Below are 44,450 nucleotides of genomic sequence, written 5' to 3'. Positions count from 1 at the left end.
GGGTCGATCAGGTAGCCCATGTGGAAGTTGCCGTCGCCCACGTGGCCGACCAGGAAGTAGGGGATGCCGCTGGCGTCGGCCTCGTCGACGCTGGCCAGCAGCGCGTCGGCCAGGCGCGAGATCGGCACGCAGACGTCGGTCGTGATGCAGCGGCAGCCGGGACGGCTCTGCACGCCGGCAAAGTAGGCGTTGTGGCGCGCGGTCCACAGGCGCGTGCGCTCCTCGGGCGTGTCGGCCCATTCGAAATCGGCGCCGCCGTGTTCGCCGGCGATCGCCTGCACCGCCTCGGTCTGCTCCTTCACGCCGGCGGGCGAGCCGTGGAATTCCATCAGCAGCATCGGCGCCTCGCGCAGGTCGAGCTTGCTGTACTGGTTGACGACCTGCACCGTGCGGGCATCCAGCAGTTCGACACGGGCGATCGGCACGCCAAGCTGGATCACCTGGATCACCGTGTCGACGGCGTCGGCGATGCTCGGGAACGAGCACACCGCAGCCGCCACCGCCTCGGGCAGCGGGTGGATGCGCAGCGTGATCTCGGTGATCACGCCGAGCGTGCCCTCGCTGCCGACGAACAGGCGCGTCAGGTCGTAGCCGGCACTGCTCTTCTTGGCGCGCGTGCCGGTGCGGATCACCTCGCCGCTGGCCAGCACCACCTCCAGCGCCAGCACGTTCTCGCGCATGGTGCCGTAGCGCACGGCGTTGGTGCCGCTGGCGCGCGTGGCGCTCATGCCGCCCAGGGTGGCGTTGGCGCCCGGGTCGATCGGGAAGAACAGGCCCTGGTGGCGCAGCTCGGTGTTGAGCTGCTCGCGCGTGACGCCGGGCTGCACGGTCGCAGTCATGTCGTCGGCGCTGACGGCGAGGATGCGGTTCATGCGCGTGAGGTCCAGGCTGATGCCGCCCTGCACCGCCAGCAGATGCCCTTCCAGCGAGGAACCGATGCCGTAGGGGATCACCGGCACCTGGTGCGCCGCGCACAGCTTGACGAGGTCGCTCACGTCCTGCGTGCTGGCGGCGAACACCACGCCCGCCGGCGGCGGCACCGTGGTGAAGGCCGATTCGTCGCGCCCGTGCTGCTCGCGCACCGCCAGCGCATCGGAAAACGCGTCGCCAAAGCGCTGGCGCAGCGCCTCGACCAGGACAGGAGGCACCGGGCGCGGCTGGATCTCGGGTGCCACGTGGGCGGCTTGCACGGGGGCGTTCATGGTGGTCTCCAGGGATTCGCGGGACAGTTTAAGCCGCAGTCCGGTTCATCGTGGCGCGAGCACCGCCATGGTGATGCGCGAGACGCAGCTCAGCCGTCCGGCAGCGTCGTGCATCTCGATCGCCCAGACCTGGGTCGTGCGCCCCAGATGCACCGGCCGTGCGGTGCCCGTGACCCAGCCTTCGGTGACGCCGCGAATGTGGTTGGCATTGATCTCCAGACCGACCACGCGCGCGTCCTCGGGACAGCAGCAGGCGGCGCCGGTGGAGCCGAGCGTCTCGGCCAGCACCACGCTGACGCCGCCATGCAGCAGCCCGTAGGGCTGGCGCGTGCGCGGATCCACCGGCACGCGCGCACGAATGAAGTCGTCGCCAACCTCCAGGAATTCGATGCCCAGATGGGACACGGCGGTGTCCTTGCTCATCTCGGTGAGGGCGTCGACCGAGATGGGGCGTTGCCAGATTCGCATGGGTGTTCCTTTCCTTGTCGTGCGAGCCCGCAAGACTACCGCAGCTGCGTCGGGGGTCGCGCCAGCACGTCGGCGGGCGGCTACCATTGCCGCATGCCCGACCGCTACGCCGTCATCGGCCATCCCATCGGCCACAGCCAGTCGCCCCTCATCCATGGCCTGTTCGCGCGTGCCCTGGGTCACGACATGGTCTACGAGGCCATCGACGGCGGGCCGGACGAGGCCAGCTTCCGGCAGGCGCTGGCGCGCTTCCGCGCCGCCGGCGGGCGCGGGCTGAACGTCACCCTGCCGTTCAAGCAGGCGGCGCTGGCGGTGGCCGACGAGGCCAGCGACGAGGCGCGGCGGGCGGGCGCCGCCAATACGCTGGGCTTCGAGGGCGGCCGCGTCGCCGCGCACAACACCGACGGCATCGGCCTGGTGCGCGACCTCGAGGCCAACCTGGACCAGCCGCTCGCCGGGCGCTCGATCCTGCTGCTGGGTGCGGGCGGCGCCACGCGCGGCGTGCTGCTGCCGCTGGCGCGCGCCGGCGCGGCACGCATCGTGATTGCCAACCGCGGCGCCGACAAGGCGCAGGCGCTGGCGGCCGAACTGGCGCCGCATGCCGGCCGCTGCGCGCTCGCCGGTGGCGGCTATGCCGCGCTGGCGCGGGAAGCCGCCTTCGACCTCGTCATCAACGCGACCTCGGCCAGCCTGGCCGGCGCCGCGCCGGCGGTGCCGGCGTCCAGCTTTGGCGCCGGCACGCTGGCCTACGACATGATGTACGGGCGAGGCTTGACGCCCTTCCTGCGGCTGGCGCAACAGGCCGGCTGCACGCGCCTGGCCGACGGCGTCGGCATGCTGGTCGAGCAGGCCGCTGAATCCTTCGCGTGGTGGCGCGGCGTGCGCCCCGACACGCGTGCGGCGCTGGACTGGCTGGCCGTGCCGCTGACCTGATCCACAATGCCGCCATGAAGCTCCTCGTCCTGCACGGTGTCAACCTGAACATGTTCGGCCAGCGCGATCCGGCGCACTACGGCAGCGCGACGCTGGCCGACATCGACCGCGCGTTGCTGCAGCTCGGCGACGAGTTGGGCGTGACGGTGGAGTGCTTCCAGACCAACCATGAGGGCGCGCTGTGCGAGCGCATCCATCAGGCGCACCACGATCGCGTCGACGGCGTGCTGATCAACGCCGGCGCCTGGACGCACACCAGCATCGCCATCCGCGACGCGCTGGCGATCCTGGGCTGCCCGATCGTCGAGGTGCACATGTCCAACATCCACGCGCGCGAGGCGTTCCGCCACCGCTCCTATATCGCCGACGTCGCCCGTGGGCAGATCTGCGGCTTTGGTGTCGACTCCTACCTTCTGGGCCTGCGCGCGCTGGCGCGCCAGGCCGGGCCGGCACGGGCCGCATCGGCCAGCGCATGAATCGCAAGACCCCAAGACAGGAGAAAGCCAAGCATGGGAAAACGTCTCAGCCAGATCGCCACGCGCACCGGTGACGATGGCACCACGGGCCTGGGCAACAACACGCGCGTGTCCAAGGCGAGCGGGCGGCCGCACGCGATGGGCGATGTCGACGAACTGAACAGCCACATCGGGCTGCTGCTCACCGAGACGCTGCCGCAGGACGTGCGCACCCTGCTCACCGACATCCAGCAGCAGCTCTTCAACCTGGGCGGCGAGATCTCGATCCCCGGCTTCGAGCTGCTCAAGGACGATGCGCTGGCGCACGTGGACGAGGCCCTCAAGCACTACAACGCCAAGCTGCCGCGGCTCGAGGAATTCATCCTGCCGGGAGGCACGCGCGCCGGCGCGCAGGCACACGTGTGCCGCACCGTGGCGCGGCGCGCCGAGCGCAGTGTGGTGGCGCTGGGCGAGCAGGAGGACCTGCGACCGGCACCGCGGCGCTACCTGAACCGCCTGTCCGACCTCATGTTCGTGCTGGCCCGCGTGCTCAATCGCGGCGAAGGGCAGGAGCCGGGCGAGGTCTACTGGGCGAGCGAGAAGCTCGGGCGCGGCGCCGCCGGGGACTGAGCGCCGCGCGCTGGGTGAATCCCGAATGGCGCAACCCGGGGCGTCACGGTTAGCATGGCCTTCTTTGTCGAGTTTCCGGAGGAATACCCCATGCGATTGAAGATCAAGCTCGCCGCCGGCCTGACGGCCGGCCTGCTGGCCCTGGGCGGCGCCGCGCTGGCGCAGAAGGCACAGTTCATCAACGTCCTGACGGGCGGCCAGAGCGGGGTCTACTACCCGGTGGGCGTGGCCTTGTCGCAGCTGTTCGGCAAGGCACTGCCGGACGTGCGCAGCACGGCCCAGGTGACCAAGGCCTCGGCCGAGAACCTGAACCTGCTGCAGGCCGGGCGCGGCGAGGTCGCCTTCGCCCTGGGCGATGCCGTGGCCGACGCCTGGGCCGGCGATGCCGAGGCCGGCTTCAAGGAGCCGCTCACCCACCTGCGCGGCTTCTCGGCCACCTACAACAACTACATCCAGATCGTCGCCAGCGAGGAATCGGGCATCAAGACCCTGGCCGACCTCAAGGGCAAGCGCCTGTCGGTGGGCGCCGCCAAGTCGGGCACCGAGCTGAACGCGCGCGCCATCCTGAAGGCCGGCGGCCTGAGCTACACCGACCTCGGCAAGGTGGAATACCTGCCGTTCGGCGAGTCCGTCGAGCTGATGAAGAACCGCCAGCTCGATGCGACGCTGCAGTCGGCCGGCCTGGGCGTGGCCTCGATCCGCGACCTCGCCAGCTCGGTGAAGATCGTCGTCGTGCCGGTGCCCAAGGACGTGGTGGCCAAGGTCGGCAGCGCGGCCTACCTGCCCGCCATCATCCCGGCGGGCACCTACACCGGCCAGACGGCCGACGTGGAGACAGCGGCGATTCCGAACTTCCTGATCACCCAATCGAAGGTGCCGGACGACCTGGCCTACGCCATGGTGAAGGCGATGTACGAGAACATCGACACCCTGTATGCGGCGCACAACGCGGCCAAGGCGATCAAGCTGGAGAATGCCGTGACCGGCATGCCGGTGCCGCTGCATCCCGGCGTGGAGCGCTACTACCGCGAGAAGGGCGTGATCAAGTGAGGCCTGCCGGGCCGGGGTCTCGCGTCCAGGCTGGCGCAGCGCGCGCTGCGCGCCGTGCGGCCCGGGCGCCAGCCCGCACTTCCTGAGCCCGCACGGAGCCCGGCATGAGCCCGTCCACCGCCCCGATCCCCGTTGAAGCCACCGTGGCGCCCTCGCAGCCGGAGGAGGAGCTGCTGATGCCGCGGCACGACCAGCTTGACTGGCGCAACGCCGTGTTCTGGGTGGCGCTGGCCTTTTCCAGCTTCCAGGTCATCACCGCCGCCTTCAGTCCGCTCTCGAGCCAGGTGGTGCGCGCGGTGCACGTGGGCTTCGTGCTGCTGATGATCTTCCTGCTCTACCCCGGCTTCACGCCGCGTGGGAAGGGCTACAAGCCGCTGGCCTGGCTGCTCGGCATCGCCGGCTTTGCCACCGGCATCTACCAGTGGGTGTTCGAGGCCGACCTCACGCACCGCGCGGGCGAGCTGACCGACGCCGACTGGGTCGCCGGCATCGTGCTGCTGGTGCTGGTGTTCGAGGCGGCGCGGCGCATGATGGGCTGGGCGCTGCCGATCATCTGCGCGGTGTTCCTGGCCTACGGCCTGTGGGGCGACCTGCTGCCGGCGGCCCTGCAGCACCGCGGCTACGGCGCCGACCAGATCGTAAGCGCGCTTTCCTTCGGCACCGAGGGCATCTACGGCACGCCGACCTACGTGTCGTCGAGCTACATCTTCCTGTTCATCCTGTTCGGCTCCTTTCTCGAGCAGGCCGGGATGATCCAGCTGTTCACCGACTTCGCCATGGGCACGGTGGGCCACACGCGCGGCGGTCCGGCCAAGGTGTCGGTGATCAGCTCCGGCCTCATGGGCACCATCAACGGCTCGGGCGTGGCCAACGTGGTCACCACCGGGCAGTTCACGATCCCGCTCATGAAGCGCTTCGGCTACAGCCCGGCCTTTGCCGGCGGGGTCGAGGCCACGTCCAGCATGGGTGGCCAGATCATGCCGCCGGTGATGGGGGCGGTGGCCTTCATCATGGCCGAGACGCTGAACATCCCCTACGTCGAGGTCTGCATCGCCGCCAGCATCCCGGCCATGCTGTATTTCGCCACCGCGTTCTGGGTCGTGCACCTGGAAGCCGGGCGCAAGAACCTGCTGGGCCTGCCCAAGGAGGAATGCCCGAACCCCTGGACCGCGGTGAAGCGCCAGTGGTATCTGCTGATCCCGCTGATCGGCCTCGTGGTGCTGCTGTTCTCGGGCTACACGCCACTGTTTTCCGGCACCGTCGGCCTGGGCCTGACGGCGATCCTGATCTTCGGCGCCGCCTGCATGCAGGGCGTGCGTGGCATGCCGCTGCGCGTGCTGTTCTGGCTGCTGCTGGCGCTGGCGACGGCGGGCTTCTACGAGTTCGGCGTCGGCACCTTCTTCGTGCTGGTCGCGCTGCTGGTGGCCCTGACCTACGCGCTGCGCACCGGACGGGACACGCGCAAGCTGGCGGTGCAGGCCATGGTCGACGGCGCGCACCACGCGCTGTCGGTGGCGATCGCCTGCGCCCTGGTCGGCGTCATCATCGGCATCATCAACCTGACCGGCGTGGCGGCCGAGCTGGGCGGCTACGTGATCGCGCTGGGCCGCAACAACCTGCTGCTGGCGCTGGTGCTGACCATGCTGAGCTGTCTGGTGCTGGGCATGGGCATCCCGACCATCCCCAACTACATCATCACCAGTTCGCTGGCGGCGCCGATCCTGCTCGAGCTGGGCGTGCCGCTGATCATCTCGCACATGTTCGTGTTCTATTTCGGCATCATGGCCGACCTCACGCCGCCGGTGGCGCTGGCCGCCTTCGCGGCGGCGCCGATCGCGCGCGAGCGGCCGCTGAAGATCGGCGTGAACGCCATGCGCATCGCCGTGGCCGGCTTCATCATGCCCTACATGGCGGTGTATTCGCCGGCGCTGATGCTGCAGGGCGGCGACTGGTGGGCCACGGTCTACGTGGTGCTCAAGGCGGTGCTGGCGATCGGTCTGTGGGGCGCGGCGACGATCGGCTTCGTGGCCTCGCCACTGTCCTGGGTCGAGCGTCTGTACGCCTTTGCCGCCGCCTGCCTGCTGGTGGTGGCCGCGCCCTGGACCGACGAGATCGGCTTCCTGGCCTGCGCCGCCTTCGTGCTCTGGCACCTGTGGCGCACGCGGCGCGTGCGCGCGGCGGTGCCGGCCTGAGCCGTGGCCGGCGCGGCGCTGCTCGGCGCCTGCCTGGCGCTGGCCGCCAGCCTGCCGCCGGACGCCACGATCGAGCTGCCGGCCGCGGGCGACGCGGGCGTGCGCTTCGTGGCCGCGTCGCGCTTCACCCTGGCCTGGACGCATTCGATCGAGAAGACGCGCTGGGAAGAGGACTACCGCGTGCGGCGCGATGCTGCGGGCCGGCCGGGCCTGCAACTCGAGCGGGCGCGCATTCGCGGCAGCGGTGCCGGGATGGAACCGCCAGCGGATGCCGTGCTGCGTGACGGCTGGTACGAATACCGGCCCGCCGAGCGGCACGCCGGCGTGCTGCGTCTCACGCGTTCCATCTATACCGCCGATTACGACTGGTGCGTGGCCGAGGTCTGCGTGCCGCTCGGCCACCTGCTGCCTTCGGATGGCGGGGTGACGCTGCTGTGGCCGTGCGAGACGGCGTCCTGAACCGGCTGCTGCCGGAATCAGGACAGCACGATGCGCGCCTCGAAGCCGTGGCTGTGGCCCGGTGGCGGCGAGGCCAGCTCCAGGCGCGCGCCGTGCTGGCGCGCGATGGTGGCGACGATCGACAGGCCGAGGCCATAGCCGGCGACGTCGCCCGCGTGGCGCATGTGGCGCTGGCGCAGGGTCTGCAGCAGGTCCGGCGCGATGCCGGGGCCCTCGTCGCGCACGGCCAGGGTGGCCGGTGGCCGCAGCTCGATCAGCACGCGCGCCGGCGCGGCGTGGCGCAGGGCGTTTTCCACCAGGTTGCGCAGGGCGATCGCCAGCGCGTCGAGGTCGCCGGCCACGGGCGCCAGCGGCGGCTCGGGCAGGCGCAGATCGAGCCGGGCCGCCACGGCCTCGTCCTGCCAGAACTCCTCGGCCACGGTGGCGGCCAGCCGCGCCAGGTCGATCGGCTGGCGCAGCAGGGCGGCGCCGGATTCGGCACGCGAGAGCTGCAGCAGCTTCTCGCTGCGGTGCGCCAGCGCCTGCAGTGCCACCAGCGCCGCCTCCACCTCGGCGCGTTCCAGGCCGTGGTCGAGCGCGGTCTGCAGGCGCAGGCGCGCCGCGGTGAGCGGCGTGCGCAGCTCGTGCGCGGCGTTGGCGGCGAGCGCGCGCTCCACGTCCAGTGCGTGCGCCAGGCGTTCGAGCAGGCGGTTCACGTCATCGGCCACCGAGGCGAGTTCCCGCGGCGCACCGGGCAGCGCGATCGGGCTCAGGTCGGCGCCACCGCGCTGCGCGATCGCGTCCGCGAGCTGGGCCAGGCCGCGCAGCTCGCGCCGGGCGATCTGGCGCAACCCCAGGCCGAGCAGTGGCAGCACAGCGACCAGTGGCACCAGCAGGCCGATCAGGGTGCGGTTGACGGCGCTGCGCCGTTCGCCCAGCGGGTCGGCGACCTGCAGGTACAGCGCGCGCGTCGGGTGGCGCACGGTATAGATGCGCCAGTCGCGCAGGTCCTGGAAGCCGGGCGCCAGCGGCACGTCGAACATGGCGTCGGTGGCGCCGGCCGAGCGCAGCAGCACGCGCGTGTCGCCGTCCACCAGCTGGTAGATCAGCTCGTCCTCCTGGAACAGCGCCGGGCGTGCCAGCCGCGGGGCGTCGGACTGGCGGGGCTCCGCGGTGGCGTCGACCTGGGTCAGCGCGATGTCGAACATGCGGTGCGCCGCCTCGACCAGCTCGTTGTCGAAGTTGTAGCGGATCTCGCGATCGACATACCAGGCCACGGCCAGCACGCCAGCCAGCCAGACGGCGCCGGTCCACAGCACCAGGGTGCGCGTCAGGCGCCCGGCCAGCGAACCGGCGACGCGACGCGCCGGGCCGTGCGCGGCGGCCTGCGCCTCAGGCATCGTCCGCATCCGCGGCGCAGAGCCGGTAGCCCAGGCCGCGCAGGGTCTGGATGTGGGTGCGCCCCAGCTTGCGCCGCAGCCGACTGATGAAGACCTCGAGCGTGTTGCTGTCGGCTTCGGCGTCGAAGCCGTAGAGTGCGTCCTGCAGCGCCTCGCGCGTGTGGATGCGATCGGGTCGGCTGGCCAGCACGCGCAGCAGCGCCCACTCCTTGGGCGTGAGCTCGACCGGCCGGCCGGCGCGGCGCACCCGGTCCTGGCCGAGGTCGATCTCCAGCGTTCCCAGGCGCAGCAGCGTCGAGGCCGTGCCGCTGCGCCGACGCTCGACCGCGCGCAGGCGCGCCAGCAGCTCCGCCGGGTCGTAGGGTTTGACCAGGTAGTCGTCGGCGCCCGCGTCGAGGCCGCGGATGCGGTCGCTGACCTGGTCGCGTGCCGTCAGGACGATGACGATCGGGCGCTCGCGCAGCGCGCGCAGCTCGGGCAGCAGCGCCAGGCCGTCGCCGTCGCCCAAGTGGAGGTCGAGCAGCACCGCCGCGTACTGCGCCGCGGCCAGCGCCGCACGCGCCGCCGCCAGGCTGGGCGCGGCGTCCACCACGAACGACTTGGCGCGCAGGTAGGCGCACACCGCCTCGGACAGCGTGACGTCGTCTTCAACCAGCAGGATGCGCATGGGCCGGGCCTTGGCAGCAGATGGGCGTGAGTCTACGGCCAGCCGAGCGGCGGCACGTTCCGTCTCGTTCAGCCGGCATTCAGGCAGCGGGGGTAGGCTGCGCGACCTTGCACCCGATGCGCGACCTGCACGCCGCGCGGATTCAGCATGCCTGCCACCGATTCCCGCCCGCTCGCGATCACGGCGCTGGCTTTGCTGCTGTTGCTGGCCTGGGATGCGAGCGGTGGGGACCTGTGGCTGGCACGGCTGGCGGGGGGCGCCACCGGATTCCCCTGGCGCGAGGATTTCTGGCTCACCGAGGTGCTGCATCGGGGCGGCAAGGCGCTCGGCTGGGCCGTCTGGTTCGGCCTGCTGCTGCAGCTGCGCTGGCCGCGTGGCGTGCTGCGGCGGCTCACGCCGGGCGAGCGCTGGCAGCTGGTGCTGAGCGCGCTCGCGGGGGTGGCGGCGGTGGCCCTGCTCAAGCACTTCAGCCAGACCAGCTGCCCCTGGGATCTGGCCGGGTTCGGCGGCCGGGCGACCCACATCTCGCACTGGCTGTGGGGGATGCGCGATGGCGGGCCCGGTCACTGCTTTCCGGCGGGCCACGCCTCGGTCGGCTTTGCCTTCGTCGGCGGCTGGTTCGCCCTGCGGCGGCACGCGCCGCGAGCGGCCGCGGCGTGGCTGGCGGCGGCGCTGCTGACGGGCCTGGTGCTGGGCATCAGCCAGCAGCTGCGCGGCGCGCACTTCTTCAGCCACACGCTGTGGAGCGCCTGGGTCTGCTGGCTCGCGGGCTGGGCCTGCGACCTGGCGCGGCGCGCGCTGATCCGCACGCGGCAGATGCCGATAGATACAAAGCTGAACACTCCCTGAACCCGGCGTTCAGCCATGCTTCAGCCGGCGCCCGCACAGTCGCGGCGATGTCCGAACTCGCGTCTTCCCCCGTCCTGTCATCCGCCCGCAGGACGTGGCTCCCGGCGGGCGCGGCCGCGGCCTGGGACTGGCTGGGACGACCGCGCACGACACGCTTCGTGGTCTGCGTGCTGGCGCTCTACCTGCTGCTGGCCACCAACTGGCCGCTGTGGGCGGCGCTGGCGCGCATCGGTCGTGCGCCCAGCCTGTACCTGCCGCTGGTGCTGGGCATGGGCTGGCTGTTGCTGGCCGGCACAGTGGCGCTGCTCGCGCTCACCGCCTGGTCGCGCTGGATGAAGCCGCTGTGGATGGCGCTTGTGCTGCTGGCGGCGCTGGTGCAGTACTACATGGCGAGCTACCGCACCATCATGGATCCATCCATGGTCGCCAACGTGCTGCACACCGACAGCGTGGAGGTGCGCGAACTGCTCAGCGGGCGCATGCTGCTGGCGGTGCTGGGCGTGGCCGCGCCGGCGCTCGCGTGGCTCTGGCGCGTGCCGATCGTGCGCGAGCGCGCGTGGTCCCGCCTGTGGCGCAACGCCGTGCTGCTGCTGCTCGCCGCTGGCGCGGCCGCGGCCTGCGTCGCCACCATGTCGCGCACCCTGGCGCCCCTCATGCGCAACCACACCGAGCTGCGTTACATGATGAACCCGCTGGCCAGCCTGTGGTCGGCGGGCGTGGTCGCGCTGCGGCCGGCGCTGGCGCGCGGCGCTGTGCTCGAGCCGATCAGCGCGGGCGCCGCGCTGGGGCCGAGCTACGCGTTGCAGGCGCGGCCTCCGCTGCTGGTGCTGGTGGTGGGCGAAACCGCGCGCGCCGATCACTTCGGCCTGAACGGCTACGCGCGCGACACCACGCCCGAGCTGGCGGCGCGCGGCGCCATCAGCTGGCGCCAGGTGCAGTCCTGTGGCACCAGCACGCTGGCCTCGTTGCCCTGCATGTTCTCGCCCTGGGGACGGGTGGAATTCGAGCGCCGGCGCACGCCCTCCGAGAACCTGCTGGACGTGCTGCAGGCGGCCGGCCTGGCGGTGCTCTGGCTGGACAACCAGTCGGGCGGCTGCAAGGGCGTGTGCGACCGCGTGGCACACGCGCAGGTGAACGACGCGCGCGCGCACCCCGGCCTGTGCCGCGGCAGCGAGTGCCTGGACGACGTGCTGCTGCAGGGGCTGGACGAGCAGTTGGCGGCGCTGCCGCCCGAACGCGTCGCACGCGGCGTGGTGCTGGTGCTGCACCAGATGGGCAGCCACGGGCCGGCGTACTTCAAGCGCTCGCCCGAAGCCGCCAAGCGCTTCCTGCCGGAATGCCGCACCAACACGCTGTCGGACTGCAGTCACAGCGAACTGATCAATGCCTACGACAACTCGATCGCCTACACCGATCACATCCTCGGGCGCACCATCGACTGGCTGCGGGCGCAGTCCGGGCGCTTCGACACCGGGTTGCTCTACGTCGGCGACCACGGCGAGTCGCTGGGCGAATACGGGCTCTACCTGCATGGCATGCCGTTCCGGCTTGCGCCCGATGTCCAGAAGCACGTGCCACTGGTGGCCTGGCTGGATGGGGGCCTGGGCCGGCGGGCCGGCCTGGCGGATGCCTGCCTGCGCGCCGGCATCGACACCCCGCTCACGCACGACAACCTCTACCCGACGGTGCTGGGGCTGCTGGACGTGCGCAGCCCGACCGATCGACCGGCACTGGACGCCTGGGCCGGGTGCCGACGCCCGATCGCCGGATGACGGCGCGCTGGCCGCCATGACTGCCTGATCCGCGGCGCCACCGCCCGCCGACTGCGAGAACCCGATGCTGGCTGCCGATCGCACCTTGTTCCTGCTCGTGAACGCCGGGTTCGACACGCCCACCTGGGTGATCGGGGCGGCGCGCCTGCTTTCCGCCGGCGTGCCGATCGCCGTGCCCGCCGCCCTGCTGCTGGTCGCCGTGCTGCGGCCGCGTCGGCGCGCGCCGCTGCTGGTGGCGCTGCTGGCCACGACGCTGTGCTGGTGCGCGGTGGTGGTCCTGCGCGATCTGTTGCCGATGCCGCGACCGGCCGCCTACGGCCTGGGCATCCAGTGGCTGCCGCATGGCGTGCGCGCGGGCTTTCCGAGCCTGCACACGGCCGCCGCCTTCGCCTTCGCCGGCACGCTGGCCTGGCTGCGCTGGCAGCCGCTGGCGAGCGGCCTGTTGCTGCTGGCACTGGGCGTGGGCTGGAGCCGCGTGCTGCTGGGCCTGCACTTCCCCAGCGATGTGCTGGGCGGGGCCCTGCTGGGCCTTGCCGTGGCCGGGGCAACCGTGGCGGTGGGCTCACACGTGCGCGGCGGGCGCACCGACGGACGCCGCCGGCACGCCTGAACCGCGCGCCGGGGCCGACGTTCAGGCGCGCGCGCCGACCGGCTGACGGCGCAGCAGCGCGGCCAGCAACACGGCGCCAAAGGTGGCGGTGCCGATGCCGCCCAGCGCGAAGCTGCCAAACTTCAGGGTGAAGTCGCCGGTGCCCAGGATCAGCGTCAGCGCGGCGATCAGCAGGTTGGCCGGGTCGGAGAAATCGACCCGGTTGTCCACCCAGATGCGCGCGCCGGCAATCGCGATCAGGCCGAACACGACGATCGATACGCCACCCATCACGGGCAGGGGGATCGCCTGGATCAGGGCGCCGAACTTGGGCGAGAAGCCCAGCCCGAGCGCCACCAGGGCGGCGATGATGAAGACGGCGGTGGAGTAGATGCGCGTGGCCGCCATCACGCCGATGTTCTCGGCATAGGTGGTGACGCCGGTGCCGCCGCTGCTGCCCGAGACCATGGTGGCGATGCCGTCGCCGATGAAGGCGCGGCCCAGCCAGGGGTCGAGGTTGCGGCCGGTCATGGCGCTCACGGCCTTGACGTGGCCCAGGTTCTCGGCCACCAGGATCAGCGCGACCGGCACCATCATCAGGATCGCGCCGCTTTCGAACACCGGCGCCTGGAACTTCGGCCAGCCGAACCACGCGGCGGTGCCGATGCCCGAGAAGTCCATGGGCTTGCCCAGACCGAGGCCATTGGCCAGCGCCAGGTAGATCAGCGTCGCGATGGCCAGCCCGACCAGGATCAGCAGGCGCTGCACCATGCCGCGCGTGAACACCGCGACCAGTGCCACGCACAGGAAGGTGACGGCCTGCATCCAGCTGTCGAAGCTGCTGGCGGCCATGTTCTTGATCGGAACGCCCGCCAGGTTCAGGCCGATCACCGCCACCACCGCGCCCGTGACCACGGGCGGCATCAGGCGTTCGATCCAGCCGGTACCGACGAGGTGCACGACCACGCCGATGGCCGCATAGACGGCGCCGCACGCCACGATGGCGCCGAGCGCCAGCGGGATGTTGGGGTTCAGGCCCTGGCCGGCGTAGCCGGTGACGGCGATCACCACGCCGATGAAGGCGAACGACGAGCCCAGGTAGCTTGGCACGCGACCGCCGGTGACGAGATAGAAGATGAGCGTGCCGATGCCGCTCATGAAGATCGCCAGGTTCGGGTCGAATCCCATCAGGATCGGCGCCAGCACGGTCGATCCGAACATCGCCACCACGTGCTGGATGCCCATCGCCGTGGTCTGCGGCCAGGGCAGGCGCTCGTCCGGGGCGATGACGCCGCCGCCCGCCAGGGCCGCCACGGGTCGTTCCTGCCAATGCAACAGGCGCATGTCCTCACTCCTTGTCTTGTTCTTGCGGGGATCGCGGGATGTCGGCGGCACCGGCATGTGCCGTTGCGCCACCGCGGCGCGCATGTTAGCCGAGTCGTGCGCGGTCAGTGGCGGCCGTGCGCGCCGCCGACGTGCTGCAGCGCCGCGGCGCCGCCGGCCACCTCGGCCTGGCTCAGGCCCACCAGGATGCCGCAGTGCGCGGTGTCGCTGGCCTGCTGGCACTGGGCGCGCAGCGCCCTGAGCTGGCGCTCCAGCGCGCGCAGTTCGCGGATGCGGGTGGCGATGTGCTCGATGTGTTCGTCCACCAGCGCGTCCACCGCGCCGCAGTCGGCGCCGGGCTGGTCGCGCCAGCGTAGCAGGGTGCGGATCTCCTGCAGCGACATGTCGAGCCCGCGCGCCTGGCGGATGAAGGCGAGGCGCTCCAGGTGCTCGGGGCCGTAGACGCGGTAGTTGTTGTCGCCGCGCGCCGGCTCGGGCAGCAGTCCCTCGCGCTCGTAGTAGCGGATGGTGTCGGCGGGCGTGCCGGTCTCGCGCGCCAGTTGGCTGATCTTCATCCCGCCATGATAGTCGCTTGACTCTGGAGTTGCTCCAGGGTTTCCAATGCCGACATGCACACCGCAAGGACCATCGAACAAGCGGTCTACCGCATCCCCAACATGGATTGCGCGGCCGAGGAAGCCGAGATTCGCCAGGCGCTTGGCGACGTCGCCGGGTTGCGCGGGCTGCGCTTTCGCCTGGGCGCGCGCGAACTGCAGGTCGACGCGCTGCCCGGCAGCCTGCCGGAGGTCGAGGCGCGCCTGCGCCAGGCCGGCTTCGCGCCGCGCGGCGCGGCGGCGCACGGCGCCGACCAGCCGCATGACCACGATCACGATCACGCTCATGCCCAGGCGGGCTGGCGCGCGCGCGCCGGCGCGCTGCTGCTCGCGCCCGGCCTGGCACGCCTCGTGCTGGCGCTGCTGCTGGCACTGGCGGCCGAACTGATCCATGCCTTCGCGCCAGCGGCCTGGGTGCCCGCCGGCATGGCGCTGGCGGCGCTGGCCGTGCTGCTGTCGGGCCTGGCCACCTACTGGAAGGGCCTGCGGTCGTTGCGCCGCCTGCGCCTGAACATCAGTGCGCTGATGGCGGTGGCGGTGACTGGCGCCTTCCTGATCGGCCAGTGGCCCGAGGCCTCGATGGTGATGGCCCTGTACGCGCTGTCCGAGTTCCTGGAGGCGCGCGCCGTCGATCGCGCGCGCGGCGCCATCGGCGACCTGTTGCGCATGGCGCCGGACGCGGTCGAGCTGCTGGATGCCGACGGCCAGTGGCGGGTGGTGGCGGCGACCGAGGTGCAGCCGGGCGCCCGCGTGCGCGTCAAGCCCGGTGCGCGGCTCGCGCTGGACGGCGTGGTGACGGCCGGGGCCAGTGCGCTGGACGAGTCCCCGGTCACGGGCGAGAGCCTGCCGGTGGACAAGGGCGTGGGCGACACGGTGTACGCCGGCACGCTGAACCAGACCGGCGTGCTGGAGCTGCGCGTGACGGCGGCAGCGCGAGACACCCAGCTGGCGCGCATCATCCACGCGGTCGAGCAGGCCCAGGCCACGCGCGCGCCGACGCAGGCCTTCATCGACCGCTTTGCCGGCACCTACACGCCCGTGGTGTTCATGCTGGCGCTGGCGGTGGCGCTGCTCGGCCCCGCTTTGCTGGGCTGGCCCTGGCACGGTGCGCTCTACAAGGCGCTGGTGCTGCTGGTGATCGCCTGTCCCTGCGCGCTGGTGATCGCCACGCCGGTGACCCTGGTGAGCGCGCTGGCGCGCGCCGCGCGGCGCGGCCTGGTGATCAAGGGCGGCCTGCACCTGGAGCAGGCACGGCGCGTGCGCGCCATCGCCTTCGACAAGACCGGCACCTTGACCGAGGGCCGGCCGGCGCTGGTGGCGCGCCAGGCGTTGACCGCCGACCTGCCGGCCGACTGGCCACGCTGGGCCGCGACGCTGGCCGGCGCCTCCGACCATCCGGTCTCGCGCGCCATCGCCCAGGGCCTGGCGGCCGAGGGCGTGCGGCCGCTGCCCTTCGACGGCTTCGTCGACCAGCCCGGCCACGGTGTCGAGGCGGTGGTGGCCGGCCGCCATCTGCGGCTGATCGGCTGGCGCGCCGCGCAGGCGCTGGGCCTGGAGAGCGCCGAACTGGCGGCGAAGCTCGCGCCGCACCAGGCCGAGGGGCGCAGCCTGTCGCTGCTGGTCGAGGGAGCGCGCGTGCTGGCCCTGCTGGCGGTGGCCGACACCGTCAAGCCGCACGCGCAGGCGGCCCTGGCCGAGCTCAGGGCGTTGGGCGTCCGCACCGTCATGCTCTCGGGCGACAGCCAGGCCGCGGCGCAGGCGGTCGGCCAGGCCGTGGGGGTGGATGTGGCCCAGGGCGAGTTGCTGCCGCAGGACAAGCTGGAGCGCATCGCCGCGCTGCGCGCGCGCCACGGCTTCACCGCCATGGTGGGAGACGGCATCAACGACGCGCCGGCGCTGGCCAGCGCCGACCTCGGCGTCGCCATGGGCGGCGCCGGCACCGACATCGCGATGGAGGCCGCCGACGTCGTGGTGATGAACGACGACCTGCGCCGCCTGCCGGAGCTGCTGCGCCTGTCGGGCCGCGTGCACGGCGTGCTGTGGCAGAACATCGTGCTCGCGCTGGGCATCAAGGTCGCGATCCTGGTGCTGGCGCTGGCCGGCTTGGCGACCATGTGGATGGCGGTGTTCGCCGACGTCGGCGCCAGCCTGATCGTGGTCGCCAACGGGCTGCGCCTGCTGCGGCGCTGAGGCCCGACGCCGACCTGAACATCCATGTGCAGAGGACGCCAAGATTTCGCAGAAGACGCAGAAGACTCATTCCAGCGATTCCTGTCTTCCTTTGCGTCCTCTGCGTAAGCCCTGCGCTCTCTGCGTATGGATGTCCAATTCCTTCAAACCCGCCCGAAGGCCCAGCCGCTTTCCGCCTGCGTGCCCTCGATCTCGTCCAGCAGGCGCAGCAGCGGCGCCAGCTCGCGGTAGCGCCCCGCCGTGTGGCGGATGTAGGCGATGAAGCGCGGCGCATCGGCCAGGTACTTCGGCTTGCCGTCGCGCAGGGTCAGGCGCGCGAAGATGCCGGCCACCTTGAGGTGGCGCTGCAGCCCCATCCATTCGACCGCTCGCCAGAAGCTGCCGAAGTCGGCGTGCCAGTCCTCGAAGTCGAGCAGGCCGAGCTTCTTCGCACGCTCCCAGTAGCGCACCGTGATGTCGAGCACGAATTCCTCGTCCCAGGACAGGAAGGCGTCGCGCATCAGGCTGGCGATGTCGTAGCTGACAGGGCCGTGGACGGCGTCCTGGAAGTCGAGCACCCCGAGCACCGCAGCATCACGGACCCGCCCGTCGCCGGGTCGCCCCAGGGCGGGCGGAGCCCCCTCGGGTGGCAGCGCACCCTGCGCAGCAGGGGAGCGCGGGGGCACCATCAGATTTCGTGGCATGAAGTCCCGGTGCACGTAGACCATCGGCGCCGCCAGGTTGCGCGCCACGATCAGGTCGAAGCTGCGCGCCAGCGTGTCGCGCTGCACGTCGCTCAGCGCGCGCTGGCGGTGCCGCGCCACGTACCAGTCCGGGAACAGCTGCAGCTCGCGCCGCAACAGGGCCTCGTCATAGGGCGGCAGCACACCCGGATGGCTGGCCTGCTGCCAGGCCAGCAAGGCGTCCACGGCCTGCAGGTAGAGCGCGCGGTTAGCGTCCGGCCGCGCACGGTCGATCACGTCCATCATGGTGTGCGTGCCCAGGTCGCTCATCAGGATGAAGCCGTGCGTGCGCTCCCAGTCCAGGATCCGCGGCACCCGCAGGCCGGCGGCCTGCATCAGGCCGGCCACCTGCACGAAGGGGGCGCAGTCTTCCTGCGCTGGCGGCGCGTCCATGATGATGCGGCTCGCGCCGGCGTCGGCGTCGATACGGAAGTAGCGCCGGAAACTGGCGTCGGCCGAGGCCGGGCGCAGGCTGTCCCGGCGCAGACCGTGCGCGCCGGCCAGGGGCGCGAGCCAGGCTTCGAATGCCGCGGCGCGGCGCGGGTCTTCCCAGGGGATGGGCGCGGGATGGGCCAGTGGTTCGCTCATGGATAATTGATTCTAGAGCGCGCCCGTCACGGGCCGCCGTCCGTTCCCCTGCCCGTGCGCCTTCGATCGCCCCCTCTGTCCCGCCGCCCAGCGGGTCGGCCCAGCCTGGCGCCGCTCACGCGCGCGCTCGCCGCCGGCCTGCTGTCCGCTTGCGGGGCGACGGCGGCACTGGCGCAGCCGGACGCGGCACTGGTGCTGCGCGCGACCCCGATGCTGTCGGAAGCCGTGCCCGTGCAGGGCGAGTCACCGACCTTCGTGCGCGGCGATCGGATCGAGGGTCGCGCCGGGCTGGAGACGACGATCGAGGGCCATGCCGAGTTGCGACGTCCCGGGCTGGTGCTGCGTGCCGACCGGCTCAGCCATGACGAACGCACCAACCGCGCGCGCGCGCAAGGCGACGTGCGCGTCAACCTGAAGGGCAACCGCTATGGCGGCACCGAGGGCGAGCTGCAGCTCGACGCCTTCGAGGGCTTCCTGCTGCGACCGACCTACCGTCTGCTGGCCACGGGCGCGCATGGCGAGGCCGAGCGCATCGATTTCCGCGATGCCGACCACGCCACCGTGCACCAGGGCAGCTACACCACCTGTCCGCGGCCGGGGCCCGACTGGGTGCCCGACTGGATCCTGCGCGCCGACCGGCTCGACCTGGACCAGGAGGAGGACGAGGGCCGGGCCCAGGGCGCGGTGCTGGAATTCAAGGGCGTGCCGATCCTGCCGGTGCCGGCACTCAGTTTCCCGTTGGGGGAGCAGCGCAAGTCGGGCTGGCTGCCGCCCACCGTCGGCCTGGACAGCAAGAGCGGCCTGGAGCTGTCCCTGCCCTGGTACTGGAACATCGCGCCGAACCGGGACGCCACCTTCACGCCCACCGTGATGTCGCGCCGCGGCGTCGATCTCGGCGGCGAGTTTCGCTACCTGGAGGGCAATTACCAGGGCCGCGTGAACGCCAGCGTGATGCCGGACGACCGCCTGCGCCAGCGCACGCGCTGGAGCCTGTTCGCGCGCCACAACGGGAGCCACGACACGGGTTTCGACGCCATCGGCGCGCTCGGGCTGGGGCTCAACCTGAACCGCGTGAGCGACAACGACTACTGGCGCGACTTCACGCGGCGCGGCGAGCCGCTCACGACGCGCCTGCTGGCCAACGACGGCGCCCTGTCCTGGGCGCGCGGTGACTTCTCGGCCAACGTGCGCGCGCTCAAGTGGCAGACGCTGCAGGATCCGGGGGCGCCCATCGTGCCACCCTACGACCGGCTGCCGCAGGTGACGGGGCGCTGGGCGCACACGAGCACGCACGGCCTGGACTACGCGGTCGACGGGGAATACACGCGCTTTCGCGGTGATCCCTTCTGGACTCACCAGCCCGATGCCGATCGCAGCCTGCTGCACGCGCAGCTCGCCTATCCCTGGGTGCGGCCCTGGGGTTTCCTCACGCCGCGGCTGCAACTGCACGCCACGCACTACCAGTTCGACCGGCCGCTGGCCGATGGCGCCACCACGGCCAGCCGCGTCCTGCCCACCTTCAGCCTGGACGGCGGCCTGGTGTTCGAGCGGCCGACGCGCTTCTTCGGCCGCGCCTTCACGCAGACGCTGGAGCCGCGCCTGAAGTACATCGCCACGCCGTATCGCGACCAGAGCCGGCTGCCGCTCTACGATACCGGTGCCTACGATTTCAACTTCGCCACGATCTGGTCCGAGAACGCCTTTGCCGGCAACGATCGCATCGCCGACAACCATCTGGTGACGGCGGGCCTGACCAGCCGGCTGATCGATCCCGCCACCGGCGCCGAGGCGCTGCGCCTGTCGGTTGCGCAACGCTATCGCTTCGCGCCGCAGAAGGTGGTGCTGCCCGGCAGCCTGGCCGAAGGACGCGGGCTGTCCGACGTGATGCTGGGCGCCGGCGTCAACTGGGACCCGCGCTGGGCCTTCTCCACCGTGGTGCAGTACAACCTGGAGACACGGCGCTCCACGCGCACCACCATCGACGCGCGCTATTCGCCCGAGCGCTACCACACCGTCAGCGCGGCCTACCGGCGCCAGCGCGACGTTCGCAACGAATCCATCGACCTGGGTTGGCAGTGGCCGCTGGCCGACCTGCTGGGCCGGCGCGCCGAGCTCGGCACCACGCGCCGCGCCGCCGGTGGCAGCTGCAGCGGGCGCTGGTACGGGGTCGGCCGCCTCAACTACAGTCTGAGCGAACGCCGGCTGGTGGAAGGCCTGGTCGGCTTCGAATACGATGCGGGTTGCTGGATCGGCCGCGTGGTGGTGGAAAAGCTCAACAGCTCGTACAGTTCGTCCACCAAGCGCATCATGTTCCAGCTCGAATTCATCGGCCTGTCGCGCCTGGGCACCAATTCGCTGCGCACCTTGCGCAACAGCATCCCCCACTACCAGATGCTGCGCGAGGAAGTCACTCCGCCAAGCCGCTTTACCGAATATGAATAGAACCCTGTCGAGTCTTGCTTGCGCCTGGGTCGGCCCGGCACTGTGGCTGAGCCTGGCGGGCCCCGCGCTGGCCCAATCGGGCGCCGCGGCGCAACCTGCAGCGCGGCCGATTCCGGCCGCGGCGGCCGCCGGCAGCACCTCGCGCCAGGCCGACTACATCGTTGCCGTCGTCAACTCCGAACCCGTCACCAACCACGAGGTGCGAGCGCGCGCGGCGCGCGCCGAGCGCGAGATGCAGGCGCGCGGCTTGCCACCGCCGCCGGCGGCCGAGCTGCGCAAGGAAATCCTCGAGCGCCTGATCGCCGAGCGCGCCCAGTTGCAGTACGCGCGCGAGATCGGCCTGAAGGTCGACGCTGCGGTGCTGGCACAGGCGGAGCTGGCGATCGCGCGCCAGAACCAGCTGCCCAGCGTCGAGGCGCTGCACCGGCAGATCGAGCGCGAAGGAATCTCGGTGCGCGAGTTCCAGGACGACCTGCGCAACCAGGTGCTGCTGGCGCGCCTGCGCGAGCGCGAGATCGAGCCGCAGCTGCGCGTGAGCGACGCCGAGATCGACGCCTTCATCCGCGAGCAGACCGGCGCCCAGCCCGGCGTCCCCGAGATCAACCTGGCGATGATCCTGGTGGCCGTGCCCGAGCACGCGGACGCGGCGGAGGTCGAGCGGCTCAAGGCGCGCGCCGACGAGGTGGCGCGGCGCGCGCGCGCCGGCGAGGATTTCGCCGCGCTGGCGGTCGAGTTCTCGGACGCCAACCAGCGCGGGCGCGATGGCGGCGTGCTCGGCCTGCGTCCGACGCAGCAGTACCCGGGGCTGTTCATCCAGAGCACGCAGGGCGTGCGCACCGGGGGCATCGCCGGGCCGGTCAAGTCGGACGCGGGCTTCCACGTGCTCAAGGTGCTGGAACGCAAGGTGAATCGCGAACCGCCCGAGGTGCGCATCCCGCAGACCGAGGTGCGCCACATCCTGCTGAAGATCGGCCCGACGCAGAGCGAGCAGGTGGCGCGCGAGCGCCTGGCCGACTACAAGCGCCGCATCCAGTCTGGCCAGGCCACGTTTGCCGAGCTGGCACGCGCGCACTCGCAGGACGCCAGCGCGGCCGATGGCGGCGAGCTCGGCTGGGCCGCGCCCGGCCAGTTCGTGCCCGAATTCGAGCAGGCCATGAACAACCTCGACCCGGGCCAGGTCAGCGACCCGGTGACGACGCGCTTCGGCGTGCACCTGATCCAGGTCGAGGGCCGGCGCGAGCAGGTGCTCACGGGTGCCGAGCAGCGCGAGCTGGCGCGCAACATGCTGCGCGAGAAGAAGGCCGAGGAAGCCTTCGAGACCTGGGCGCGCGAGGTGCGCGGACGCGCCTACGTCGAATACCGCGAGCCGCCGAACTGACTCATGACGAACGACTTCGCCGCTGCGCGGCGCGATGACGGATGACCTGGCGCTCACCCGCAGTGCATCCTTCACTTGTCATGGATGCCGTGCAGCGGCGAAGTCACCCGTCGTCGCCGCCATGAAGCACATCCCGCGCAAGCGCTTCGGCCAGCATTTCCTGGCCGATCCGGCAGTGATCGATGCCATCGTGCGCGCGATCGACCCCCGGCCGGGCCAGACCATGGTCGAGATCGGCCCCGGCCTGGCGGCCCTGACCGAGCCGCTGCTCGAGCGGCTCGGCCGCCTCACCGTGATCGAGCTCGACCGCGACCTGGCGGCACGCCTGCGCGCGCGCCCGCAGCTCAGCGTGATCGAGGCCGACGTGCTGAAGGTCGATTTCGGCGCCATCCGCCCGGCGCCACCCGCCACGCGCATCCGGGTCTGCGGCAACCTGCCCTACAACATCTCCAGCCCGATCCTGTTCCACCTGCTGCCCTTTGCGGCCGGCATCGAGGATCAGCACTTCATGCTGCAGAAGGAGGTGGTCGATCGCATGGTGGCGGCGCCCTGCAGCGCCGACTACGGGCGCCTGTCGGTCATGCTGCAATGGCGCTACGTGCTCGAGCACCTGTTCGACGTGCCACCGGCGGCGTTCGAGCCGCCGCCGCGCGTGCACAGCGCCGTGGTGCGCATGGTGCCGCGCGCCGAGTTCGAGCCGCTGCGCGTCGCCGCGCTGTCCGAACTGGTGCAGGTCGCCTTCAGCCAGCGACGCAAGCTGCTGCGCCATGCGCTCGGGCGCTGGCTCGAGGCGCGCGCCTTTGCCGGTGCGTTCGACCTGCAGCGACGCGCTGAGGAGGTGCCGGTGGACGAATATGTGGCGCTGGCGCTTGCGCTCGGTTTCAGGACACCGCCGGCTGCGCCGGAAAGCGGCGCATCCGCTGCGCCAGGATGAGGCCCAGCAGCAGCAGCGTCCAGGCAAACGCCAGCGCCGCCTTGAAGCCGCCGACCCCGATCAGCCAGCTGCCCGCCGCCGGGCCAAGAAACTGGCCGCCGGCAAAGAACAGCGTGACGTAGCTGACCGCGATCGGAATGTGGCGCGGCGCCACCTGGTCGGTGCTGATCGTCTGCACCATGGTGAAGGCGCCCTGGAAGGCGCAGCCGGTGAGCAGGAAGTGGACGAAGAACACCGGCAGCGCCTGCGCCAGCAGCGGCAGCGCCATGGCCGCCGTCACCAGCGCCATCGACAGCAGCAGCACGCTGGCGCGGTTCCAGCGGTCCGACAGCCAGCCCCACAGCGGTCCGGCCGCGACCGACAGCAGGCCGGCCATCGAGAACAGGGCACCGGCGACCGCGCCGTCGATGCCCGAGGCCTGCGCGAAGCTGACCATGAACAGTGCCTGCACGATGTAGACGGCGCCCAGCACCCCATAGGTCAGGCCGACCGTGATGATGCGCGGGTGGCGGTAGATGCGCCACTTGTCGGCCGCCGCGGCGGGCGTCTTGCCGGCCGCCTGCAGCGCCGGCGGATCGCGCACGCCGAGCAGCACCAGCAGGAAAACCGCTGCGGCGATCAGAGCGAACAGGCCCCAGGCCTGGCGCCAGCCGTGCGCGCCGAACAGCCGCATCAGCTGGGGCACCAGCAGGCCGGCGAGGAACATTCCGCCACCGATGCCGGTGGTCATCCAGCCGATCATCAGACCGCGGCGCAGCGGGAACCAGGTCGCGATCAGCGACAGCATGGGAGCGAAGCAGCCAGCCGTGCCGACGCCCAGCAGCAGCATCAGCGCGGCAACCAGGGCGTAGTTGCTGGCTGCCGCCAGGCCGACGAAGCCCAGCGCGATGATCAGCAGCCCGCCGAGCACCGCGTTGCGCGTGCCCCAGCGCGCGGCCGCGACGCCGCCGGGGAGCACGAACAGCAGGTAGCCCAGCGCGGTCAGCGTGCCGAGATTGCCGGCCTGGGCCAGGCTCAGGCCCAGGTCGACCTGCATCGGCGCCAGCAAGAGGCCGTAGGCCACGCGCGCCAGCACAATCGCGACCAGCGCCGTCAGCATGGCGGCCAGCACCAGCACCACGGTGCGGGGCGCGTCGGCGGCGCGTTTGGACGGGTTCACACGTCTTCGCCTTCAGCAGGACGGGAAATGACTCCGCCTGGCGCCGGCATGACGATTGATCGGCGCGTCATCGAAGCACGGCAACGTGATCCGCCATCGAGACGTGCGCTCGCGTCCGCCTTTCGCGGTGCATCGCACCGTCCGTCGGGCCGGGAGCGGCAGGGTCTGGGGCGTCTCGCGGGCCGATCCCGGTCACGTGGAATGCGGCGCCACAAGGGAAATCTCATCTCAGGCGGGCGCCCGGGTGAAGGCGCTGTAGACCAGGGTGCGCAGGTCGCGCCGCAGCGTCAGGCGCGCCGGGCTGCCGATGACCTGGGTCATGAACACCACCGCCAGGTCTTCCTGCGGATCGATCCAGAACGCGGTCGAGGCCGCCCCGCCCCAGAAGAACTCGCCGGGGCTGCCGGGCAGGTGCGAGCGCGCCAGGTCCATGGTGACGGCGCAGCCGAGCGAGAAGCCCACGCCCTCGTAGCCCGATTCGGTGAACAGCCCGGGGCCGGCGACCAGGTCGGACAGCAGCCTGCCGCCGGGCAGCAGGTTCAGGCTGAACAGCTCGACCGTCTTGGGCGAGAGGATCTGCACGCCGTCCAGCGTGCCGCCGCCCAGCAGCATGCGGCAGAAGCGCAGGTAGTCGTGCGCCGACGACACCAGGCCGCCGCCCCCGGATTCCAGCTTGGGCGGCTGGGCGAACGCGCTCTTGCGCCCGTCGTCCAACGGCGCGATGCCGCCGCCTTCCCCGGGCTGGTAGCAGGTGGTCAGGCGCGCGACCTGGTCCGGCGGGCAATGGAAGTCCGTGTCGTGCATGCCGAGCGGCTCGAACAGGCGCGTGCGCAGGAACTCGCTGAAGCGCTGGCCCGAGAGCTTCTCCACCAGGTAGCCCAGCACGTCGATGGAGACCGAGTAGTTCCAGTGCGTGCCCGGCGAGAAGTCCAGCGGCAGCGTGGCCAGCGTCTCGATCATCGCCTCCAGCCCACCCTCGGTCTGGAAGTCCGCGACCTTCAGGCGCCGGTAGGCCTGATCCACCGGCGTGCGCATCATGAAGCCGTAGGTCAGGCCGGCGGTGTGCGTCATCAGGTCGATCACGCGCATCGGGCGCTGCACCGGAGTGGTCAGGTACTGGGTCGGCTCGGCGCCCAGCAGCGAGGGCATGCCGGTGGCGTACACGCCCAGCGAGCGCCAGGCCGGGATGTGCGTGTGCACCTCATCGTCCAGGCCGAGCTTGCCCTCTTCCACCAGCATCATCACCGCCACCGCCGTGATCGGCTTGGTCATGGAATAGATGCGGTACAGCGCGTCCTCGCGCAGCGCCTCGCCGCGCTCGCGGTCGGCCAGGCCCACCAGGTTGGCGTGTGCCAGCCGGCCACGGTGCCAGACCAGGGTCTGGAAGCCGGGCAACAGGCCGCTCGCGACATAGCGCTCGGTCATCACGCGATCGAGCAGGGCGAGGCGCGTGCGCGACAGGCCGGTGGCTCGGGGCTGGGTCATGGCGGGTTCCTCCGGATTGTTCTGGGTTCGGGCAGCGGATTCAGGCGCACTGGAATGGCGGGGTGGCGGCCCTGCCGGCGCGGCCGGGATCGTGCGAGCATGCCGGTGCGCCCGTCAGCGACCTGCCGCGCGGCCCCATCTTGACCAACATGCATGCCCCTTGTCCACGCCAGGGTGTTGCATCCGCGACGCCAGCACGCGCCTTCATCCGGTGCGCAGCGCCCTGAGGGGACGTCAATTGAGCGCCATCGACAGCTTGCGCCGGTAGCTCGACAGCAATTCGGCCTGCGGGTCCTCCTGCCGGGCGTCCTTGCCGGTCAGCTCGATGCCGCCCGCGCTCTGGCCCGTGCCTGCCGCACCGGCGCGCGCGGGCGGCGGGGTGAGCAGCTCCAGGATGGCGACGTAGGTCTTGCGCGCCGCTTCGTCGTTCCACTTGCGGTCGCGCAGGATGATCTCCAGCAGTTCGTCCATGCTGGCGGTCCACTGGCCCTCGGCCATCAGCGCCTGCGCCTTGGCGAAGCGGGTCTCGAAGTCGCGCTTGTCGGCGGCGATCTTCGCGTCGAACTGCTCGACGCTCCAGTTGCCGCGCTCGTCGCGCTGCACGAACTCGATCGCATCGAGCCAGCGGCGCAGCGCCTCGAAATGCAGCGGACGAGGTTCGCGCGCCAGCGGCTCGCGCAGCGCCTCGGCCGCCTGCGCGTAGGCGCCGGTCGCGATCAGCAGCCGCACGTAGTCGGCGCGCGCGTCGTCGTTGCCCGGGTCCTGGGCCAGCGCCTCGGCCAGCTTGGCCAGCGCGGCCTCGGTGTCGCCGGACTCGAGCAGGGCGCCGGCTTCGTCGGCCTGGGCCTCGGCCGCCAGTGCGCCCTCGCTCGGCACGTGCTTGTCCAGGAACTGGCGCACCTGGCCTTCGGCGAGCGCGCCCATGAAGCCGTCGACGGGCTGGCCGTTCATCAGCAGGATGCAGGTCGGGATGCTGCGGATGCCGAACGCGGCAGCGAGCTGCTGCTCCTGGTCGGAGTCGATCTTGGCCAGCTTGAAGCGGCCGCCGTACTCGGCCTCCAGCTTTTCCAGGATCGGGCCCAGGGTCTTGCAGGGCCCGCACCAGGGGGCCCAGAAGTCGACCAGCACGGGGGTCTGCATCGAGGCGGCAATGACCTCGGCTTCGAAGTTTTGGACGGTGACGTCGATCATGAGGCGGTCTGCAGGCAAAATAGATAAATGGTCCGGCCATTGTGCAAGAAATGAATATCGCGCCCCGTTTCCATGTCGCACGCCGCCGGCCCCATGTCCGGGCCGCGGCCCCATGCGTGCCTGCGGTTCCGAGGTGCCACCCGTGACCCGGCCCCTGGTCGGCGTGGTCATGGGCTCCAGCAGCGACTGGGACACCATGCAGCACGCGGTGCAATTGCTGCAGCAGCTCGGCGTGGGGCACGAGGCGCGCGTGGTATCGGCGCACCGCATGCCCGACGACATGTTCGCCTACGCCGAGGGCGCGGAGGCGCGCGGACTGCGCGCCATCATCGCTGGTGCCGGCGGCGCCGCCCACCTGCCCGGCATGCTGGCAGCCAAGACCCTGGTGCCGGTGCTCGGCGTGCCCGTGCCCTCGCGCCACCTGCAGGGGGTCGATTCGCTGCACTCCATCGTGCAGATGCCGCGCGGCGTGCCGGTCGCCACCTTCGCCATCGGCACCGCGGGCGCCGCCAACGCCGCCCTGTTTGCTGCCGCCATGCTGGCCGCCGAGGATGCTGCGCTGCGCGCGCGCCTGCAGGCCTTCCGCGCCGAACAGACCGCCGCTGCGCGCGCCATGACGCTGCCGCCCGGTTGAGCGCGTGGCATCCCGGTTCACGGTCCATGAACACCCATGCGCAGAGAACACAGGCGATGCAGCAAGGCCGTTTTGCTGGCTTGTCTTGCCTCCCCTGCGAAATTTCCGCGTCCTCTGCGCATGGATGTTCGGATGGTCGTGCCCTTCACCTGAACCTTCCATGTCCACCCACCTGCCCCTGCTCCCCGGCACGCTGATCGACGGCCGTCCGGCCACCCTGGGCGTGCTGGGTGGCGGCCAGCTGGGGCGCATGTTCGTGCACGCGGCGCAGGCCATGGGCTATGAGACCGTGGTGCTGGATCCGGACCCGGCCAGTCCGGCCGGGCGCGTCAGCCACCACTTCATCCAGGCCGACTACCGCGACGCCAGCGGCCTGGCCGAACTGGCGCTGCGGGCCCATGCGGTCACCACCGAGTTCGAGAACGTGCCGGCCGAGAGCCTGGCGCAACTGGCCGCCAAGCTGCCGGTGGCGCCCATGGCAGAAGCCGTTGCCATCGCGCAGGACCGCATCCGCGAGAAGGCGCACTTCGCGCGCTGCGCCGCTGCCAGCGGCGTGGCGCCGGCCGCGCACGCTGCCATCGAGCGGCCCGCCGATCTGGCCGCCGTGCCCGAGATGCTGCTGCCGGGCATCCTGAAGACGGCGCGCCTGGGCTACGACGGCAAGGGCCAGGCGCACGTGGCCACGCGCGCCGAGCTGGCGGCGGCGTGGGAGCGCCTCGGGCAGGTTCCCTGCGTGCTTGAGCAGCTGCTGCCGCTGGCGGCCGAATGCTCGGTCATCGTCGCGCGCGGCCGCGATGGCCAGGCCGTCAGCCTGCCGCCGCAGCGCAACCTGCACCGCGATGGCATCCTTGCGCTGACCGACGTGCACGACGGCAATCTGCCCGCCGCGCAAGCGCGCCAGGCCGAGCTCGCCACGCAGCGCATCGCGGCCGAGCTGGACTATGTCGGCGTGCTTTGCGTCGAATACTTCCTGCTGCGGGACGGCCGCCTGGTGGTCAATGAAATGGCGCCGCGTCCGCACAACAGCGGGCACTACAGCATCGATGCCTGCGAGGTCTCGCAGTTCGAACTGCAGGTGCGCACCCTGGCCGGCCTGCCCCTGGCCGAGCCGCGCCTGCGGGGCGCGGCGCTCATGCTCAACCTGCTGGGCGACCTGTGGTGGGGTGCGGACGGCTTGCCGCGCACGCCGCCCTGGGCCGAACTGCTGGCACTGCCGGGCGCGCACCTGCATCTGTACGGCAAGAGGGAGGCGCGGCGCGGCCGCAAGATGGGACACCTGACTTTCACCGGCCCCGATGCCGCCGGCGTGCGCGAGCAGGCGCAGCGCGCCGCGACACTGCTCGGGCTGGAGGCGTTCCGACGATGATACTCGACGGCAGCCAGGCGGACGCCATCGCCCGCGCCGCGGACGCCCTGGCGGCGGGCGAACTGGTCGGCCTGCCGACCGAGACCGTGTATGGCCTGGCGGCGGACGCCGACAACGCGGCCGCGGTGGCTGCGATCTACCGCGCCAAGGGCCGGCCGGAGGATCACCCGCTGATCGTGCACGTGGCCAGCGCGACCGACGTGGCGCGTTTCGCAACGACCGTGCCGGCATTCGCGCAGCGCCTGATGGCGGCCTGCTGGCCCGGCCCCCTGACCCTGATCCTGCCGCGGCGTGCCGGCGTCGCCGAGCGCGCGGCCGGCGGCCAGCCGACCATCGGCCTGCGCTGTCCGGCGCACCCGGTGGCGCGTGACCTGCTGGCGGCCTGCGCGGCGCGCGGCGTGCACGGCCTGGCGGCGCCCAGCGCGAACCGCTTCGGCCGCGTCAGCCCGACCACCGCTGCCCATGTGGCAGCCGAGTTCGGCGACGCGCTGCTGGTGCTCGACGGTGGCCCCTGCCCGATCGGCATCGAGTCCGCCATCGTCGATGCCACGCGGGCCGCGCCGGTGCTGCTGCGCCCGGGCCAGCTCGGCCGTGCCGCGCTGGAGCGCGCCGCCGGCGAGCCGCTGCTGGCGGACGATGCCCTCCTGCAACAGGCGCCGAAGGCCTCGGGCACCCTGGCCGCGCACTACGCGCCACGCGCGCGCCTGCGCCTGATGGAGGCACGCGAGCTGCGTGCCGCGCTCGACATCCTGGGCAGCGAGGCACGCCACATCGCGGTCTGGTCGCGCGCGCCGCTGCGCTCGGCCAGCAGCGCCCTGCTGCTGCGCCGCATGCCGGACGATGCCGCGGACGCGGCGCGCGAGCTGTTTGCCGTGCTGCGCAGCTTCGACGACGCTGGCGTCAAGCTGATCTGGGTCGAGACGCCGCCCGCCGGCGCGGACTGGGATGGCGTGCGCGATCGCCTCGAGCGCGCCGCCGCGGCCGCGTGAGCCCTGCCGGCAGGCGCGACACTCGTTAAACTTCGCCTTTTGCCTGGAGCCTTGCCCATGACCCGTCCCTGGACTGGTTTTTCCATCCGCCGCGTCGCTGTCGGCCTGGCGCTGGGCGCAGTCGCGTTGCTGGCGGGGTGCGGCTCGAGTTCGGTGGTTTCCGACCTTCAGGCCGAACGCTTCATCGCCGTCGGCGACGGTTTCTCCGACGTCGGCCAAGGCCCAACTGGACAGCCCTACACGGTTGCGGACGGTTCGCCAACTTGGCTGCAGCAACTCGCTTCCTATTACAAACTCGAGGTCAAACCGGCATCGGCGGGCGGCTGGGGCTATGCTCAGGGCCATGCTCGGGTGGACAGCGCGGATCCGAGGGGCGCTCCGAGCGTCAGGGAGCAGGTCGACGAGCTGCTGGCCGCCACCACCCTGGATCCCAAGAAAGACGTGGTGTTCATCAATGGCGGCATGAACGACATCGTGGCCGCAGTCGAGGCCACCGGCATCTCGGAGGCCACGAACAAGGCGGTCGAAGCTGCCGCCGACGCCCTGGCAGAGCAGGTCCGACGGCTGCGCGACGCCGGCGCGCGTCACATCGCCGTGATCGGCGTGTACTGGCTGGGTCAGAGCCCCTGGGGCCGGGCATACGGCCACCGGGTGGAACTGAACGAGCTGTCAAACCGCTTCAACACGAGACTGCTGGTCGGGGACCAAAAATCAGTTCTGGGTATCGCGCCATTCCAGGACAATTCGGTGGCGTATGTCGATGCGGCGGCCTTTTACTACACGGGTGTGAGCACGGACGTCGACCGCGTAAACGACAGGTGGAAGAGCATGCCGATCGACAATCTCGGTGACGCCGTCTGCAATACGCCCGATGCGAGCACGTGTACTCCTTCTACGCTTAAGGCCGGGGTGAGCGACTATGACCGCTACCTGTTCGCCGACGACCTGCACTTGACGCCGGCTGCGCAACGCTTGTTCAGCGATAGTGGCTACAGCATAAAGGGTAGCGTCTATTACGAATTGCACGAGCGTTGGTGAAACCTGGGGATCCATGCATCCACCCCCGACGCTAACTTTCTCATGAGTTGCGTGCACCACATTGCCATCATCCCCGGCGACGGCATCGGGCGCGAGGTCATGCCCGAGGCGCTGCGTGTGCTGCGAGCGGTGCAGCAGCGCTTCGGCATCCGGCTCGAACTGACGTCGATCGACTGGGCCAGTTGCGACCACTACGCACGCACCGGCCAGATGATGCCGGACGACTGGAAGCAGCAACTGCAGGACCAGGATGCCCTGCTGTTCGGCGCCGTCGGCTGGCCCGCGAGCGTGCCCGACCACGTCTCGCTCTGGGGCAGCCTGCTGAAATTCCGGCGCGAGTTCGACCAGTACGTCAACCTGCGCCCGGTGCGCCTGTTCGCCGGCGTGCCCTGCCCGCTGGCCGGCAAGCAGCCTGGCGACATCGACTTCCTGGTGGTGCGCGAGAACACCGAGGGCGAATACACCAACCTGGGCGGCGTCATGTACGCCGGTACCGAGCGCGAGATCGTGGTGCAGGAGACGGTGATGAGCCGCTTCGGCGCCGACCGGGTGCTGAAGTTCGCCTTCGAGCAGGCCGCCGCGCGGCCACGCCACAAGCTCGACGTCGCCACCAAGAGCAACGGCATCGCGATCAGCATGCCATGGTGGGATGGCCGCGCCGACGCCATGGCGGCGCACTACCCGCAGGTGGCGGTGGAGAAGCACCACATCGATATCCTGGCGGCGCGCTTCGTGCTGCAGCCCGAGCGTTTCGACGTGGTGGTGGCGAGCAACCTGTTCGGCGACATCCTGTCCGACCTCGGACCGGCCTGCACCGGCACCATCGGCATCGCGCCCTCGGCCAACCTGAACCCGGAACGGCGCTTCCCGAGCCTGTTCGAGCCGGTGCACGGCTCGGCGCCGGACATCGCCGGGCGCGGGATTGCCAATCCGATCGCCATGGTCTGGTCGGCGGCGCTGATGCTGGACTTCCTGGGGGAGCGCGCGGCGCACGACGCCATCCTGACCGCCATCGAGCAGGTGCTGGCGGCCGGGCCGCGCACGCCCGACCTCGGCGGCAGCGCGAGCACCGCCGAGGTGGGCGCCGCACTGGCCGCGCAGATTTGATCGCTCGCCTGTCCGTGCCGTCGCGCCCCTGTGCTCCCTCTGGAGCAGGGGTCAACGCCCCGGCCTGGTGCGTGCCCGGGCCTGGCACCCGCGCCCGGCGCGTCGCTTGATACAAAAAAGATAGCTACATGGGCCACCCAGGCACCGCAGTCGTGCCGGCTTGACCCATAATCGGCGTCATTTCGGAGCGCTTTCCGGCGCTTCCGGCTTGCTCTCGGTCGAGGCTTCGGGCGGCAGCTCGCCCTTGCGGCGGCCTGAAAACATGGTCCACCAGATCAGCAGTACGAACAGCAGCAGCGCGCCCAGCGCTTCCAGCAGCAGCAAGGTCATGAGACGGGCATTCCGGTTGATTGGCGCAGCGGCCATTGTAGGAATGCTGGCCTCGTGCGCGCTCAAGCCGCCGGCGGGTTCCCCGGCGCCGCCCGCACCCACCGAGGCGCCGCTGCCAACACTGGTGGACGTGCCCGATGGTCCGCCCATCGGCCCGGCGCTGCAGCGCCCGCGCAGCCGCTGGGTGCCGGTGCGTTGGGCCGAGCTGCCGGGCTTCGAGGAGGACGCGACCCACGAGGCCTGGAACGCCTGGCTCAAGAGTTGCGAGCGCCCGGCCGCGGCCTTCAAGGCCTTGTGTGGCGAGGTGCGACGCCTGTCGCTGGCGACGCCGGGCGAGCAACGCCAGTGGATGCGCATGCGCCTGCAGCCCTATCGCATCGAGCCCCTGGCCGGTTCTGCCGACGGCCTGCTGACCAGCTATTTCGAACCGGTGTACGAGGCCACGCGCCAGCGCCAGCCCGGCTTCGAGACGCCGGTCTTCCGGCCGCCGCCCGGCCTGGCCCGGCGCCGACCCTGGTACACACGGCAGGAGATCGATACCCAGCCCGAGGTGCGCAGCCAGCTGACGGGCCAGGAGATCGCCTGGCTGGCCGACCCGGTGGATGCGCTGATCCTGCAGATCCAGGGCTCGGGCCGGGTGCGCGTGACCGAGCCCGATGGCAGCCAGCGCCTGGTGCGCCTGTCCTTTGCCGGCACCAATGACCAGCCCTACCGCAGCCCGGGTGGCTGGCTGCTGGCTCAGGGTCTGATCCAGGACGCCACCTGGCCCGGCATCCGGGGCTGGCTGGCCGCCAATCCGGGGCGCCTGCAGGATTTCCTGTGGAGCAATCCGCGCGTCGTGTTCTTCGGCGAGGAGGCACTGACGCCGCTCGACCAGCAATTCGGCCCGCGCGGTGCGCAGGGCGTGGCGCTGACGCCGGGGCGCTCGATCGCGGTCGATCCGCAAAGCATTCCCTACGGCACGCCGGTCTGGCTGGCCTCCAGTGGCCCGGTCGCCAACCTCCAGCGCCTGGTGCTGGCGCAGGACACCGGCAGCGCCATCATCGGGGCGGTGCGCGCCGACTATTTTGCCGGCTGGGGCCCGGAGGCCGGCGACTTCGCCGGCCGCCTGAAGCAGCCGCTGCGCCTGTGGGCGCTGTGGCCGAAGTGAAGCCGGCCTGAGCGACCCGGCCCGCTGAAGGGGTCCGGCTTCGCGGCCATCGCGGCACCGCGATAATCGCCCCATGCGCACACCCTCGCGTGCCGTCGGCATCGTGGCCGCCGTGGTCACGGTGGCCTTGTGGACCGGCTTCATCGTCATCGGCCGGGCCTCGGCCGCGCACACCTTGCTGCCCTACGACCTGGCGCTGGTGCGCATCGGCGGCGCCGGCCTGGTGCTGCTGCCCTGGAGCCTGTGGCTCACGCGCCCGGGCCGGCCGCTGCGTGCGCAAGCCTCGCTTGGCGGGCTGTCGCCGGTGCCACTGCGCCAGACCGTGGCGACCGGCCTGTTCGGCGGCCTGCTGTACGCCGTGCTGTGCTATGCCGGTTTCTTCTTTGCACCCGCGGCGCACGCGTCGGTGCTGATGCCGGGAAGTCTCCCGCTCTGGTCGGCGCTGCTGGCGCTGCCGCTGCTGGGCGAGCGCCTGACGCCGGCGCGCGTGCTTGGCCTGGCCTGCATCGCGGGCGGCGACCTGCTGGTGGGCGGCGCCAGCCTGCTGGCGGCGCTGGATGGGGGCGAGGTCTGGAAGGGCGACCTGATCTTCGTGCTGGCCGGCTTCTGCTGGGCCATGTACGGGGTGCTGGTGCGGCGCTTCCGGCTCGACCCGGTGCATTCGACCATGGCCATCACGGCACTGGCCTGCGTGGCCTACCTGCCGCTGTACGCGCTGCTGTCCAGCCAGGGGCTGATTCCGACGCGGCTGGCGCAGGCGCCGCTGGCCGAGATCTTGCTGCAGGCCCTGTTCCAGGGCGTCGGCGTGGTGGTGATCGCCGGCATCACCTTCGTCATCATGGTGCAGGTGTTCGGCCCTGTGCGCTCGATGATGCTGACGGCGCTGGTGCCCGGGCTGTCGGCGCTTGGCGCGGTGGCTCTGCTCGGCGAGCCGCTGGGCTGGAACCTGGCGGCGGGCCTGGCGCTGGTGACCCTGGGCATCCTGTTTGGCGTGCGCACCGGCAGCCCGCGCGCGGGCGCCGCGGCCGTGCCGTCCGGCGCCGCCGAGCAGGCCCTGCCGGGCGCGGTCCGGAGACGTCCATCATGAAGCTGCTGGCCTTCGACACCAGCACCGAGCGCATGTCGGTGGCCGTGCGCGCCGGCGCGCGCCAGTGGCTGGCCGACGGACCTGCGGGCGCGCAGGCCTCGGCGACGCTGATCCCGACGATCCGCGCCCTGCTGGGCGAGGCGGGCCTGGCCCTGGCCCAGCTGGACGCCATCGTGTTCGGTCGCGGGCCGGGCTCGTTCACCGGCCTGCGCACGGCCTGCGCCGTGGCCCAGGGCCTGGCCTTTGGCGCCGGCGTGTCGGTGCTGCCGCTCGACACACTGCTGGCGCTGGCCGAGGATGCGCGCCAGGCGCACGCTTGCACGCAGGTGCTGGCGCTGCTGGATGCGCGCATGGACCAGGTCTATGCCGCGGCGTGGTCCTGGAGCGCCGAGGCCGGCTGGAGCTCCCACGGTGCGACCGTGGTATGCGCCCCCGAAGCGCTGACCCTGCCGGCCGGTGCGCCGGCGCCCTGGGTGCTGGCCGGCAACGCCTTCGCCGTCCATGGCGCGCGCCTGCCGGCACCGCTGCAGGCCCTGCCGCGACTGGCTGCGATGCCCACGGCCGAGGCCCTGCTGCGCCTGGCCCCGGCGGCGCTGGCGAGTGGCGGTGCGTTGCCGCCCGAGCAGGCCCTGCCGCTCTATGTGCGCGACAAGGTGGCGCTGACCACGGCGGAGCGGATGGCGCCATGAAGACTTCCTGGCCCGCACGCGCCTTCGCTGCAGCGGCCTTGTACCGTTGTCCGGCGTCAGCCGGTGCCGGGCGTGCAGGAGCGGCTGCGACATGAGCGCCATTCCAGGCACGCCCGCGTGCGCGTCGCCGCTCACCATGCTGGAAGCGCGCTTCGAGCCCATGACGCTGGAGCGCCTCGACGCCGTGCTGGCGGTGGAGCAGAGCGCCTACAGCCACCCCTGGTCGCGTGGCAACCTGCGCGACAGCATCCAGGCCGGACACCAGGCGCAGTGCCTGCTGGCGGGTGACGAATTGCTCGGCTACTTCATCGCCCTGGCCGGATTCCGGGAGGTGCACCTGCTCAACATCACCGTGGCGCCGGCGCATCAGCGGCAGGGCTGGGCCCTGGTGCTGCTGGACGCCCTGGCGCTGTGGGCGCGTGGTCAACAGGCCGAATGGCTGTGGCTGGAAGTGCGCGCCAGCAACTCACGCGCTCAGCAGATCTACCAGCGCCGTGGATTCGCCCAGGTGGGCCTGCGCAAAGGCTACTACCCGCTGGGCCATGGCGTGCGCGAAGACGCCGTGGTGATGAACCTGCGGCTGGCCGAGGCAGGGGGATGAGCCTGCACCTGACCGCGCGCCAGCGCGCCATGCTGGCTGAAATGGGCGTGCGGCTGTGGCTGCCGCGCGGCCAGGTGCCCGTGGCGCCCGCGCCGGAGCCGCCGCGGCCCGCGCCAGTGCAGCAGCCTGTGCCGGCTGCGCGCGCCTCGGCTGCAGCCGTGCCAGCCGAGCGAGCCGAGCGAGCAGTGGCGCAACGCCCACGTGCCGGCTCGACGGGGGTGCCACCCGGCGCGTCCGATCTGGCGCCACTGCCAGCCGGCATCGAGTCGATGGACTGGGCCGAACTGGAGGCAGCCGTCGCCAGCTGCCGTGCCTGCGGCCTGTGCGCGGGTCGCACCCAGGCGGTGTTCGGCGTCGGCAGCCGCACGGCCGACTGGATGGTGGTGGGCGAGGCGCCGGGAGAAACCGAGGACCGCCTGGGCGAGCCCTTCGTCGGCCAGGCCGGCAAGCTGCTCGACCAGATGCTGGCCGCCATCGGCCTGTCGCGCCGCGCCGGCACGGTTGCCGACCCTGGCGAGGCCGACGCGGGGCGATCCTGGCAAGGCGTCTACATCGCCAACGTCATCAAGTGCCGGCCGCCGGGCAACCGCAACCCGCAGCCGGATGAGATCGCGCAATGCGAGCACTACCTGCGCCGCCAGGTGGCGCTGATCAAGCCCCGGGTGATCCTGGCCATGGGTCGCTTTGCGGTGCAATCCCTGCTGAACACCAGCGAGCCGATCGGCCGCCTGCGCGGGCGCGTACACGAGTACCAGGGCGTCCCGGTGATCGTCACCTACCACCCGGCCTATCTGCTGCGGGCTCTGCCCGACAAGGCCAAGGCCTGGCAGGATCTGTGCCTGGCGCTGGCGACCTGGCGCGCGCTGGCACCCCCCGCCGACAGCACGGATTCAGCCTAATAAGGCGACGCTGAACAAGTCTCCGTGATGCGGCGCACCCTGCATGGGGATGGGATGCAAGGCGCGAAGCGCAGCAATAGCCGAAGCTATTGCGAGCATTTGCAACGCCGCAGACCGCCGCAGGCAGGGATGCGCAGCGCGCGAGGGACTTGTTCAGCGTTGCCCTGAAAGCGGCAGTTGGACGCGCTCGCCCACCAGGTGGAGGTGATCGAAGCAGCGGAAGTCAAGGTTCATGCGGCTCTCGTGAAGAAGGCAAGCGATCAACTGCCGCTTTTGGGTTGAACCTGGAAGCTGCGCGATTGGACGCACCCGTCAGTGCTGTGGCGGGCGCGCCAGGCGACGTCGCCCACCGCGCGGCACACCGGTCCGCGGTCTCCTCGCCCTGGCAGGGCGCGGCGCGGCCAAGGGCCGCACCCGTTCGCTCGCCCCTGAGGCGCGCAGGCGCCTTTGGAGCCGCAGCACCCGCCCTTGCCTGGCACCCCGAAGGCGGCACTGGCGGGTGCATCCAACTGCCGAATCGGGTCGGCGCTGAACAAGCTCCCACGATGCGGCGCGCCGTGCATCGGGATGGGATGCAAGGCGGAGCGCCGCGGCGGCAGCGCTGCCTTGGGCTGGACCCTCGGGCTCAGCGCAGGTGCTGGCCCGCAATCCCCGCCAGCTTGAACATGCCGACGCGGTCGGCGCCCAGCACCGGCCGCAGCTTGGCGTCGGCGACGATGGTGCGCTTGTCCTGCGGGTCCTGCAGGCCGTGCGCCTTGATGTAGTCCCACAGCTTCTTCATCACCTCGCCGCGGCCGAACGGACCTGCGCCGATGACGGCCGCGAGTTCCGGGCTGGGCTGCAGATTGCCGGCGCGCGGCGTCCTCTCGGTCTTTGGCGCCTTGCCGCCACTGGCCGGAACGCTCTTGCGCGATGTTGCCGGCCTGGCGATCTTCTTCGCGGCCGCCGCCGGCGCGCTGGCACGGGTCGCTGGCGCAGCGGTGGTGCTCTTGCGCGGCGGGAACTTGCGCGCTCCTTCGCGCGGCTCGAACTCGAAGCCGACCTTGCCCTCGTCCGCGTTCCAGGCCAGGCGCGCCTTGAACGGGCGACGCGTGCGCTGGCTGACGAAACCTTCCAGCAGGTCGGTCTTGCCGGTCGCCAGCAGCTTGCCCATCTGCTCGGGCGTGACGGCCTGCTGCAGGATCACCTGGCCGCTCTTGAAGTCGCAGCTGGGCACGGGCTGTGCTGCGGTGGGCACGCTGCGCTCGCACACGTAGCTCTTGCCGAAGGCCCGCACCGGCGCGCCGCACTTGGGGCAGGGGCCGAGGCCGGGCTCGTGCGACAGGTCGACCAGCTCGCCCGACTGCTCGGCGCGCGCGTCCTCGCCGAAGTCGAATTCCAGCTTCCAGTTGCCGGCCTCGGGGTCATGCACCAGGGCCAGCTCGGCGCTGAAGGGCCAGCCCGCCTTGCTGCGAAAGCCCTCCAGCGGGCCGATGTGCCGGTCGCGCAGGAAGATCTCGGCCTCGTCGGTCGAAAAGGTGCGTCCGCCCGGGATCTTGGTGAAGGAAAAGCCGCAACCCGCGCCGTCTCCGCCGGTGCCGGTGCAGGCATAGCGCCGGTAGTTTTCCTTGACCACGCCGCCACAGTTGGGGCAGGGCGCGTGCAAAGTCACGTAGTCGCCCGGCACGCTGTCGCGATCGTATTCCTTGGCCTTCTGCACGATGCGTTCGGTCATGGCGGCAATCTCGCGCATGAAGTCGGCGCGCGCGAGTTCGCCGCGCTCCATCTGGGCCAGCTTGTACTCCCACGCGCCGGTGAGCTCGGGGCTGCAGAGCTCGTCCACCTGCAGTCCGCGCAGCAGCGTCATGAGCTGGAACGCCTTGGCCGTGGGGAGCAGCTCGCGCCCCTCGCGCAGCAGGTACTTCTCGCCCAGCAGGCCCTCGATGATGGCCGCGCGCGTGGCCGGTGTGCCCAGACCCTTGTCCTGCATCGCTTCGCGCAGCTCGTCGTCGTCGATCGCCTTGCCCGCCCCTTCCATGGCACCCAGCAGCGTGGCCTCGGTGTAGCGTGCGGGCGGACGCGTGTGCAGGGCCTTGACCTCGGTCGACTCGTTGTGCACGGTCTCGCCGGGCCGCACCGGCACCAGCGACTTGCCCTCGGCGCCGTCCTTGCCTTCGCCCTGCTCGCCCTCCGCCTCCTTGCCGTAGATGGCGAGCCAGCCCGGCCGCACCAGCACCTTGCCGTTGCTCTGGAAATTGTAGCTTTCGCCTTCATGAACCGCGGTCGTGACGCGCGTGGTGATCTGGTATTCGGCCGCCGGGTAGAACACCGCCAGGAAGCGGCGCGTCACCAGGTCGTACAGCTTGCGCTCGGCCTCCGACAGCGCGCCCGGCTCCTGTAGTGTCGGGATGATGGCGAAGTGATCCGACACCTTGCTGTCGTCGAACACGCGGCGCGTCGGCTTGACATAGCCCTCGGCCAGGGCCCTGGCCGCGTGTGGCGCCAGGTGCGGCTGGTGGCCGCCGGCCAGCATCTCGAAGGTCTGGCGCGCCACGGCCAGGTAGTCCTGCGGCAGGTAGCGCGAATCGGTCCGCGGATAGGTCAGGGCCTTGTGCCGTTCGTACAGGCTTTGCGCCAGCGCCAGCGTGGTCTTGGCGGAAAAGCCGAACTTGCCGTTGGCCTCGCGCTGCAGGCTGGTCAGGTCGAACAGCAGCGGACTGAGCTGGGTGCTCGGCTTGCTCTCCTCGCGCACGCTGCAGGGCTGGCCGCGCACCGCCTCGGCGACGTGGCGCGCCAGGCGCTCGTCCCACAGCCGATCCGCGCGCGCGTCGGGGTCGCTGCCCTTCTTCCAGGCCGGATCGAACCAGCGGCCAGCGTAGCTGCCGGCCTCGGCCCCGAAGCGGGCGTGTACCTCCCAGTACGGGCGCGCCACGTGCCTGCGGATCTGCTCCTCGCGCTCGACCACCACCGCCAGCGTCGGCGTCTGCACGCGCCCCACGGTGGTCAGGAAGAAGCCGCCACCCTGCGAGTTGAACGCCGTCATGGCGCGCGTGCCGTTGATACCGACCAGCCAGTCGGCTTCGCTCCTGCTGCGCGCCGCGTCGGCCAGGCCCTGCATCTGCTGTTCGCTGCGCAACTGGTCGAAGCCGTCGCGGATCGCCTGCGGCGTCATGCTCTGCAGCCACAGGCGCCGTACCGGCTTGCCCAGCGGCTTGCCGCCCCCCGCGTACTGCTCGATCAGGCGGAAGATCAGCTCGCCCTCGCGTCCTGCATCGCAGGCGTTGACCAGCGTGCCCACGTCCTTGCGCCGGGCCTGCCGGACCACGGCGGCCAGGCGCGCCTTGGTCTTTTCCACGGGCTTGAGATCGAAGTGCGGCGGGATCACGGGCAGGTGGGCAAAGCTCCACTTGCCGCGCTTCACGTCGTACTGCTCGGGCGCCTGGATCTCGACCAGGTGGCCGACGGCGCTGGTGACGACGTAGTCCGCGTTCTCGAAATGATCGGCGTGCTTTTCGAACTTGCCCGCCACGGGCGTGAGGGCGCGCACGATATCCTGCGCGACCGAGGGTTTCTCGGCGATGACCAGTGTCTTCATGAGTCTCTTTAGAATCCGGTGTCCTCGCGCGCCTGCGCGCGCACGTGCATGAATTCAAGATAGCAAAGATTTTTCATGACGCGCAAATCCCTTCCTGCCGCGGCCGCGGCGCCCGTGCGTCCGGCAGGCCGGCGCATCCAGGTGCGGCGTTCCGGCGTGCACGGCAAGGGCGTGTTCGCGCTGGTCGACATGGCGCGCGGCACGCGCATCATCGAATACGTCGGCGAGGTCATCAGCTGGGACGAGGCCCAGCGGCGCCATCCGCACGACCCCGAGGACCCGAACCACACCTTCTACTTCCACATCGACGAGGACCGCGTCATCGACGCCCTGCACGGCGGCAACGCCTCGCGCTGGATCAACCACAGCTGCCAGCCCAACTGCGTCGCCGACGAGCAGGATGGCCGCATCTTCATCAAGGCCCGCCGCGCCATCCGCGCCGGCGAAGAACTCAATTATGACTACGGCCTGGTGATCGACGAGCCGCTCACCGACGAGCTCAAGGCCGAGTTTGCCTGCCGCTGCGGCAGTCGCAACTGTCGCGGCACCCTGCTGACGGGCGGCCTCGAGCCCGAGGCGCCGCCGCGCAAGCGGCGCCGCGGCTCCGGGGCGCCATGACCCAGCCGCTGCGCCTCGACTGGCCCCGGGCCCGGTTGACCGCGTCGCTCGCGGCCCTGTGGCCCGGCCTCGCGGTCGAGATCGTGCCCACGATCGATTCGACCAACACCGAGTTGATGCGCCGCGTGCGCGCCGGCGCGCTGGCGCCCACCCTGCTGGTGGCCGAAACCCAGGACGCGGCGCGCGGGCGCCTGGGTCGCGCCTGGGACAGCGGCGCGCCGGGCGCGGCGCTCAGCTTCTCGCTCGGCCTGCCGCTGGCACCCAGGGACTGGTCCGGCCTGTCGCTCGCAGCCGGACTGGCGGTGGCCGAGAGCCTGCATCCGGCGATCGGGCTGAAGTGGCCGAATGACCTGTGGTGGCAGGGGCGCAAGCTGGCCGGGGTGCTGGTCGAGACCGCCGGTGGGCCGGCGCCGGATGGCGCGCGCGTGGTGGTGATCGGCGTCGGCCTGAACCTGCAGGTGCCGGCTGACGCCGGGTTCTCCACCGCTCCGGCGGGCCTGCAGGCCTTGCTGCCGGGCATCGGCGCGCCGGATGCGCTGCTGCGCATCGCGCCGGCACTGGTGCAGGCCGTCCAGGCCTTCGAGCGGGTCGGCTTCGCGCCGCTGCTGGCCCGCTACGCGGCGCGCGACGTGCTGGCCGGGCAGGGCGTGCGCCTGTCCGATGGCACGCAGGGCGAGGCCTGCGGCCTGGCGCCCGACGGCGCCCTGCGCGTGCGCACGCCGCAGGGCCTGCGCGAGGTGCGCAGCGCCGAGGTCAGCGTGCGCCCGATGGCGGCGCCCGAGACACCGGGGGCCGGGGGATGACGCTGCGCCACCTGGTGGTCCTGCTGCTGCTCGCCAACCTGGCGTTCTGGTCCTGGTCCGAGGGTTGGCTGCGCGAGATCGGGCTCGCACCCGAGACCGCCGCCGAGCCCGATCGCCTGGCGCGTCAGGTGCTGCCGCAGTCGCTGTCCATTGGACCCGCGCCACGTCCGGTACCTGGCCGTGGCGAACAAGGATCGGCGCCCGTGGCCGTTGCAACGCCTGCCGCGCAGACGCCCCCCGTCAGCCCGGCGCCGGCGCCCGCGCCGGTGGCGGGCAGCACGGCCTGCCTGCAGGCGGGCCCGTTCGACGCGCCTCAAGCCGACGCCCTGCGCAGCGCGGCCGCGAGCTGGCCGCCGGGCAGCTGGCGTCTGGAGGGCAGCCAGCTGCCGGGACGCTGGATGGTCTACCTCGGTCCCCTCGCCGACGCCGATGCCGTGGCCGGCAAGCGCGGGGAGTTGCGCGAGCTCGGGGTCGGCGTCGATCGTCCGGGGGCGGCGCTCGAACCCGGCCTGTCGCTGGGCCGCTTTGCCACGCGCGAGTCGGCCGACCGGGCGTTGGTCGAACAGGAGCGCAAGGGCGTGCGCGGCGTGCGCGTGGTGCAGGAGCGCCAGGACACGCCGGTGCACATCCTGCGGCTGCCGCGCGTCGACGCTGAGCTGCGCGCGCGCCTGGGCGAGCTGCCGCTGGCTGGTCGCGAGCTGCGTCCCTGCGATTGATGGCGTTTCGCAGCCAGCGGCCGGATCAGGGCCCGCCACCCGGACACATGGCGTGGGCACGGCGCGCTGCGGGCCTGCCACGACCGCGCCGCGGATCGGTCGATCTGGCCGCGGCGGCGTGCGAGCGGGCCCCGGTTTGCGTCGGCGGCCGGGTCCGCTATGCTTGCGCCCATATGCCCTGCCCGGGAGACTGGCCATGACCCTGAAGCTCTACTACGCGCCCGGTGCCTGCTCGTTCGTGCCGCACAGCATGCTGGAGCAGGTCGGTGCCACCTTCGAGCCGGTGGCGATCAAGCTGCACAAGGACGAGCAGCACAGCGCGGAATACCTGGCCGTCAATCCGCGCGCCCAGGTGCCGGTGCTGGTCGACGAGGGGACCGTGATCACGCAGATCGTGGCCATCGTGCTGCACATCGACGCGCTGTTTCCCGAAGCCGGCTTGATCCCGCGCGAGCGGCTCGCGCGCACCCGCTTCATCGAGACCCTGGCCTGGATGAACAACACCGTGCATCCGACCTTCACCCATGTATTCATGCCGTTCAAGTTCAGCGACGACGAGGCGGCGCGCCAGGCCATCAAGGCGCATGCGCTGGGCCAGTACCGCCAGTTGCTGGACGAGCTGCAGGGGTTGCTGCGCCGGGCGCGCGCGGAGGGCCACGACTGGCTCGGCGGCGCGCACTGCGGCGCCCTCGACACCTACGCCCTGACCCTGCTGCGCTGGGGCACGATCGCCGGCATCGACCCCGAAGACACGCCCGAGCTGTGGGCCCACGTGCAGCGCACGGCCCAGGTGCCGGCCGTCGGACGCGCTATGGCCCGCGAGCGGCTGCAACTGAGCCTGTACCGACCCGCTACCTGACGCTGGTCGCCGGGAGCGCGCCTGGGCGTGGCCGGCGGTCCCGTGGCTTTGCCGAAGCTTCGGGCGGCAAGCTACGCCCCGCTGCCGTAGATTTCCAGCCCGAGCGCCACCACCGTCGCCACCTCGGGACCGACGGCAGCGCGAAACTCGGCCTCGGCCTGCGCCACCGCAGCCTGGAAGGCCGCCAGCCAGTCGAGGCCGAGCGGTGTGAAGGCGATGCGGCGCGCGCGCGCATCGAGCGGATCCGGCTCCCGCGTCACCAGGCCCCAGGCTTCGCACTGGTCGACGAGGTGGCCCATGGACTGCTTGGTCATGCCGGCCCAGGCCGCCAGTTCGGTCAGGCGCGCGCCCGTCAGCGGTAGGTGGCGCGTGATGTGGATGTGCGCCGCCCCCACCTGGTCGCGCGCTGCCAGGTTCGACAGCGCCAGCGGCGCTTGCTCGCTGCGTGCCATGAGCTGCAGCACGCGCGCGTCGAAGCGCCGCAGGGCATGGCCCAGCGACCGGCCCAGGTGGCTCTGGCGCCAACGGTCATCGGTCAAGTTAGGCATCGTCATATAGTAAGTCAAACTGACTTGATAATGGCTTGTGCTCATCAAGTGGATTGATATACAGTCCTGTTCAGGCATCCAGGGTTTTGCCATCGACCAGGGCAACCCATTGATCAACAAGGAGAAAATCATGGACATGGCGATTGCCGACAAGGCCGAAAAGGCCAAGGCCCTGCAGGCCGCACTGGCGCAAATCGAAAAGCAGTTCGGCAAGGGCACCATCATGCGTCTGGGCGAAGGCGAGCAGGTGGCCGACATCCAGGTTGTCTCCACCGGCTCGCTCGGGCTCGACGTCGCCCTGGGCGTGGGTGGCCTGCCGCGCGGCCGCGTGATCGAGATCTACGGCCCCGAGAGCTCGGGCAAGACCACGCTGACCCTGCAGGTCATCGCCGAGATGCAGAAGCTCGGCGGCACCTGCGCCTTCATCGACGCCGAGCACGCGCTCGACACCGGCTACGCCGAAAAGCTCGGCGTGCGGCTGTCCGACATGCTGATCAGCCAGCCCGACACCGGCGAGCAGGCGCTCGAGGTGGTCGACTCGCTGGTGCGCTCGGGCGCCATCGACCTGGTGGTGATCGATTCGGTGGCGGCGCTCACGCCCAAGGCCGAGATCGAGGGCGACATGGGCGACAGCCTGCCTGGCCTGCAGGCGCGCCTGATGAGCCAGGCGCTGCGCAAGCTGACGGCCACCATCAAGAAGACCAACTGCACGGTGATCTTCATCAACCAGATCCGCATGAAGATCGGCGTCATGTTCGGCAGCCCCGAGAC

41 protein-coding genes are annotated in these 44,450 nt (G+C 71.3%); 28 read left to right on the top strand and 13 right to left on the bottom strand.

Annotation, left to right across the window (positions count from 1 at the left end; translation table 11 throughout):
- Together PKA16_RS09940 and PKA16_RS09935 are read right to left on the bottom strand one after the other, a co-directional pair.
- Positions 1 to 1,202, bottom strand: a 1,202-nt coding sequence (locus tag PKA16_RS09940) for an FAD-binding protein (RefSeq protein ID WP_324402819.1), incomplete at its 3' end; no start/stop codon positions are given.
- A gap of 45 nt (positions 1,203 to 1,247) precedes the next feature.
- The gene (locus PKA16_RS09935) at positions 1,248 to 1,670 is read right to left on the bottom strand and encodes a hotdog fold thioesterase (RefSeq protein WP_324402817.1); all 423 of its coding nucleotides are present in this window, start codon (positions 1,668 to 1,670) and stop codon (positions 1,248 to 1,250) included.
- Between the two features lie 93 nt (positions 1,671 to 1,763).
- Between PKA16_RS09935 and aroE the strand changes: the two genes are divergently transcribed.
- From aroE to PKA16_RS09905, 6 genes are all read left to right on the top strand, one after another.
- The gene (aroE, locus tag PKA16_RS09930) at positions 1,764 to 2,603 is read left to right on the top strand and encodes a shikimate dehydrogenase (protein WP_324402815.1); all 840 of its coding nucleotides are present in this window, start codon (positions 1,764 to 1,766) and stop codon (positions 2,601 to 2,603) included.
- A 14-nt stretch (positions 2,604 to 2,617) separates the two neighbouring features.
- Positions 2,618 to 3,079 (top strand): type II 3-dehydroquinate dehydratase, encoded by a 462-nt coding sequence (gene aroQ / locus PKA16_RS09925; protein ID WP_324402814.1) that lies wholly within the window; start codon positions 2,618 to 2,620, stop codon positions 3,077 to 3,079.
- A 33-nt stretch (positions 3,080 to 3,112) separates the two neighbouring features.
- Complete coding sequence (locus PKA16_RS09920; protein WP_324402812.1) at positions 3,113 to 3,688, top strand: cob(I)yrinic acid a,c-diamide adenosyltransferase; 576 nt, start codon at positions 3,113 to 3,115, stop codon at positions 3,686 to 3,688.
- A gap of 90 nt (positions 3,689 to 3,778) precedes the next feature.
- Positions 3,779 to 4,738 carry a TAXI family TRAP transporter solute-binding subunit gene (locus tag PKA16_RS09915; protein ID WP_324402810.1) on the top strand — a complete coding sequence of 320 codons (960 nt, stop codon included), beginning with the start codon at positions 3,779 to 3,781 and terminating at the stop codon, positions 4,736 to 4,738.
- Positions 4,739 to 4,842: 104 nt separating this feature from the next.
- Entirely contained in the window at positions 4,843 to 6,930 is a 2,088-nt protein-coding gene (locus tag PKA16_RS09910) for a TRAP transporter permease (protein ID WP_324402808.1), read from the top strand.
- A 3-nt stretch (positions 6,931 to 6,933) separates the two neighbouring features.
- Positions 6,934 to 7,389, top strand: a complete 456-nt coding sequence (locus tag PKA16_RS09905) for a DUF1850 domain-containing protein (RefSeq protein WP_324402806.1) — start codon at positions 6,934 to 6,936, stop codon at positions 7,387 to 7,389.
- 17 nt (positions 7,390 to 7,406) lie between these two features.
- On the opposite strand, the gene PKA16_RS09900 is transcribed toward PKA16_RS09905, so the two are convergent.
- Together PKA16_RS09900 and PKA16_RS09895 are read right to left on the bottom strand one after the other, a co-directional pair.
- Complete coding sequence (locus tag PKA16_RS09900; protein WP_324402804.1) at positions 7,407 to 8,768, bottom strand: ATP-binding protein; 1,362 nt, start codon at positions 8,766 to 8,768, stop codon at positions 7,407 to 7,409.
- Positions 8,761 to 9,435, bottom strand: a complete 675-nt coding sequence (locus PKA16_RS09895) for a response regulator transcription factor (RefSeq protein ID WP_324402802.1) — start codon at positions 9,433 to 9,435, stop codon at positions 8,761 to 8,763. The genes PKA16_RS09900 and PKA16_RS09895 overlap by 8 nt, the downstream gene beginning before the upstream one ends.
- A gap of 147 nt (positions 9,436 to 9,582) precedes the next feature.
- Between PKA16_RS09895 and PKA16_RS09890 the strand changes: the two genes are divergently transcribed.
- The 3 genes from PKA16_RS09890 to PKA16_RS09880 all read left to right on the top strand — a co-directional run bounded on the left by PKA16_RS09890 (position 9,583) and on the right by PKA16_RS09880 (position 12,666).
- Positions 9,583 to 10,284: a phosphatase PAP2 family protein gene (locus PKA16_RS09890; RefSeq protein WP_324402800.1), complete on the top strand. Its 702-nt coding sequence runs from the start codon at positions 9,583 to 9,585 to the stop codon at positions 10,282 to 10,284.
- A 47-nt stretch (positions 10,285 to 10,331) separates the two neighbouring features.
- Entirely contained in the window at positions 10,332 to 12,056 is a 1,725-nt protein-coding gene (locus tag PKA16_RS09885) for a sulfatase-like hydrolase/transferase (RefSeq protein WP_324402798.1), read from the top strand.
- A 64-nt stretch (positions 12,057 to 12,120) separates the two neighbouring features.
- The gene (locus PKA16_RS09880) at positions 12,121 to 12,666 is read left to right on the top strand and encodes a phosphatase PAP2 family protein (protein ID WP_324402797.1); all 546 of its coding nucleotides are present in this window, start codon (positions 12,121 to 12,123) and stop codon (positions 12,664 to 12,666) included.
- Positions 12,667 to 12,687: 21 nt separating this feature from the next.
- Here PKA16_RS09880 and PKA16_RS09875 read toward each other — a convergent pair whose 3' ends face one another.
- The gene (locus PKA16_RS09875; protein ID WP_324402795.1) at positions 12,688 to 13,989 is read right to left on the bottom strand and encodes a solute carrier family 23 protein; all 1,302 of its coding nucleotides are present in this window, start codon (positions 13,987 to 13,989) and stop codon (positions 12,688 to 12,690) included.
- Between the two features lie 104 nt (positions 13,990 to 14,093).
- Positions 14,094 to 14,543 (bottom strand): Cd(II)/Pb(II)-responsive transcriptional regulator, encoded by a 450-nt coding sequence (cadR, locus tag PKA16_RS09870; protein ID WP_324402793.1) that lies wholly within the window; start codon positions 14,541 to 14,543, stop codon positions 14,094 to 14,096.
- A 54-nt stretch (positions 14,544 to 14,597) separates the two neighbouring features.
- Here cadR and PKA16_RS09865 point away from each other — a divergent pair, with 54 nt between their 5' ends.
- Positions 14,598 to 16,772: a cation-translocating P-type ATPase gene (locus PKA16_RS09865; protein ID WP_324402791.1), complete on the top strand. Its 2,175-nt coding sequence runs from the start codon at positions 14,598 to 14,600 to the stop codon at positions 16,770 to 16,772.
- Between the two features lie 143 nt (positions 16,773 to 16,915).
- Here PKA16_RS09865 and PKA16_RS09860 read toward each other — a convergent pair whose 3' ends face one another.
- Positions 16,916 to 18,082, bottom strand: coding sequence for a phosphotransferase (locus tag PKA16_RS09860; protein WP_324402789.1), 1,167 nt, complete (start codon positions 18,080 to 18,082; stop codon positions 16,916 to 16,918).
- Between the two features lie 54 nt (positions 18,083 to 18,136).
- Here PKA16_RS09860 and PKA16_RS09855 point away from each other — a divergent pair, with 54 nt between their 5' ends.
- The 3 genes from PKA16_RS09855 to rsmA all read left to right on the top strand — a co-directional run bounded on the left by PKA16_RS09855 (position 18,137) and on the right by rsmA (position 22,836).
- Positions 18,137 to 20,524, top strand: a complete 2,388-nt coding sequence (locus PKA16_RS09855) for an LPS-assembly protein LptD (RefSeq protein WP_324402787.1) — start codon at positions 18,137 to 18,139, stop codon at positions 20,522 to 20,524.
- Entirely contained in the window at positions 20,517 to 21,902 is a 1,386-nt protein-coding gene (locus PKA16_RS09850; RefSeq protein WP_324402785.1) for a peptidylprolyl isomerase, read from the top strand. The genes PKA16_RS09855 and PKA16_RS09850 overlap by 8 nt, the downstream gene beginning before the upstream one ends.
- Positions 21,903 to 22,023: 121 nt before the next feature.
- Positions 22,024 to 22,836: a 16S rRNA (adenine(1518)-N(6)/adenine(1519)-N(6))-dimethyltransferase RsmA gene (gene rsmA / locus PKA16_RS09845; RefSeq protein ID WP_324402783.1), complete on the top strand. Its 813-nt coding sequence runs from the start codon at positions 22,024 to 22,026 to the stop codon at positions 22,834 to 22,836.
- On the opposite strand, the gene PKA16_RS09840 is transcribed toward rsmA, so the two are convergent.
- The 3 genes from PKA16_RS09840 to trxA form a co-directional block, all read right to left on the bottom strand.
- Entirely contained in the window at positions 22,784 to 23,995 is a 1,212-nt protein-coding gene (locus PKA16_RS09840; RefSeq protein WP_324402782.1) for an MFS transporter, read from the bottom strand. The genes rsmA and PKA16_RS09840 overlap by 53 nt on opposite strands.
- Positions 23,996 to 24,223: 228 nt before the next feature.
- Positions 24,224 to 25,480: a serine hydrolase domain-containing protein gene (locus PKA16_RS09835; protein ID WP_324402780.1), complete on the bottom strand. Its 1,257-nt coding sequence runs from the start codon at positions 25,478 to 25,480 to the stop codon at positions 24,224 to 24,226.
- Positions 25,481 to 25,714: 234 nt separating this feature from the next.
- The gene (gene trxA, locus PKA16_RS09830) at positions 25,715 to 26,671 is read right to left on the bottom strand and encodes a thioredoxin (RefSeq protein ID WP_324402778.1); all 957 of its coding nucleotides are present in this window, start codon (positions 26,669 to 26,671) and stop codon (positions 25,715 to 25,717) included.
- Positions 26,672 to 26,840: 169 nt separating this feature from the next.
- Here trxA and purE point away from each other — a divergent pair, with 169 nt between their 5' ends.
- The 5 genes from purE (at position 26,841) to PKA16_RS09805 (ending at position 31,805) form a co-directional block, all read left to right on the top strand.
- A complete protein-coding gene (purE, locus tag PKA16_RS09825; RefSeq protein WP_324402821.1) occupies positions 26,841 to 27,305 on the top strand; it encodes a 5-(carboxyamino)imidazole ribonucleotide mutase in 465 nt (154 codons plus the stop codon).
- Between the two features lie 160 nt (positions 27,306 to 27,465).
- Complete coding sequence (locus PKA16_RS09820) at positions 27,466 to 28,671, top strand: 5-(carboxyamino)imidazole ribonucleotide synthase (RefSeq protein ID WP_324402776.1); 1,206 nt, start codon at positions 27,466 to 27,468, stop codon at positions 28,669 to 28,671.
- A complete protein-coding gene (locus PKA16_RS09815) occupies positions 28,668 to 29,660 on the top strand; it encodes an L-threonylcarbamoyladenylate synthase (protein WP_324402774.1) in 993 nt (330 codons plus the stop codon). The genes PKA16_RS09820 and PKA16_RS09815 overlap by 4 nt, the downstream gene beginning before the upstream one ends.
- 57 nt (positions 29,661 to 29,717) lie before the next feature.
- Positions 29,718 to 30,698, top strand: coding sequence for an SGNH/GDSL hydrolase family protein (locus PKA16_RS09810; protein ID WP_324402772.1), 981 nt, complete (start codon positions 29,718 to 29,720; stop codon positions 30,696 to 30,698).
- A 42-nt stretch (positions 30,699 to 30,740) separates the two neighbouring features.
- Positions 30,741 to 31,805, top strand: a complete 1,065-nt coding sequence (locus PKA16_RS09805) for a tartrate dehydrogenase (RefSeq protein WP_324402770.1) — start codon at positions 30,741 to 30,743, stop codon at positions 31,803 to 31,805.
- Between the two features lie 177 nt (positions 31,806 to 31,982).
- Here the strand turns inward: PKA16_RS09805 and PKA16_RS09800 are convergent, their stop codons facing one another.
- Positions 31,983 to 32,135, bottom strand: coding sequence for a hypothetical protein (locus tag PKA16_RS09800; protein WP_324402769.1), 153 nt, complete (start codon positions 32,133 to 32,135; stop codon positions 31,983 to 31,985).
- Between PKA16_RS09800 and PKA16_RS09795 the strand changes: the two genes are divergently transcribed.
- From PKA16_RS09795 to PKA16_RS09775, 5 genes are all read left to right on the top strand, one after another.
- Entirely contained in the window at positions 32,068 to 33,285 is a 1,218-nt protein-coding gene (locus PKA16_RS09795; RefSeq protein ID WP_324402767.1) for an MltA domain-containing protein, read from the top strand. The genes PKA16_RS09800 and PKA16_RS09795 overlap by 68 nt on opposite strands.
- A gap of 73 nt (positions 33,286 to 33,358) precedes the next feature.
- Positions 33,359 to 34,372 (top strand): DMT family transporter, encoded by a 1,014-nt coding sequence (locus PKA16_RS09790; protein WP_324402765.1) that lies wholly within the window; start codon positions 33,359 to 33,361, stop codon positions 34,370 to 34,372.
- Entirely contained in the window at positions 34,369 to 35,061 is a 693-nt protein-coding gene (gene tsaB / locus PKA16_RS09785) for a tRNA (adenosine(37)-N6)-threonylcarbamoyltransferase complex dimerization subunit type 1 TsaB (RefSeq protein ID WP_324402763.1), read from the top strand. Before PKA16_RS09790 ends, tsaB begins: the two co-directional genes overlap by 4 nt.
- A 91-nt stretch (positions 35,062 to 35,152) precedes the next feature.
- The gene (gene rimI, locus PKA16_RS09780; RefSeq protein WP_324402761.1) at positions 35,153 to 35,662 is read left to right on the top strand and encodes a ribosomal protein S18-alanine N-acetyltransferase; all 510 of its coding nucleotides are present in this window, start codon (positions 35,153 to 35,155) and stop codon (positions 35,660 to 35,662) included.
- Positions 35,659 to 36,561: a uracil-DNA glycosylase gene (locus tag PKA16_RS09775; protein WP_324402759.1), complete on the top strand. Its 903-nt coding sequence runs from the start codon at positions 35,659 to 35,661 to the stop codon at positions 36,559 to 36,561. The genes rimI and PKA16_RS09775 overlap by 4 nt, the downstream gene beginning before the upstream one ends.
- A 625-nt stretch (positions 36,562 to 37,186) precedes the next feature.
- Here the strand turns inward: PKA16_RS09775 and PKA16_RS09770 are convergent.
- The gene (locus PKA16_RS09770; RefSeq protein WP_324402757.1) at positions 37,187 to 40,135 is read right to left on the bottom strand and encodes a DNA topoisomerase III; all 2,949 of its coding nucleotides are present in this window, start codon (positions 40,133 to 40,135) and stop codon (positions 37,187 to 37,189) included.
- A 75-nt stretch (positions 40,136 to 40,210) separates the two neighbouring features.
- On the opposite strand from PKA16_RS09770, the gene PKA16_RS09765 reads away from it, so the two are divergent.
- The 4 genes from PKA16_RS09765 (at position 40,211) to PKA16_RS09750 (ending at position 43,131) form a co-directional block, all read left to right on the top strand.
- A complete protein-coding gene (locus tag PKA16_RS09765; RefSeq protein WP_324402755.1) occupies positions 40,211 to 40,753 on the top strand; it encodes an SET domain-containing protein-lysine N-methyltransferase in 543 nt (180 codons plus the stop codon).
- Positions 40,750 to 41,556 (top strand): biotin--[acetyl-CoA-carboxylase] ligase, encoded by an 807-nt coding sequence (locus tag PKA16_RS09760; protein WP_324402753.1) that lies wholly within the window; start codon positions 40,750 to 40,752, stop codon positions 41,554 to 41,556. The genes PKA16_RS09765 and PKA16_RS09760 overlap by 4 nt, the downstream gene beginning before the upstream one ends.
- A complete protein-coding gene (locus PKA16_RS09755; RefSeq protein WP_324402751.1) occupies positions 41,553 to 42,272 on the top strand; it encodes an SPOR domain-containing protein in 720 nt (239 codons plus the stop codon). Before PKA16_RS09760 ends, PKA16_RS09755 begins: the two co-directional genes overlap by 4 nt.
- A 196-nt stretch (positions 42,273 to 42,468) precedes the next feature.
- The gene (locus PKA16_RS09750; RefSeq protein WP_324402749.1) at positions 42,469 to 43,131 is read left to right on the top strand and encodes a glutathione S-transferase N-terminal domain-containing protein; all 663 of its coding nucleotides are present in this window, start codon (positions 42,469 to 42,471) and stop codon (positions 43,129 to 43,131) included.
- A 71-nt stretch (positions 43,132 to 43,202) separates the two neighbouring features.
- Here PKA16_RS09750 and PKA16_RS09745 read toward each other — a convergent pair whose 3' ends face one another.
- Positions 43,203 to 43,679 carry a helix-turn-helix domain-containing protein gene (locus PKA16_RS09745; RefSeq protein ID WP_324402747.1) on the bottom strand — a complete coding sequence of 159 codons (477 nt, stop codon included), beginning with the start codon at positions 43,677 to 43,679 and terminating at the stop codon, positions 43,203 to 43,205.
- A 130-nt stretch (positions 43,680 to 43,809) separates the two neighbouring features.
- Between PKA16_RS09745 and recA the strand changes: the two genes are divergently transcribed.
- Positions 43,810 to 44,450: recombinase RecA (recA, locus tag PKA16_RS09740; protein WP_324402745.1), on the top strand; the 641-nt coding region annotated here is incomplete at its 3' end.

Origin of the sequence: Ottowia sp. (genome assembly GCF_035325765.1) — a bacterium.
Taxonomy (GTDB): domain Bacteria; phylum Pseudomonadota; class Gammaproteobacteria; order Burkholderiales; family Burkholderiaceae_C; genus Ottowia.
The sequence above is the reverse complement of the archived record's forward strand: the minus strand, read 5'-3'. Positions and strand labels throughout refer to the sequence as shown.

Coding starts and splice junctions, on each gene's coding strand:
- PKA16_RS09755 (WP_324402751.1), top strand. CDS start 41,553: ATGACGCTGCGCCACCTGGTGGTCCTGCTGCTGCTCGCCAACCTGGCG.
- PKA16_RS09890 (WP_324402800.1), top strand. CDS start 9,583: ATGCCTGCCACCGATTCCCGCCCGCTCGCGATCACGGCGCTGGCTTTG.
- PKA16_RS09820 (WP_324402776.1), top strand. CDS start 27,466: ATGTCCACCCACCTGCCCCTGCTCCCCGGCACGCTGATCGACGGCCGT.
- PKA16_RS09920 (WP_324402812.1), top strand. CDS start 3,113: ATGGGAAAACGTCTCAGCCAGATCGCCACGCGCACCGGTGACGATGGC.
- tsaB (WP_324402763.1), top strand. CDS start 34,369: ATGAAGCTGCTGGCCTTCGACACCAGCACCGAGCGCATGTCGGTGGCC.
- PKA16_RS09875 (WP_324402795.1), bottom strand. CDS start 13,989: ATGCGCCTGTTGCATTGGCAGGAACGACCCGTGGCGGCCCTGGCGGGC.
- cadR (WP_324402793.1), bottom strand. CDS start 14,543: ATGAAGATCAGCCAACTGGCGCGCGAGACCGGCACGCCCGCCGACACC.
- PKA16_RS09850 (WP_324402785.1), top strand. CDS start 20,517: ATGAATAGAACCCTGTCGAGTCTTGCTTGCGCCTGGGTCGGCCCGGCA.
- PKA16_RS09795 (WP_324402767.1), top strand. CDS start 32,068: ATGGTCCACCAGATCAGCAGTACGAACAGCAGCAGCGCGCCCAGCGCT.
- PKA16_RS09895 (WP_324402802.1), bottom strand. CDS start 9,435: ATGCGCATCCTGCTGGTTGAAGACGACGTCACGCTGTCCGAGGCGGTG.
- PKA16_RS09765 (WP_324402755.1), top strand. CDS start 40,211: ATGACGCGCAAATCCCTTCCTGCCGCGGCCGCGGCGCCCGTGCGTCCG.
- PKA16_RS09815 (WP_324402774.1), top strand. CDS start 28,668: ATGATACTCGACGGCAGCCAGGCGGACGCCATCGCCCGCGCCGCGGAC.
- PKA16_RS09770 (WP_324402757.1), bottom strand. CDS start 40,135: ATGAAGACACTGGTCATCGCCGAGAAACCCTCGGTCGCGCAGGATATC.
- rimI (WP_324402761.1), top strand. CDS start 35,153: ATGAGCGCCATTCCAGGCACGCCCGCGTGCGCGTCGCCGCTCACCATG.
- aroQ (WP_324402814.1), top strand. CDS start 2,618: ATGAAGCTCCTCGTCCTGCACGGTGTCAACCTGAACATGTTCGGCCAG.
- PKA16_RS09745 (WP_324402747.1), bottom strand. CDS start 43,679: ATGCCTAACTTGACCGATGACCGTTGGCGCCAGAGCCACCTGGGCCGG.
- PKA16_RS09760 (WP_324402753.1), top strand. CDS start 40,750: ATGACCCAGCCGCTGCGCCTCGACTGGCCCCGGGCCCGGTTGACCGCG.
- PKA16_RS09750 (WP_324402749.1), top strand. CDS start 42,469: ATGACCCTGAAGCTCTACTACGCGCCCGGTGCCTGCTCGTTCGTGCCG.
- PKA16_RS09900 (WP_324402804.1), bottom strand. CDS start 8,768: ATGCCTGAGGCGCAGGCCGCCGCGCACGGCCCGGCGCGTCGCGTCGCC.
- PKA16_RS09810 (WP_324402772.1), top strand. CDS start 29,718: ATGACCCGTCCCTGGACTGGTTTTTCCATCCGCCGCGTCGCTGTCGGC.
- trxA (WP_324402778.1), bottom strand. CDS start 26,671: ATGATCGACGTCACCGTCCAAAACTTCGAAGCCGAGGTCATTGCCGCC.
- PKA16_RS09835 (WP_324402780.1), bottom strand. CDS start 25,480: ATGACCCAGCCCCGAGCCACCGGCCTGTCGCGCACGCGCCTCGCCCTG.
- PKA16_RS09910 (WP_324402808.1), top strand. CDS start 4,843: ATGAGCCCGTCCACCGCCCCGATCCCCGTTGAAGCCACCGTGGCGCCC.
- PKA16_RS09865 (WP_324402791.1), top strand. CDS start 14,598: ATGCACACCGCAAGGACCATCGAACAAGCGGTCTACCGCATCCCCAAC.
- rsmA (WP_324402783.1), top strand. CDS start 22,024: ATGAAGCACATCCCGCGCAAGCGCTTCGGCCAGCATTTCCTGGCCGAT.
- PKA16_RS09915 (WP_324402810.1), top strand. CDS start 3,779: ATGCGATTGAAGATCAAGCTCGCCGCCGGCCTGACGGCCGGCCTGCTG.
- purE (WP_324402821.1), top strand. CDS start 26,841: ATGGGCTCCAGCAGCGACTGGGACACCATGCAGCACGCGGTGCAATTG.
- PKA16_RS09775 (WP_324402759.1), top strand. CDS start 35,659: ATGAGCCTGCACCTGACCGCGCGCCAGCGCGCCATGCTGGCTGAAATG.
- PKA16_RS09935 (WP_324402817.1), bottom strand. CDS start 1,670: ATGCGAATCTGGCAACGCCCCATCTCGGTCGACGCCCTCACCGAGATG.
- PKA16_RS09805 (WP_324402770.1), top strand. CDS start 30,741: ATGAGTTGCGTGCACCACATTGCCATCATCCCCGGCGACGGCATCGGG.
- aroE (WP_324402815.1), top strand. CDS start 1,764: ATGCCCGACCGCTACGCCGTCATCGGCCATCCCATCGGCCACAGCCAG.
- PKA16_RS09880 (WP_324402797.1), top strand. CDS start 12,121: ATGCTGGCTGCCGATCGCACCTTGTTCCTGCTCGTGAACGCCGGGTTC.
- PKA16_RS09885 (WP_324402798.1), top strand. CDS start 10,332: ATGTCCGAACTCGCGTCTTCCCCCGTCCTGTCATCCGCCCGCAGGACG.
- PKA16_RS09860 (WP_324402789.1), bottom strand. CDS start 18,082: ATGAGCGAACCACTGGCCCATCCCGCGCCCATCCCCTGGGAAGACCCG.
- PKA16_RS09790 (WP_324402765.1), top strand. CDS start 33,359: ATGCGCACACCCTCGCGTGCCGTCGGCATCGTGGCCGCCGTGGTCACG.
- PKA16_RS09800 (WP_324402769.1), bottom strand. CDS start 32,135: ATGACCTTGCTGCTGCTGGAAGCGCTGGGCGCGCTGCTGCTGTTCGTA.